The following is a 57,671-nucleotide window of genomic DNA, read 5'->3' as shown; positions in this document are numbered from 1 at the left end:
AACCAAGCATTGGGCGAAAACTGAGGTGTCAGAACAATGCGGATGGAACGCACCGTCCGCCGGATCATCGGGAGAGAGGCCCACAATGCATAATAACTTCAAGAAATTAACCCTAGCGGCCGCGGTTGCAGCAGTTACCTTTGCAAGCCAAGCTAACGCAGGCGGATATCAGATTAACGAGCAGAGCGTCAGCGGCCAGGGCTATGGTCATGCGGGCCGTAGCTCGAACGTGAACGATGCCACCATTGTGTACGGTAACCCTGCCGGTATGTCGTTTCTGGACCGCGCGCAATTTTCAGCGGGGGCGACGTATTTAGATGTCAGTACAGATATCGACAATGCTAGTGCTACCCGAGCTGGCGGAACCCCGGTGGCGGGAAGCAGTGAAGGCGATATGGTGCCGGGTAGCCTTATCCCCTTTGCGTTTTACGCGCACCCTGTCAGTGACAAACTGGCCTTCGGGTTTGGTGTTTATGCGCCTTTCGGTTCCAAAACCGATTACGAAGATAATTTCGTGGGCCGTGACTTTGGTACTTTGACAGAAGTAACGGTAACAAGCGCACAGCCTACCGTGTCTTATCGATTTAATGATCAGTGGTCGGTCGGGGCGGGTATTACCTACAACCAAATAGAGGGTGAGCTTCGACGGAAGGTTCCTACTCCTTCTCCTGGGCCTGGTTTTGCTGAGCTTGACTCGCGAGTGGATGGTGAAGATGAGGCCTGGGGCTATAACCTGGGGGTTATTTATCAGCCGGTGCCTGAAACTACGTTGGGCCTGACCTACCGCTCGAAAGTAGACTACACTTTGGAAGGTGATTTTAGCGCTACCGACCCGCTTGGGAATGTCGTTAGCCGGGATACTGCTAACCTGGATTTGACCACCCCTGAGACGGTTAACTTCTCACTCACCCAGCAGATGACTGACCGTCTCAAGCTGATGTTCGGGGCGTCCTGGGTGCGTTGGAGCCGCTTTGATCAAATTTTGGTGACTGGCAGCCAAGGCGATCCGATTACTCGAGAATTTCAAAACTACTCGTAACTGTTTAGCTCACGCCGCCTGGTCCAGCTCTTCCCGCCGCATGAAGGCGGGCACCTCATCGGCAAACAGCTGCTCCAGTGCCGTGTGCGCCGCCAGGCCCTGTTTGACCGCGGTCGAGAGGAAGCTGCGCATCCGGCAGAAGATCTCGGCGCCCTCCCAGGAGCGAAAACACCCCGAGATCTTCTGCTGAACCTTGGTCATCCGCAGATCCCGCTCCCCCTGATTATTGGTGAAGGGAGCGGCAGGGTCGTCGAGGAAACGCAGCACGTCGTCCTCGTACGCCCGGAGGCGTTCCAGCAGGTTGCGCGACTTAGTGCGCTTGACCCGGCCTCGTGTTCCAGAGGGTGGTGTGACCGGCGGTGGGCACTCGGCGTCCCCTTTTGCCAAACAGTCTCGGTAACGCTGTCGCCAAGCGCGCGTCTCATCGGCCGATAAACTGCCATCCGCCGCCTCCACGGCGCGACGCATGTCCAGCAGCAGGTCATGCAGCGCCTTGGCCCATGCATGGCCATCGTTCTCCCAGGCCGCCGTCAATTCCCGCAGGTGGTGGGCATTGCACAGGGCGTGCCGGCAATCCGTGTAGCGGTAGTAGGGCTTCCAGTGATCATGCACCAGCACACCATTCACGAAGGGCAATACGCCGATGGCGTCCATCGCCTCCTGGCCGCGTTTGGCGTGTGGGGCCAACCAGGTCAGGGCCTCGTTGGAGGCACTGTGAAGCCAGTAGCGCTTGCCGCCGACCTGCATCCCGGTCTCATCGGCATGCACGGTGGCCGCTTCGCGTAGCGCCGGGATCACCCACTCGGCGAACGCCTCGGCCCGCTGGTAGGCCTCCTGGTTGAAAGCAAACAGGGTGCCGGTGCTCAGCGCCAGACCGCACTGGGACGTCAGCAACTCGCGGATACGGGCATAGGGCAACAGCTGATACTGGGAGAGATAGACGACATGCGCCTTGAGGCGAGGGCCATACTGGATGGGCCGCGTCACACCCTCGGGAAACGGCGCCACGTAGCGTTGTCCCTTATCGTCTTCAAGAACCTCGGCTTGGTACTCGGTGACCACGGCCTGGATCACGATGTCCTGCACTTGGCGCGTTTCAACACCCACCGGGCGGTAAGTGCGCCCCTTGGGGAGTTGCCGACGATCGACGCGGAGCTTGACCACCTCGTCGGGGTCCGTCACCGGCGCCAACGTCTTGCCCTCATGCCCCGGTTGTCCGCCGGGGCGCCGCTCGCCTTTGGCGCGCGTGCGGCGCTGGCGGTTGGGGTCCTGGGACGGTGGCTTGCTGCTGTTGCGGCTGCTGGTGGCCAGTCGGTCGGCCATCAGCTTGACCAGCAGCATCAGGACATCGATGGCCGCACGCAGCGACGGCGAGACCGTCTGGTCTTCCTTGAGCTGCTGCCGGACCCGCTCCAGGGCCTCGTCGACGTTGATATCGCTGATGGTCATGTCACCGCATGGCATGTCGGTTGTCTGGGTACACTATGCAGAAAAATCAGGTGGTTGGCGACCCCCTACCCACAGCCAACTGAATAGTTACCTTTTTTATAGCTCTTTGGAATCGATTGCGGCCGTCCAAGCAACCGTGATCGCCGACCGCCGCTCCGGTCGCTCGCTTTCTGGTGCTGTGGTGGTCTCGTTGGAGCGTCAACTCAACGCGGTCAGCTTTGGTAGCCCCTTAAGCAAGGTCGGCCACCACTTGTCGGCGGCGGCGCCGAGGTGAACCGTGATGCGCCGAGCGTGCAGCGACAAGGTGGCGGCGGTCTTGAGCACTTGCTCACGAAGCCGGCTCAGACTCCAGCCTTGCCGAGTCTGCCGCTCCAGCAGGCAGCGCAGGCCATGCAGGCCCTGGTAGGCGTAGAGGCTGAGCAGCAGGCTCACCTCGTTGCGCGCCATCACGTCCTGAACAGTGGAGGCGCCGCGATCGGTCGACGAGAGGTGCACGTCGAGCGCCGGCTTCACCTCGCCCACGTGCGCTTCGGCGCTGCCGCGCTTGCGATAGAGTGCCAGGACCTTCTCCGGCGGCCAGTCGAACTTGCCGAGGTTGGTGACCAGGAAGAAGGCATGCAGCAGCAGGTCATCGGGGCGTTCCTGCACCACCAACACCACGCGCCGTGGTGCCGGCCAGGAGCCGGCTTGGTACTCCAGATCGTGGCACCACTCCCGAGGCTTCTCGGGTGGCCGGCCGGGTGGCCGCTTCAGGAGCGGTGCTGCCAGCTTCTGTAGACCGGTGTGACTGCGCACCCGGCCCAGGTACTCGATGTTGCGCTCTTCCAGCGCCTCCAGCGTGTCGTTGTCGGTGAATCCGGCGTCGATGGCACTCGAACCTGGGCTCCGGTGCTCTCGTTGAGCCGCTTCACCAGGTGCGGAATCCAGGTGTCGGCGTTCTCTGCCGGGCCGGCGTTACCCTCTTGCAGTAGCCCGCCGACCATATCGCCGGTTTCGGCCAGCGAGGCGATCAGCGGCGAGTAGATGCGGGTACCGTAAAGGCCATGATAGGCCGAGCCGCCCTGATGGCCATGGACTTCGATCGGCAGGCCGTCGATGTCCAGGGTCAACTGCTTGGGACGCTCGCCGTTCTTCAGCGAGGTCAGGCGCCAGGCACCAGTCGCAGCAGGCCTTTCTGACAAACCTGACAATTGACCACTAATCGGACGTAAATTGGACATTTTGCACTGTAAACCTTAAGGTATTGCTCCTCTGGGGTACTGGCCTTGAGCCACATACAACCCCTATTATCGGCACCCGCAAGGGTTCCGCTTGGTATTGCCTCACCACAGTTTGGATCACCGGCACTTTCGACTCTCCGCACGATGCGGACGCTATCGATAGAAGAGGGAATCCATGTCGAGCCATTATTCGGATGAGGGCCGCTGCATGCCGCGCCGCCCGCCACCCTACCTCCCCGCTTGGGGTTAATGCCCCCATTCGGCGTCTTTTTGCCGTGTCTTGATAATGCCAGCGGCTGAGCTCTGCGCCAACAAGCCGACTGTCTGTCATCCAAGCAACGCTCACGCCCTGCGCCGGATCTGCCATGTTGCCACTGCGTTCAGCATGTTGCGTGCGACGGCCCTTGCGCGTATTTGTTCCACCCACAGAGGAATTGCTTTTGAACAGTGAGTCTTTATATCAATTCTCGACCCTGACTGTTGTTTTGCTGCTGATTGCCTTTTATGGCGGTACCTACCTAATGACGCTCGGCATTCGCAAAAAGAACGAGGATGCCGACGCCTTCATGGTTTCCAATCATCGCGTAGGGTTTGGGATCGGTGCAGCTAGCATGACCGCCACCTGGATCTGGGCGGCCTCCTTCTATGCTGCGGCCACTTCCGGCTATACCTATGGCGTATCAGGGCCCATACACTACGGACTCTGGGGGGCTCTGATGATCCTATTCATCTACCCCTTCGGTCGACGTTTTCGCAAGCTGGCCCCCAATGCCCACACCCTGGGCGAGCTGATTCATGCGCGACATGGTTCTTCCAGCCAGCTGATTCTAGCGCTTTCCAATGTCCTGGGCAGTGTGATCAGCTTGATGGTCAACTTTACCGCTGCCGGGGCGCTGGTGTCAGTGCTCTCGCCACTTTCCTTCCAGGCCGGGGTGATCATCGCCGGAGTCGGGGTGCTGCTGTATACTTTGTGGTCGGGCTTTCGCGCCTCGGTACTAACCGACTTCGCCCAGCTGGTGGCGCTCATGGCCATTGCCATCGTGATTATTCCTGCGGTGTTCTTCGCCATGGGCGGCCCATCAGAGCTAGTTGCCGGTCTCGACAACCTTAGCGTCGAGCAGACCAACTTCTTTTCCACTGACGCCATCCTCAATCAGGGCGCGCCCTTCTTCGTCGCGGTGCTGGCCTACGCCATTGGCAACCAGACGATTTCCCAGCGCCTATTCGCTGTGAACGAAGAGCACATTAAACCCACCTTCCTCACCGCTACCATAGGTTACGGGGCGATCGTTATAGGGTTGGGCATGATCGGCCTGATGGCGCTGACCCTTGGTGTCGAGCCGCTCAACGGCGACATGAACAACCTGATTCCGCAAATGGTCTCAGGCTACCTGCCACCCATCTTCATCGCGCTGTTTTTCATCCTGGTGATTGGCTCGTTGTCGTCCACCGCCGACTCCGACCTCTCCGCGCTATCGGCGATCATGATGGCTGATGTCTATGGCAAGAACATCGCCCGCGGCAGGGCCGATCCCAAGCGCATGCTGCTGGTGGGGCGTCTGACTATGATCGTCGCCACGATAATAGGCATCGTGTTCGCCAGCTTTTCGTTGGATATCCTGGTCATGCTGGTGTTCGTCGGTGCCTTGTGGGGTGCCATCGTTTTCCCTGTAATCGCTAGCTGTTTCTGGAACCGCGTGACCAACGCCGCCTTTACCACCTCGGTGCTTGTCGCCATGGTGCTGTTCTGCGCTGCGCGCTTCGAGTTGATCTCTCTTGCTGGCCCCGGTGGGTTATTTTTCGAGCTGCTCGCCTGCATCGGCGGTGGCGTTATCATAGGCCTGATGGTGTTTGGCTTTCTCGGCCAAACGGCCGGTTTCATCGCAGGCATTCTCACCCTTGTTGCCTCGCTGATTTTCGCGACCGGTTTCTTACGTGACTACACCGTGCTACTAGCCTCGCTGACCGCTTATGGCGCCAGTACCCTAGTATGCGTGGTGATGAGTCTGGCCAGCCGTCAGGCGCGCTTCGATTTCGACACCATCGGCCAGCGCGTAGGCAACTACGACCTCTCCCCGGCGAAGTCAGATGACCAGCCTACCGAAGGCAGGCCGGCGGGCCTGGCTGCCCAACACTGATTGTGAACTTTTTTAATATTTGACCAAAAGGCGGTGCAGACCCTAGCCAGCACCGTATTAAGGAGGCAAAGACCATGACCATGCTTTTCAGTTTTTATGTGCTGATTTGGCCCGTACTGACATTGGGCGTACTGGCCCTGATCTGCCGCGCTGTATGGCGTGATCGGCAGCAGGCCCGCGCGGAAAACCGCGAGCTGGTTTAACCAAGGGCTGCGGCACCTAGGCATTCGGCCGCGCGTGGGGAGAGGAGATTCTAGTGCAATGCATGCTAGTGCGCTTTGCGCTCGACCAGCCTATTTTCGATTTGGGAGATTTGCATGCATTGCTCCCAACGGGTCACCCTCCCCACCAAGATTCTGATAATGATCGATTAATTGCCTGACGCGTTTGCATGACCGCCATTAGCCAGAATTGCTCGCTGCACTGGCTGTCCCCAATGGCAGGGAGCAGCCCAGTAAAGTGAACGCATAGTGGATGTCAGTACGCCGCTCGTCTCGTGTTGCGAGTCGGCGCATCTGCTCCAACCAGGCGAAGGTTCTTTCAACTACCCAGCTCTACGCCCATAGTATTTTCTACCCATGAAATAACGCAATGTGTCGCTGCGCTCAGGCATGGACACGCCAAAATTAGCGCTGCTATTAGGCGACCGCCCCTTTTGCTTTTGCGCTACTATCCAACCGATAAAGGGCGCTATACTGGCAGCAGCCAAGGTGGGGCAAGAAACGTTTAAACGGGGACACTATTCAGATTCCCGCTTGCCATGTTTGGGTTTTTAATTATAACTTTCATTAACAAGGCGCCCATTGTGAATCTTAGACAAATAAGGTATTTTATTGCGATCTCAGAGCTTCAAAGTTTATCAAAGGCATCTGAAAAACTTAATATTGCCCAGCCAGCGCTTAGTTCACAGCTTAAAAATTTAGAAGAGGAACTGGGCGTCAAGCTGTTAGATAGGCATTCTAGAGGAGTGTCACCCAATGATTTAGGTTTGATGGTGTTGCATCATTTTAAAAATATTGTGCGCGAGGTGGATAGAACAGAAACGCTCATCGTTGATTATACGATGAATCCGGTGGGGGATGTTCATATTGGCGTCACTACTACGGCGGCAAGGGCCATGGTGTCTACTTTGGTCAGTCGTGCAAAAAAGCGTCTGCCTAAAATTAACCTACATTTGTTGGAAGCAATGAGTGGAACGCTGAATGAGCAGCTTCGTAAAGGTAATTTAGATATTGCCATTTTGTATAATTTTGATAGCTATGAAACTGACCATAACTTGATTGATCAGCCCATTGCCTACGAAAAGCTCTTTTTATTGACTAATAATCGTGAAGATTATAACCGCTTAGGTACCATAAAGTTTTCAAAAATAAAAGATTTCCCCTTGGCCTTACCTAGCCACCCGCATACGTTGAACGTGCTATTGAGCGAAATGAGCCTTCGTCAAGGGGTTAAGCTCAATATGGCATCTGAAGTCAATTCTTTTACGGGCATGGTGGAACTGGCGAAAGCTGGTTTTTATACCATCGCGCCTTTTGTGAGCGTGAAACCTGAAGTAGAAAGAGGTGAGCTTTTCGCGATTCCAATCACTCAGCCTGCACCACAGTGGACTGTTCATATTGTCGCGGGCCGTGAGGGGGTTAGTTCTCGCGCGGTCAGGGCCGTGCATAAGTTAATTACAGAAGTCATGAGAGACTTGATTGAAAGTGGTGAATGGGAAGCAACGCCTATTTAATAAAATACGTGGCAGGCATATTCAAGTAACTGCTGTGGTGTACGTGCTGGATTTAACCGCTACTCAGTAGCGGCTATAGTGAGTGATCTGGTTGACAGGCCAAGGAAGTGCTGTACGGCTGAGAAGCGTCAATGGTGTTTTGTAGGCTCGCTTATTGGGTGTCAGGGGTCAGGTGCTGCCAAGGCTGAGCTTTTTCAAAATTAGCGGAAATGTTGAACAGTGTATGCTCTTCGTTATTTTTGGCGATGATTTGCATGCCCACAGGTAAACCAGATTGCGTAAATCCGACGGGGATCGAGACGGCAGGCTGGCCGGTCAAGTTGAATGGGTAAGTGTAGTAAACCCACGAAACAATACTGCGATGAGTGAGGGAAGGCGGTAAGTTTTGCCCAACATCGAATGCTTCAGTTGGTACCGTGGGGGTAATTAATAAATCGTAGTCTTCAAAAAAAACACGCATCTTTTCACGAAACGCATAGCGTTCAAATACGCTTTTATAGTAGTCGCCCATGGATTGCGACACCGCTTGTTCCAGGACATCTGCGACCGCCGGATCGATGTCATCTCGCCGCGTAGCCAGGGCATCGGTAAGCTTTGTCCCTACGCCTGCGTAAAATTCCGCCACCCACATATCAATGGGGTCATGAGACATCACGCGTTCAACCGATTCTACCAGGCACCCCAGAGAGGCCAAGGTATTGACTGCTTTCTGACACAGCTCGACTATTTCGGCTGACGGTGAGGCATACCCCAAGGTGGGGCTCCATGCAATACGCAGTGGCCTGAGCGGTTTTTTGCAAGCGCCTATATAGTCGGGAATAGGGCCGGCGACCGAAAATGGATCCCGAGGATCATACCCTGAAATCACCGACATCATGATGGCAGCATCGGTGACGGTTCGGCTAAGGGGGCCGACATGGGCAAGCGTGGGCGTGGCCGACACGGGAAAAACAGGGACCCTGCCAAATTGCCCCTTAACACCGAATAGTCCTGAAAGGGCGGCGGGAATACGAATGGAACCACCACCGTCAGTGCCAATGGCGACGGGAGAAATTCCTGAGGCAACCAGTGCAGCGGCACCGCAGCTTGAGCCTCCAGGGGTCTTGTTGACATTCCATGGGTTGCGGGTAATGCCTGTCAGGGGGCTATCGCCGACTGCTTTACAGCCAAATTCACTGGTGGTGGTCTTGCCTAGAACGATGCCCCCTGCCTTTTTGATTCGTTTCACGGCGGGTGCATCAACATCAATAGCGTTTTCCTTCATTAGGATTGAGCCAAACTGAGTGGGGTAGGCGCTGGTCGCAATGAGGTCTTTTATCGAAATAGGGATGCCGGAAAGCACCCCTGTATTCAAGCCATGCTTGTCTATGTTTTTTTGCGCAAGACGCGCCTCTTCCATGACTTTTTCACTATCAAAGCTTGAGAAGAAATTGTAAGTAGGGTTGAGCCGATTAATATTGTGAATAGTGTCTTCTGCGAGTTCTATGGGAGAGGTATCTCCTCTGGATAGCGATTTGATCATGTCTTCTAGAGTTGTAAAGCTAAACTTGTGGGTAGTGAATGGTAGGTCGCTCATGGAACCCTCAATCAGATATTCTGATTCATCAATTAGCCGCTGCACGGAGGCAGCGGCGTTATTTACTTACTCTTCTACAATAGCGAAAGCACGGACAGGCGAGCCTGACCCGCCTTTAAATTTGATGGGTACACCGTGAAATTGGAACTCACCTTTGCCGATGAGTTGGTCTAAGTTAACCAGCCATTCGTAGTGAGTGACCCCCAAGTCGCGGCAAGCACGGTGTTGAGCAAAAATGTTGTCAGTGGGTTTATCGGTGCTTGGCCCTTCGACGCCGTGCAGCTTGGAGTGTCGTGCGGCTAGCCACTCGGTGGCATCTACGGTCAAGCCTGGATTTTTCCAGCATACGTCAATGTTCGGGTAGTGCCTTTCTGTCAAGCCGGTGCACAGTAAAACGATGTGACCATCAACGGTAACGCCAGCTGCTTTTTCTGCTTTTTCCATTTCAGCGGCATCAATATCACCTAAATCAGGGATGTGCCGCATATCAAAGCACACCGCTTTCCCCATGAACATCTCTAGCGGCATTTCATCGATGGATGCGCCATTGGGGTTCACATGTAAAAAGGCATCAACGTGAGTACCTACATGGTCCAGCATGCCAATATAATTCGTCTGAAACGTCATTGGGTCATCAGGTACGCCTAGGTTGAGTGTTTTGGTGCTTTCATGATCTAGATGCTTCAAATAAACAGGGCTTTGAAACAGCTTGTGTGAAGGCATGTTGTCTTCAATGTGCATTGATAGGTCGATAACTTTCTTGGTCATCTTTGTTCTCCTTCCATTATATATTGTGTTGATGTTTACGGCGCTATTTTCATAGCATCATGGCAGGTAGCCAACTGGCTATGGTGGGAAATATAGCGACGATTAACACGAGTGTGAGCAACATGATCCAATATGGAATCGCACCCGTGAAAATTTTGGCTAGTGTTGCTTCAGAGTCAGTCACAGCCCCTTTAACAGTGTATACACACATACCAAAGGGTGGGGTTAATAAGCCGGCTTCGATAGCGAGTATGCCAATAATGGCAAAGGCCAAGGGGTCAATGCCCGCCGACAGGGCAATGGGTGAAAAAATAGGAACTGTGAGCAGTATTATCGATACGCTATCCAAGAACATTCCAAGCAGTAGCCAGATGACGACCATAATAGCCAATACTAAGTAGGGGCTTTCACTAATGCCAAAGAAAATCTGTCCAATGACATCAATGATCCCGCCATTGGCAAGTAAACGTGAATACATTTGGGCTGTAATCAGCAAGAAAAGCAGAGGGGCGGACACGCGACCTGTATTAAGGACGGCGGCCGCAAAATCCTTTAATGACATCCTTTTGACGAAGCCGACAATAATCGCCAGGAGTACGCCCACACCGGCGGCTTCCGTGGGCGTGAAAAAGCCAGTCCAAATACCACCGAGCACTAAAAAAATCAGAACAATCAGGCTGGAAGCTCCAATGATTTCATGTCGAGTGATCGGGTGCTTTACGTGTGCAGTATTACCCTCTTTACTATCACCGAATTTTTCAGGCTTAAGATAGGCATAAACGAGCAAGAAGATAAAAAACATACAGGCGAGCATTAAGCCGGGGACAACGCCTGCCACAAATAACCGGCCAATAGACTCACCTGCGATAACACCCCATACAATCAATAAAATACTGGGAGGAATCAGCATGCCCAAGGCGGCACTGCCTGCGATCGACCCCAAGGCAATGCTTTTGTTGTAATGAGCACGTACCATTTCCGGATAGGCGATTCTTGAGAAGGTCGCTGCCGAGGCAATGGACACGCCGGTGACGGCGCCAAATACCGTATTGCCGCCCACCGTTGCCAAGGCTAGCCGACCGGGTAGGCGACGGCAGCTTCGGTCAACAATACGAAATAAATCAGACGCTGCTCCTGACTTGGAAAGGATTTCACCCAGTAGAACAAATAGCGGTATGGTAGCAAACACGTAGGATTTAATGGCCCCATACGCTGAGCTTGAGAGTAGTGAGCCTGCGATGTCGTAATTTCCCATGATGTAGGCAAGGCCAATAAAGCTTGATAAGCCCAGGGAAATGACAACCGGGATGCCAATCAGGACGCTACCCAGCAACGAAAATACTAAAATCAGGGTTAATAGGGTGCTATCCAAGACGCACCTCCTCTTCTTTCATTTGCGTTATGTAGCGGTCATCGCCAGTCACAATGACAAGCAGAGATCTCATGGCTAGGGATAAAAAGTTGATCACAGCAAATGCTGAGCACACCACAATGGCAAGACGGGAGGGGAACGTGGGAACACGTAAGCTCGCATGCCCTTCAAACGTTTTTCTTACCCAGGAGTTAATCATCGGGTCCCATGAATAATAAGCAATGAGTGAAAACAATACTGCGCCTAGTAAATAGCCAATCAGCCATAATGTTCTTGACACTATTCTAGGTGCAAAGATGTCGGTGAGTTCTGTTCTGAGAAGCCCGCCTATTCTCACTGTGTAAGAGAGTTGAAGAAATGCAATTATTAATAGCGTGTTCGCCACGACTTCCGCTACTCCTACGATAGATTTGTTTAGGAGTAGGCGGCTGAGTACGTCGGCACCGATGAGGAGCGCTAATAAGGATAAAGCGATTGCTGATACTATCATTAAAGATTTGCTTAGCCATGATAATAGCAGGTCGAATTTCTTTGCTAGTTTGATGATCAGCATGTGGGCTTCTCTGGATACGGAGGTAGCGTTAATGTTAAGGAGGGCGCTGCCCTCCTAACATAGGGCTGGTTAATCAATGTCATATCGCAGAGGCCATTCGTAGCCAAGGGATTCTAGCTGATCCATGTAAAAGTTCATGACTTCGCTGCCGGGTAGCCCACGGCTATTAGCTTCTTGCGCCATACGGTTTGGAAATTCACTCAGCGCGTTTGCCCAATCCTTTTTGGCTTGCTCGTTAATTTCACGAACTTCAACGCCTTCCGCTTCAAGTTTGGCGATTCCTTCTTGCTCGCTTGTGACACACACATCAGCAGTGACTTGTTCGTACTCTAACGCAACTTCTTGTAAGATTTCTTGTACTTCTTCAGGTAGGCGATTCCAGGTGTTGAGGTTAATGGTCACGGAGTTGACGTACTGCGCACCGAAATTCACAAGGGTGAAGTGATCGGCGACCTCATATAGGCTGAAAGAAGCCCACCAGGGCACAGCGCTGATATAACCTTCGTAGACCCCGGTTTGAATCGATTGATAGGCTTCATTGAGGTTAGAAGTAACAGGAGTGGCACCTGCTATCCAGTCTAAATTTACGCCTGCGCCTGCAATTCGTTTGCCTTGAAGTTCTTCAAAATCCGACCAAGAAAAATTGGTGCCTAGCCCGTAATTTTCTAAACAGCTGCCTGTTAGGTACTTTTGATTAAAATCGGTTTCAAAGTAGTCAATGAGTTCTGGAAAGGCTTCCAGAGTGGCGCGTCCTGCTTGCGTTGCCTGGTGGCCATCTGGTGTTCCAAATGGCAAGAAAAGAGTAAAGTTATGCAGAAAGGCATTGGATGGTTCAAAGATCAAACTGGCAAAGCCGATATCTAATAACCCGTCCCGAGTGGCGTCAAGGACTTCCGTGACACTGGCCACAGCGCCTGCATGAAGCTCTTGGATTCTGATGGTATAGTCCGTTCTTTCTTCAACTCTTCTTTTAAGCTCAGGAGCGAAGAAGCTATGTGCCGTTTCTGTATACGCGAGTAGCCCTATAGGATGTCCTGAGCCAACACGTAATGTAATTTCATTTGACATTGCAGTGTTTGCGTAAGCCAGTAAACCGGCTGAAGTGATAAACGCTATTTTTTTCTTTGGAAATTTCATAATGTTCCCTGTCGCTAGTTGTTAAACATAATGAGCTATAAAGCTACCCGTGAATCAAAGTAACAGCTCATAACCTATGCATTGCAGGAAGGGATAACAAATATGGTTTACATATAGTTATCATATTTATTGTATATATCAGTTTTTATTGATATTCACATACTGTTGATTAGAAAAGATATTTCCCCGCCTCATTCACGAGGGCTCTGATCGGGCAGTCTGAAGCTACGTGCCATCGGCATTGCTCGTAAGGATCCGTATTTCCGGCGTGAGCGCCTGCTTCGTAATGCCCGAACACTGCGTTTCTTTCGCCGATTTATAACCTCCAGGAATGAATCTCGACCTTCAAAGCAGCCGTGATCGCCGACCGCCGCTCCGGTCGCTCGCTTTCTGATGCTGTGGTGGTCTCGCAGGAGCGTCAGCTCAGTGCGGTCAGCTTCGGTAGCCCTTAAGCAAGGTCGGCCACCACTTTTCGGCAGCGGCTCCGAGATGAACGGTGATTCGCCGAGCGTGCATGGCGCGCTGACGCTCCATCAGGATCGAGGCTCGCCGATGATCGCACGCAGCTACCTGGACCTCATGGGGGAGCTGGGGGTGACGTGCAGCCACAGCCGCCCGAGGGTGAGTAATGACAACCCGTTCAGCGAAAGCCAGTTCAAGACCAGCAAGTACCAGCCCGACTATCCCGGGCGCTGCGAGAGCATCGTCCATGCCCGGCAGTGGTACAGCGCCTACGTCGACTGGTACAACCTGCAGCACCATCACAGCGGGCTGGCTGGCTTCACGCCAGAACAGGTCTTCACTGGCCGATACCGCGAGATTGCAGAGATCCGCCAGCGAGCGCTCGATGACAGCTTCGAGGCGCATCCCGAGCGGTTCACGCGCGGGCGCCCCAAAGTGGCGATACCGCCGGCCAGCGTCTCGATCAATCCGGTACAGCCCGATGACGACGACCCGGCACCCTACAGCGTGGTGAACTTCCCGACCCTGCCGGTGGCAAGCGACACCGCGACGAAATCGACATTAATTTTTAACAAGCTGTCCGAATCAGGTTGACAGGTTCCGCCTGACACTTGGTCAATTCGCATATCAGAATACTTAAGCTCACTTTACGCAACGTGCCACTATTATTAAGAAACACCTAGCATGTGGCGTGCGCGGCAGATGCTCATCCATACCTAACCGTTAAGCGGGGCTTCCGCCGTGCTATACCAGAGAGCTCATAGGCCTGCAGTGTCGTGTTTAAGGGCAGTCCTGTCCAGGTGTAAAACATCGCTGCAATGATGGCGTATTGTACGGGTAAGTGCAGGCTTCAAGACACTTGGAAGATCAGCGTGGCGATGTCATGGATAACTCTTAAAATTGACTACAATTATATTTTAAAAACAAACGACGAAACTTATTTGAGCAGATATATATCAATAGCCCACCTCTAAGCGAACACTTCAGCGTGACGATGTCACGCTGAATTTTTTTACGCTAAAGGGGTTGCGTCATTTAAAAATCATGATAAAAAAAGAAGTCACACATACCTAAAGCATGATGCCTTCAGATGTTAAGCAAAGGCACTCTCACAAAATTAAACAGGTGTTTTGATGCTAAAAGAGCGTGGTTCAAGAAAGGTTCCACTGTCGCATATAGAGGTAAGCCGATATCTCTCGCCCCCGGTGCGTCGCCTTTTATTAGCCCGCCCACCATTTTTGCAAGTGATTCAGAGGATGACCGACGATGCTCTGAAAGCCTATATCAGGGTGGTTTCGCGCTGTTCGCCCAACCCGGTGCGGTCGTGGAACTGAAAACCATCACCGTTGCTAGAAAACACAAAAGGCACATCCAGCGCATCGCTGTAGGCCAGCGCCTGCTGCATGCCATCGCCCAGGCTGTGCTTATTGTCTTTCGCCTCTATCACCGCAATCGGCTGGTTTTTCTGGAAGCTAAGTAGGTAATCTGCCCGGCGCTTTTTGCCCCGGGTATGCAACCGCCCCCGCACGATAATCCGCCCGGCGGTAAAGGTCACCTCTTCACGAATTTGCGTTTGGATATCCCACCCCGCCTGCACCAGGGCCGGGGTAATGAACTTGGTGCAAATATCGCGTTCGCTGAGGGCCTTCTTATCCATGGCAGCATCCTGCTTATTCTGGCGGGTGAGCTTATAAGCACTAGCTTACGATACTCAGCCGACTTAAGCATCTTGTGCTAAGCGGACGTGAGAATATCGATAGTTATACCCACAAGCGACACACTGGGTAGCAGAACGCTAATATGCGTGTGACACACCCGTGTCAGATTAAAGCCGCAGGTCAACGGCTGAGTAGCAGGGTTTGAAGGCAATATTGGCAGGCGTGGCACATGGATGACACAGATTTGACACAGCCAAAACAAAAGGGCCTACGCGTTAACGTAAGCCCTTGATATGTTTGGCGCGCCCGGTAGGAATTGAACCTACGACCTTCGGCTTCGGAGGCCGACACTCTATCCAACTGAGCTACGGGCGCTTTGGGTGCGTATCGTACCCGTGTGGGCGCGTGGTGTCCAGCCGCTTGGCGGTTTTCGGCGCGTAGATGATTGACCGTTTTCCCTGCGGTGGTGCATGCTCTTGGGGCACTTTTGCACCTCTTAACCACCCTTGGTCATATTGGGAACATAATAAATGAAAACATTTGCACGTAGTACGCTGGCACTGGGTATCTCACTGGCGCTGGTCAGCGCCGCGAACGCCGCTGATTTTGCAGATATGGACCCCGTTACTCTGCGTTTAGCCCACGTGGTCAACGAGCAGGATGGCTTCCATATTGCCGCCACCAAGTTCGAAGAGCTGGTGGAAGAACGCACCGATGGGAAGGTGAATATCGAGATCTTCCCCAACGCCTCGCTAGGCGATGAGCGCACGCTGCTGGAAGGCATGCAGATCGGCACCGTGGATATGGGCGTGATTACCAACGGGCCGGTGGCCAACTTTGTGGAAGAGATGGCGGTCTTCGAACTGCCGTTCCTGTTCCCCTCCCCGGAAGCCGCTTATAGCGTGTTGGATGGCCCCATCGGCCAGGAGCTTTTGGATAAGCTGGCCGACGTGAACCTGAAAGGCCTGGCCTACGCCGAGCGCGGCTTCCGCAACCTGACCAACAGCGAGCGCGCCGTGAATTCGCCGGAAGACCTGGATGGCCTGCGCATTCGCGTGATGGAAAACCCGGTGTACACCGATACCTTCCGCGAGCTGGGGGCCAACGCCATCCCGATGGCCTGGACCGAAGCGCTCACCGCCATGCAGCAGGGCACCATCGACGGCCAGGAGAACCCGGTGAACGTGATTCACTCGTTCAAACTGGATGAAACCCAGAACTATATGACGCTCTCTCGCCACACCTACGCGCCAGCGATTTTTGTGATGGGTATGCCCGCCTGGAACCAGCTCCCCGAAGCCGCCCAAACGGTACTGGAAGAAGCCGCCCAGGAAGCCGCCGAGCATGAGCGCCAGGTGAACGCGGATATGGAAGCCGAGCAGCTGGCAGCACTGCGCGAAGCGGGTATGGAAATTAACGACACCCCCGATATGGAAGCCTTCCAAGCCGCCGTTGCGCCGGTATACGAGAAGTACGGCGAGCAGTTTGGTGACTACCTGCCGCGTATCCAGGAGGCGCTGCAACAGTGATGTCGTTTGCACAGCCTCTTTTGACGCTGCTGCAACGCATTGAACGCGGGCTGGATGCCATCATCCAGCCCGTGGTGTTTGCGGGCATGGCGGCTTTAATTGGCGTAATCACGCTACAGATCGTCTCGCGGGTGCTGTTCAGCGCCGTGGGCTGGACCGAAGAGGTCGCGCGGTTTCTGCTGGTGTGGATCACCTTTTTAGCGGGCACACTGGCGTTTCAGCGCGGTCGGCATATTGCCGTCACCTTTGCGGTGGATGCCCTGCCACTTCCGCTGCGTAAGCTGGCCAGGCTCGCGGCGCTGGCGATTGTGGTGGCGTTTATGATCACGCTGATCGTGATTGGCTACCGCTATATGCAGGTGCAGGGCTTCCAGAAATCCGCCTCGCTGCGACTCTCGATGACCTATGTGTATGCGGTGATGCCGCTCGCAGCGGGCATCATGGCATGGTACGCCCTGGTGGATATGGTCGAGGTACTGGTGAATGGTGAACCCACGGCAGCCGACCAGGAGGAGCCGCTATGACGCTGGTACTCTTTGGGCTGTTCTTCCTATTTATGCTGCTGGGCGTGCCGATTGCCTTCGCGATTGGGGCCAGCTCGCTCTACGCGCTGTATCAATCCGGCGTGCCGCTGATGGTGGTTACCCAGCAGATGTTCCAGGGCATTAACTCCTTTGCTCTGGTGGCTATTCCAATGTTTATCCTGGCCGGGGATTTAATGGCCCAGGGCAAGGTGAGCGAGCGGCTGGTGAGCTTTGCCGACTCGCTGGTGGGCTTCATGCGCGGCGGGCTCTCGGTGGTCTCGGTGATGGCGGGCATGTTCTTCGCGGCTATTTCCGGCTCCGGCGCGGCTACTACCGCAGCGGTGGGTTCAAGCCTGGTGCCGGAGCTGAAGCGCAAGGGCTACGACCCCGCCTCGGCGGCCAGCCTGATCGCCGCCAGCGGCACCATTGGCGTGGTGATTCCCCCGTCGGTGCCAATGATTATCTATGCGGTCATTGCCCAGCAGTCGGTATCGTCGCTGTTCTTGAACGGCTTTTTACCGGGGCTGGCGATGGGTATAGCGCTCATGGCCATTGCGATTACTCAGGCGTATAAACGCAAGTACCCGAAAGGTACGCCGCTCTCACTGGCCACTATTTGGCGCACGTTAAAAGCAGCCAGTTGGGGGCTGATGACGCCGGTGATTATTCTGGGGGGTATCTTCTCGGGGATTTTCACGCCGTCGGAAGCGGCGGTGGTGGCGGTGAACTACGCGCTGCTGGTGTCGCTGTTCGTGTATCGGGACTTGACCCTGCCCCAGGTGTACAAGCTGTTGATTCGCTCGGCGATGACCACGGCGGTGATCATGCTGGTGATTGCGATGTCAGCGGTGCTGAGCTGGACGCTCTCCAGCTGGCAGGTGCCCGGTGCGATTGCCCAGGCGGTGCTGTCGCTCTCCACCAACCCCTACGTGATCATGCTACTGGTGGTGGCGGTGATTCTGCTGACCGGGGTGTTTATCGAAACGGCAAGCGCTTTGATCATTCTGACCCCGGTGCTGCTGCCGCTGGTGCTGCAGCTGGGCATCGACCCGATCCACTTCGGGCTGATCATTGTGGTGGGGCTATCGATTGGCATGATTACCCCACCCGTGGCGATCAACTTGTACGTGGCGTCGTCCGTCACCCAACTGCCGCTAGAGCGTATTACCCGCGCTATTATCCCCTACCTGCTAGGGCTGATTGGCGTGCTGCTACTGGTAGTTTACGTGCCCATACTGCTGGGCTGGTCGGGCTGACAGTCACGCTCCCTGCCATCGCTGGCAGGGAGCGTTCATTCTGCTAAGTTGCGCCCCGGCGTGCCTGCATCAAATGCCAGCACGTTCTCAAACGCATCGCCAAAGTAGAGCTCGTAGCTGTCTTTCTCCACATAACCCAGGTGCGGCGTGGCCAGGAAGTTGGGCAGCGCCAGCAGTGTATGCTCTATCACTGGCTCTTCATCAAACACGTCCACCGCGGCCATGCCGGGACGGCCTGCTTTCAACGCGGCTTCCAAAGCGCCCGCCTCCACTAACGGCGCGCGGCTGGTATTCACCAGCACCGCCGTGGGCTTCATGCTGGCTAAATTCGCCGCTGTGACGATTCCTCGGGTTTCCGGGTTTAAGCGCAGGTGCAGGCTCAGCACGTCACTGCGTTCGAAAAACTCCTCTTGCGAAACCGCGACCTCTAGTCCTGCCGCTGCGGCCCGCTGGCGGGTGCCTTCGCGGCCCCATACCAGTACGTTCATTTCAAACGCTTGGCCGTAGCGGGCCACTAACTGGCCTATTTTTCCATAGCCAAATACGCCTAGCGTGCGCCCTTTCAGGCCGGTGCCCAGGGTGCGCTGCCAGCGGCCTGCCTTGAGGTTTTCCACCTCTTCAGGAATGCGCCGCATGGCAGAGAGCACCAGCCCCCAGGTGAGCTCGGCCGCCGCATAGGGCGAGCCGGTGCCTGCCAGTACCACCACGCCGTGCTCGCGGCAGGCGGCCATGTCCACATGCGCCGCGCCGCCGCCGGTTTGGCTGATCAGCTTGAGCTTGGGCAGCCGCGCCAGCAAAGACGCGGTGATCGGCGTGCGCTCCCGAATCAGCACCAGCGCATCGGCGTCTTGAAAGCGCTCAACCAACTCGTCTTCATCGCTCACGGTGTCGGTGTAAATCGTGACGTGGTGCCCCGCCAGCTTGGCGAAGGCGTCTAAGTCACGAACACAATCCTGGTAATCATCGGGGATGACAATGTGCATTAAAGCGGCTCCTTGCTCGGTGAGCGCGCTAAAGGGCGGCCCCCTTTAGCAGCGTGGCTGAAATACCGCTGCCAGACGAAGATCCCGGCGATCACGGCAATGCCCACCACGTCCGTAATGGCTTGGCCGTTAATCAGCATTAACGCGGCAAACAGCAGCAGGCCGCGCTCTACCCAGGAACAGGGGCGGGCAAAGTAGCCTATCGTAGAGGCCGCCAAGGCAATAATACCCAGCACGCCCGAGGCCACCGCCATGGCGATTTCCAACTTGGTGCCCTGCCCGAGCAGCGGCGGATGATAGACAAACATAAACGGAATTAGGAAGCCGCCTAAGGAAATTTTCGTCGCCGTCAGTGCGGTGCGGAACCAGTGGGAGCCCGCAATCGCGCCGCCAATATAGGCCGCCAGCGCCACGGGAGGTGTTACCCCCGAAAGGATCGCAAAGTAGAGAATAAACAGGTGGGCAGAAAGACTGGGCAAACCTGCCTCAACAAACGCCGCTGCCACCACCGATGCCGCCAGCATGTACGCCGCTACAGTAGGTAAGCCCATGCCCAGAATAATCGCCACCACCATCGCTAACAGCAGTGTGACCATTACATCACCACCGCTCACCATCAGAATCAGCGAGGATACTTTTAGGCCCAGCCCGGTGATGCTGATCACCGCTGCGATAATCGCCACGCTGCCGATAATCACCGCAATCATCGCAGCGGTCATTGCCCCTGCTTCAAGCGCTGCCGGTAGTGTTTTCACCCGCTCCCAGAGCGTGCCTTGACTGCGCGGCGACACTAAGTACAGCACCATCGCGGTAAAGTACGCAGCCACCGCCGCAGTGGTCGGCGTGTAACGCAGAACCAGCATGGTAATCAGCACCACCAGTGGCAGCAGCAGGGTTTCGACATTGAAGAGCCCCTCGCGCAGCGTCGGGCGCTGGTCTTTCGGGATAGGGTTTAACCCCAGGCGTTTGGCTTCAAAGTGAACGCTCATCCAAATGGCAAGGTAGAACAGCAGCGCAGGAATCAGCGCGGCGCTGATGATATCCAGGTAGCTTGTGGAGATAACATCGGCCATGACAAATGCCGCGGCGCCCATAATGGGCGGCAGAATTTGCCCTCCGGTTGAGGCAGAGGCCTCGGTGGCCGCAGCAAAGCGTGCGCTGTAGCCGTTTTTCTTCATCAACGGAATGGTAAAGACGCCCGTGGTAGCAACGTTGGCGGCGGTACTGCCGCTAATGCTGCCAAACATGGCGCTACACAGCGTGGCGGCTTTTGCAGGGCCGCCCGCCATGCCGCCCGTGGCGGCTGTCGAGAGGCGCATAAAGGTGTCGCCACCGCCAGTGGTCACCAGCAACGCGCCAAACATGATAAACACTACAATCACGGTAGACGAGGTACGCATTAGGCTGCCGAAAATACCGGTCGGCCCTAAATAGAAGGTAGCGACGAGATCATCCCAACGGAAACCGCCGTGCCCCCAAACGCCGGGCAGGTGCTGCCCAAAGGCCGCATACGCCAGGGCAATCAGCACCAGAATAGGAAACGCTAAGCCAATCGCTCGGCGGCAGGCTTCCAGCAGCAGTAGAATCGCGCTAACGCCAAACACTAGGTCTAGCGTGGTGGGCATTAAATAGCCCAACTGATAAATGATGCGGTCGAAGTGATAAACGTAATAGGCGCTGATTACCACGCTTAATAGAATCGGGATGACATCGAACCACGGAATGCGCTGGGTATCCCGCACGCGGCAGTGGTAAGCAAGGAAAATCAACGGCAGTGCAAACAGCAAATGCACCGCATTTTGGGTGTTCACCGGCCCAGTGACGGCGGTATAGAGGTGAAAAATGGCCATTGCCACCGCTGCCGTGCGGGCCACCATAAACCAGAAGCCGGTAAGCTGCCGCTTGCCTGCATCCTCCTGGTATTTTTCAACAACTGACTCTTTTGCGGTTTCCATGAGGGAACTCCCGCGCCGCCTATCAAGGGGAGACTAGGCAGCGCGTCAGGCTAATAGCAAACTACCCCGCCGATCACATCGGCGGGGCGCACGGGCGGGTTACTGCGCTTCAGGCGGAATAATGTCGGCGGGGATCTCCAGCCCTAATTCCTGGTAGTAGCGCAGCGCGCCGGCATGCAGCGGGAAAGTCGCAGTATCGATCACGGTTTGGGGGTCGACACTGCCCGCGGGTTTGAAGGAGGCGGCCACTTGGTCGTGGTTTTCCCAGTAGGCTTTGGTGAGTTCATACACGGTGTCGGCATCGAGGTCGGTGGTGGCCGCAATGCCCATGTAAATGCCCAGCGACTGCGCTTCGCTCATGCCGGTGTAGGTGTCGGCCGGCACGATGGTGGGCGACAGGAAGGGCAGCTCAGTGGTCACCGTCGATACTTGCTCATCGGTTAGTGACAGCAGCTGTAGCGGCCGCGAGGAGTGCACTTCGGTGAACAGCGGAATGGGCGGTACGCCGTTATAGCTAAAGCCCACTAAACGACCATCGGTGACCCCTTCCGCCGCATCGTTGACGCGCATGCGCTGGAAATCGGGCTCGATGCCTAGGATGCCGAACACCTGCTCGGTGATGTACTCGCCACCCCCGCCGATGCTGCTGGGGTTGAAGCGCTCTCCGTTGAGGTCTTCGAAGGTCTCGAGGCCACTGTCCTGACGAACGGCCCAGTGCATAGTCGAAGGCGCAATCCAGTACACCAAGCGCACATCGGGGTTGGGCGTATCGGCAAAGCGGCCTTCTCCGTTGTACTGTTCGTAGCCCACTAACGCCTCGGTGAAGGCCAGATCCAGTTCACCGTTGGTGAGGCGTATGGCGTTTTCGCGGGTGCCGCCGGTTTCCCGCACGGTAATTTCGTAGGGCGTGTTGGCGCTGATCACCCGTGCGCCTTCAGAAATACCAAAGAACCAACCCGTGCCCGTCGGCACCGAACCCATGTTCAGTGCGGTTTGCGCCTGGGCAGTGGCGGCAGTGAGAGCGCTTACAGCTAGAATTGAAGCGGGAAGCAAGTGGCGTAGTGTTAATTTAGTCATTGTTTTTCCTCAACGCGTCGGGAAGCATGTTGTGATGTTGTGTGCTGTGGGAGGCCCTAACTGCACCTCTCCCGATAACCGAGTAAGCAAGGGGAGTTCGCTTAGCGGTGTCTAAAGTGATAACGCCAAACCATAGCGCTGTATATTGGTCATTGATGAACCAGCCTTCTCCAATCGCGAAAGCAGCTCCGTCGATTTCGCTTTAAGGCGGTTGAGAAGCGCCGCTGGCAGCCTGAATAAAATGCTCCACCAGCACCCTTGCCGCCATAGAAAGCCGGTCTAAACCTCTGACATAAATACTCAGTTTGCGCCGCGACCAGTCGTCCTCGATCGGTAGCACGGTCACGTTGAGTCCATCCACGTACTGACGAATCGCCCCACGGGGCAGCACCAGCACTAGATCATCCACGTGGTAGAAAGCTGCCGCGCCAAGTCGAGGAAGTCTTCTGCAACGAAATCAAAGCAGGGGTCGATACTTAAATCCGGCGTGGCATCTGGCCCAAACTCCAGCGGGCGCTTCACAAAGGCGGTGCGCATGCCTTCCCGGTGGGCAGCCTGTAAATCATCTTGATGAGCGGCCACCATCAGGATTTGCGACGGCTTCAGGCTCAGGAGATTGGCCGCCATGTGGTACACCTCCGGGTCGCGCTTGTAGTGCCCGGCAAGCTCTGAGGAGAGCACGCAGTCCCAGGGCAGCCCGGCATGGCGCGCCATATTCACCAGCAGCGAGACGTTGCCATTGGAGAGTGTTGCTAATATAAAGCGCTTTTTTAGCTGCAATAGGCCTTCCACACTGTCAGGCCAGGGCGTTAAGCGGTGCCACACACGGTTAAGATGCGTCTTTTCGGCTTCATCCAACCGATCCGAAATGCCAAAGGCGACCAGTAGCCGGTCGAGGGTCATCCGATGCAGGTCATCCAGCTTGGTCCAGGGCAGTTCCCCCTGGCGCACACGGTTCATCGCAGGGGCATAGCCTGCCCGCCACTCGTCGGCAAACCTTGCCCAATCGACGTTCAGCCCTTTGGCCTGGTTCAGTTGTTCGCCTTCGCGAATAACGCTGCTGCGCCAGTCTACTACCGTGCCAAACACATCAAAGGTGAGCGCTTTTATTTCGTGGGCGATGCCTGTTGTCATGGAGTCTCTCCTGTGGAGTCGGTGAGGGTTAGCAAGTGGTCGACCAAATGGCGGGCCACCACGGGCAGTGCCGCGTAGTGGCGCATACCAATCACCAGTTCGCGGGTGGCCCACTCATCAGCGAGCGGAATCATGCGTAGTTTGAGGTCGTTAAGGTCACGGTACAGCGTGCGCTGGGGCAATACCCCGATGCCCATACCGCAATGAATCATGCGGCAAATGGCGTCGAAACTGCGCACTTGAATGCGCATACGTAGGGTTCGGCCCGCTTGGCTTGCCTGCTCATGAAGCAGGGATTGCAGCGAGGCATCCTGCTGTAAACCGACAAAGTCGTACTCGGCCGCCTGATGCAAATAGAGCTTGTCATGCACCGCCAGCGGGTGATCTTGCGGCGTGACCAATACCAGCTGGTCGCGCCGGTAGGGGCGTACTTCTAAATCATCGGCGGCAACGTGGCTGGCAAAGATGCCGATATCGGCCACGCCATCGCGCACGGCGGTGATCGCTTCGCTGCTGGTGCGCTCCTGCAAATCAATTTTGATTTGCGGGTACTCGATGGCAAAGGCGCTTAAATCCTGGGGCAAAAACGCAATAATGGCCGAGGTATTGGAGTGAATTCGCACATGCCCTCGAACCCCTTCGCCATACTCACTGAGCTCCGCCTGTAGCCGCGCCACATCTTCCAGAATGCGCCGGGCATGGTGCAAAAAAGCGCGGCCCGCTGGGGTTAGCTCTACGCCGCGCGGCCGCCGATACAAAAGCTCGGTGCCCACCAGTGTTTCTAAATCGCTCACCCGCTTGCTCACCGCTGCCAGCGCCAAATGCTCACGCTCGGCAGCCGCAGTTAAACGCCCTTCATCGGCAATCGCCACAAACAGTCTCAGCGTTACAAAATCAAATCGCAGCATCACGTTTACCACGTTGTTGTTAAATGGGCCGCATTGGTCGCCGGTTGTAGGGTTCGTCGCTGGCGAACGCCTGGTTCCTGATTGCCTAATTGTGATGCTCAGCAGGCTCACAGATGCTTAACCGACAACAAGACATTAAGACTCGCTACTTCAGCACGCGCTTGGCTGCTAAGCGTTACCAGGAGCATTTATTATGACCACCCGCCAGCTTCCCCTCGATGGACTTAAAGTCGTAGAGCTTGGCCAACTGATTGCCGGCCCCTTTGCCACCAAACTGCTGGGTGAATTTGGTGCCGACGTGATTAAGGTGGAGCCACCCGGAGCCGGTGATCCGCTTCGCAAATGGCGTATTCTCGAAGAGGGCACCTCGCTTTGGTGGCATGTACAAAGTCGCACAAAACGCTCGGTGACGCTTGATCTTCGCAGCCAAGAGGGTCAAGACGTGGTGCGCCGCTTGGCCGCCGAAGCCGATGTGGTGGTCGAAAATTTCCGCCCTGGCACTCTGGAAAACTGGGGGCTGGGCTATGAGGCGCTGGCGGCGATTAACCCCAAGCTGATCATGGTGCGGGTTTCCGGCTTTGGCCAGACCGGCCCCTACCGCAACAAACCCGGCTTTGGCGTGATTGGCGAAGCCATGGGCGGGCTGCGTTACTTGACCGGCCACCCCGGCGAGCCTTCCGTACGCGTGGGTGTGAGCATTGGCGATTCGCTCTCGGCACTCTACGCGGTGATCGGCACACTGCTGGCCCTGCAAGAGCGCCAGCGCAGCGGCTTAGGGCAAGAGATTGATGTCGCGTTATACGAATCCGTGTTCGCCATGATGGAGAGCCTACTGCCGGAGTTTGATGCCACCGGCCACGTGCGTGAGCCAAGCGGCAGCGCGCTGCCGGGCATCACGCCCTCAAACGCTTACCGCACCCGCGAAGGCGAGTACGTGTTAATTGCCGGTAACGGCGATAGCATCTTCAAGCGCTTAATGGGCGTGATTGGCCGGGAGGATTTAGCCAACCACCCCGCCATGGCCCACAACGATGGCCGCAGCCAACACGCCAGTGAGATCGACGCTGCTATTGAGGCTTGGACCCAAACCCGCTACCGGGACGATATTCTTAGCGCTTTAGATGACGCCCGCGTACCGGCAGGTTACCCCTACACCGCCGCCGATATTGCCAACGACCCCCACTACCTCGCCCGCGAGATGATTCAAACCGTTACCCGCCCCGATGGCCGCCCGCTCAAGGTGCCGGGCGTGCTACCCAAACTGAGCGCCACCCCCGGCAGGCTGGGGCAAGGCGGGCCACAGCTGGGCGCGCACACCGATGACGTGCTCGAGGAGCTGGGCATTGATGCCGCCACGCGGGACAAGCTGCGTCAGGCAGGCATTATTTAAGTGGAGAACCCCATGACGACGTTACAAATTAACGAAGTAGCACCACGCGATGGCTTTCAGAGCGAGGAGCGCTTTATCCCCACCGAGCAGAAAATCGCGCTGATTGATGCGTTAACGACCACCGGCATTGCCCGTATCGAAGCGACCTCGTTTGTCTCTCCCAAAGCCATTCCCAACCTAGGCGACGCCGCCGATGTGGTGAATGCTATTCAGCGCCGCGAAGGTGTGGACGTCACGGTGCTGGTACCCAACCTAAAAGGTGCCGAGCGGGCGCTGGCCTGCGGCGTGGATGAGATCAATCTGGTAATGTCGGCCAGCAATGCCCACGGCCGCGCAAATCTGCGCATGACGCCGGAGGAGTCGCTGACACAGTTTGCCGCCATTATTCAGGCGGTGCGCGGTAGCGGTGTCTTCATCAATGCCTCGCTCTCCACCGCCTTTGGCTGCCCGTTTGAAGGGCAGGTGCCGGAGGCACGCGTGTTCACTCTTATTGAGCAGCAACTGGCGCTGGGGGTGGAAGGCATCACGCTGTGCGATACCACCGGCGTGGCGAACCCCGCCCAGGTAGCGGCACTGTGCCGCCAAGTGCTGGAACGCTTTCCCGGCGTGCCGTTTACGCTTCACTTCCACAATACCCGAGGCATGGGCTTGGCAAATGCCCTAGCGGCTTGGCAAGCGGGCATTACTCGGTTTGATGCTTCGCTAGGTGGCTTAGGCGGCTGCCCGTTTGCCCCCGGTGCCACGGGGAATGTATGCACCGAAGACTTAGTGCATATGTTCGAGCAGATGGGCGTTGCCACCGGCGTGAACTTGCCCGCTCTACTGGATATTTCCGCCACTCTGCCCGAGCTGATCGGCCATGAGACGCCGGGGCAAGTGGTGAAAGCGGGCAGTGCTGATCGCTGTTACCCCATTCCCTGACCGCGTTTCTTCCTTGCATCCCTGCATAATTGATAACAACGACAATTTGGTGAAAAACAATGTCCGACTCCTCCCCTGTTCAGCCGTTAAACCTTGCCCAGCAGTTGATTCAGCGCCATTTAATCAGCGGTGAGCTAACCCCCGGCAGTGAAATCGCCCTGCACATTAACCAAGCCCTGCTGCAAGATGTGTTAGGCACTCTCGTGATGCTAGAGCTAGAAGCCATGGGGCTTGACCGGGTACATACTGAGCCCAGCGTGCAGTACATCGACCACGGCCTGGTGCAGGCCGATAACCTAAATGCCGAAACCTACCTGTTTTTAAAGAGCGCCTGCGAGCGCTTTGGGGTGTGGTACTCCGGCCCCGGCAACGGCATTAGCCACCCGGTGCATATGGAAAATTTTGGCGTGCCCGGTGAATCCATTGTGGGTTGCGATAGCCACACCACGGCAGCAGGCGCGCTCGGCATGCTGGCGATTGGCGCAGGTGGTATTGAAGTGGCGATGGCGATGGCGGGCGAGCCGCTGTATATCACCATGCCGAAAATCTGGGGCATTAAGCTCGAAGGGCAACTGCCTGACTGGGTCTCAGCGAAAGATATTGTGCTGGAACTTTTGCGCCGCCACGGCGTGGCAGGCGGCAAAAACACCATGATTGAGTATTACGGGCCGGGGCTAAAGCACCTGTCCGCCATGGACCGCCATGTGCTCGCCAACATGGGCACCGAAATGGGGGCAACGGCCACGGTGTTCCCCAGTGATGACGAGACCCGGCGCTTTCTAGCCTCCCGAGGGCGAGAAAACGATTGGGTCGCGCTGGCCGCCGAACCCGGCTGCCACTACGACCTGAACGAAACGCTTGACCTTAGCAAGCTGGAGCCCATGATTGCGCTACCTTCCAGCCCCGATAACGTGGTCACCGTGCGGGAAGCAGCGGGCAAACCGCTGCATCAGGCTTACATCGGCTCGTCAGGCAACCCAGGCTTTCGTGACTTTGCCGTGGTGGCCGAGATAGTGCGGGGCAAGCAGGTGGCCGATGGGGTCTCACTGGACATCAACCCCTCTTCACGACAAGTACTGACCACGCTGATTGAGCAGGGCTATTTAGCCGACTTAGTCGCCAGCGGTGCCCGCCTGCACCAAGCAGGCTGCAATGGCTGTATTGGTATGGGCCAGGCCCCGGCGGTGGGGCTTAATAGCCTGCGCACCGTGCCGCGCAACTTCCCAGGGCGCTCCGGCACGCGGGAAGACAGCGTGTTTTTGTGCAGCCCAGAAACCGCGGCGGCTTCAGCGCTGGCGGGGGTGATTACCGACCCGCGCACTCTCGATATGCCCTACCCGCGCCCCAAAGAGCCCGCCCAAATCGAAGTAAACCGCGCACTGTTTAATGCGCCGCTGCCACCCCATGAGGCAAAGCTTAAAGCACTGCAAAAAACCGAGAACACCCCGGCCCTGCCAGAGCTTAGCCCTCTGCCTAATCGTTTGGATGTACCCGTGCTGCTGGTGGCGGGCGACAACATCTCCACCGATGACATTATGCCTGCCGGGCAGCGGGTGCTGCCGTATTGGAGCAGCGTGTATGCTTCGGCACCGTTCACGTTTGAAGCGGTCGACCCAGATTATGCCGAGCGCGCAGAAAGCACCCGTACTCAGGGCGGGCACGTGATTATTGGGGGTGCCAACTATGGGCAAGGCTCCAGCCGAGAAAATGCCGCGCTGGTGCCGCGTTACTTAGGGCTACAGGTGGTGGTGGCGAAGAGTTTTGCGCGTATTCACTGGCAAAATTTGATCTGCTTTGGTGCGCTGCCGCTAACCTTTACCCGCGAGGAGGATGTCGCCCAGCTAGCGCAAGGTGACCGCTTAGTGATCGAGGATGTCTACGCGCAGTTGGAAAGTGGAGCGACGCTAACGGCGCATATCCCCGGTAAAGGTGAGATGACGCTGCATCATGGGCTCAGCCCCCGCCAGCGAGAACTGATTACCCAGGGGGGCGTCATCAACCACCTTCGCAAACGTAACGCTTAAAACTCTTCCCAGTCGTCTCCACCCGCTTTAGTGGGTGCAGGCTTAGAGGAGAGTGCCGGGCGTTTGAGCTCTTGGCTGGCCCCGGACCGGCTGGCAGGCAGCGCTTGGCGTGGCTGGCCTTTCAACTGGGGTGTTGTCTGGCTTTGTGAGTCGTCTTCCCCTAATACGAAGGAGTTGACTAGCTCATTAAGGTGCTCAGCGTGGCGGCGCATATCCGCAGCGGCCGTGGTGGACTCTTGCACCATGGCCGCGTTCTGCTGGGTCATGGTATCCATTTCGGCTACGGCGGTGTTGATCTGGCCAATACCACTGCTCTGCTCTTTGGCGCCGGCGCTGATTTCACCGATCACATCGGTAACTTTTGATACGCTCTCAACGATCTCGCGCATGGTGGCACCGGCATTACGCACCAGCTCGGCGCCAGTGTGGGTGTGCTGAACGGAGGTATCGATCAGCGCGCGGATCTCTTTAGAGGCATTACTGGAGCGGCTGGCCAGGGTGCGTACTTCTTGAGCAACCACCGCAAAGCCACGGCCATGCTCACCCGCACGGGCAGCTTCCACCGAGGCGTTTAGCGCCAGAATGTTGGTCTGGAAGGCAATCGCATCAATCATGGTGATGATTTCACTGATGCGCGTAGCCGAGTCGTTGATATCGCGCATCGTGTTTTCTACCTGCCCCATGGCCTCTTCACCCTGGTGGGCCACTTCCGCAGTGGACTGCACCAGCTTGTTGGCCTGTTGGGCATTGTCAGCACTGTGGTTCACGGTGGAGGTAATCTCCTCCATGGAGGCCGATGTCTCTTGAAGATTGGCCGCCGCCTGCTCGGTGCGAGTAGACAGCTCCTCGGAGCTACGCGAGATTTCGCCAGCAGAGTGATAAACGCTGACCGTGCTGCGGCGTACGTCGCGCAGAGTATCCTGCATGCGGCTGGCAAAGGCGTTGAACTGCACGGCTAAGTTGCCCACTTCGTCGTTGCTCTCGACCGAGAGACGGCGGGTCAGGTCGCCACGGCCTTGCGCAATATCCCCCATCGCATCAGCGGTGCGCTTTATCGGACCGACAATACGACGCACAAAGCCAAAGGCCAGCAGAGCAATAGCTGCAAATAGTGCAGCGCCTAGCAGCGTCGCGGATATAATCGTATTTCGTAGGTCGGCAGCGGCAGCAGCCTCTAACTCGGCCATTGCTTCATCAACATCTGTTACATACACACCAGCGCCTACAATCCAGCCCCATTTTTCTAAACGATCAATGTAGGAGTGCTTGGGCTCAGACTCATTGGTACCGGGGTATTCCCACGGGTATTCGTAAAAACCACCGCCATCTTGGCCAACTCGGATGAAATCCCGCACGATATAGGTGCCATCAGGTGCTTGCAGGTCTCTCAGGTTTTGACCTTCACGCTCCGGAGAGTGAGGCAATACGATGTTAGTACCATCGTACTCATATACGAAAATATAGTTTTCGCCTTCAAAGCGCATGGAGCGCAGCATTTCGGCAGCGCGCTCCTTCGCTTCACGGTCATTGGCACCGGCGTTTTCATAAATCGGGGCGATAGCCGTTGTTGCCATCTGCACGATATTGCGCACCGAGGCACGGCGCTCTTCAATCAACAACTCACGCTGTTCCGCTAACGCTTCGCGGGAGTCCTTGGCATTGCTATAGGCTTCAAAGCAGACCAAGACAACGGTGACCAACAGTAAGGGGAGTAATACCAGCATCAGCACCTTGGTCTGCAAACCCAAGGCCCAACGACTTCTCTTCTCAGAAGTAGCCATCATGTTCGAGTTCTATCCTCATCAAGTGGGGGATATGCGTTGTAATCGGTGCTTTGTTATCGGCAAAAAGTGTGTCAGCTTTAGTCACTTCTCATGATTTTTTGCTTTATGAACAATAAATTCAAGCTACAAAACACCTTTACATAACATGAGTTAAGGATATCAACAGCCTATCAGTTCATTGTAGAAATGTGGTGGCCAGGGATGGCCCGTTTTGGCAGGATCTCACCTAAACAACTGCAACTGCCCAGCCTTTCATACCATCAAAGCTGGGCAGTTTTTTATATCTGCTAATTATACCTATACCCACTTCCGTTTAATGTGTTACAGCGGCCCTTGGGCGACGCTCGTCCAGCATGCCTTTATCGAGAATGAAGCGGATGATCTCTTCAAGCCCCACGCCATCGTAGAGGTTGGTGAACACGAACGGGCGCTCGCCGCGCATCTTTTTCGAGTCGCGCTCCATCACCTCCAGTGAGGCGTGAACCTGCTCGGCAATGTCGATTTTGTTGATAATCAGCAGGTCGGATTTGGTGATGCCGGGGCCGCCTTTGCGGGGAATTTTGTCGCCTGCCGACACGTCGATCACGTAGAGCGTCAGATCAGAAAGCTCGGGGCTAAAGGTGGCGGAAAGGTTATCGCCACCAGACTCGACCAGTACCAGTTCCAGCTTGGGATGACGGGCGTGTAGCTCGTCAATCGCCGCTAGGTTCATCGAAGCATCTTCACGAATCGCCGTGTGCGGGCAGCCGCCGGTTTCTACGCCGAGAATACGGTCGGCGGGCAGCGCATCGTGCTTGAGCAGGAAATCGGCGTCTTCGCGGGTATAGATATCGTTGGTGACAACGGCAATGTCATAGTGGTCTCGCAGCGCGGTGCAGAGCTGCTTGAGCAGGGCGGTTTTACCTGAACCGACCGGGCCACCCACGCCAACGCGTAAACAGTGAGTCATGGTTTTCTCCTAAATAACAACGCTCGTTAGCTTCTAAACAAACGGGAATATTGGGTTTCGTGTAGGGCGCTGGCCAGCGCCAAGCCGGGCAGCGCAGGGCCAAGCTCGTCATCGTCTAGCCGCTGGGCCTTCTCGACGGCATTCACCAGTTCGCCACGTAACTGCTCGATAATGCGCTGAGCAGCGGTGTGCCCCAGCGGCAGCGCTTTACAGGCCACCGCGAGTTGATTTTCCAGCCACGCCCAGCCAAAGCCGAGCTGCGCTTGACGCACAGGGATGCCGCGCTGGTAGGCCGCCCAGGCAAATAGGGTCACATAGCCTGCCTGGACCGGTAGCAAGGGCGTAAGTGAGTCTTCACTAGGCAGCCCTTCATTTTTGGGTAATAGGTCGAGGCTGCCCAGCAGCCGCTTCAGCGAGGCGCCCAGGCGGCTGTCTTCAGCAGCCAGTTCAGCGGTTTCACGGGTGGCAGCCAGCCAGTCGTCCCACTTTGACACCGCAGTGCCATCCTGCTGCTCGAAAGCGCGATATAGCCGCTCGATCAGCGGCAGCTCACAGCAGCTTATGCCATCTTCCAGCACGCCGGAGAGCCACTGAGACAGGCTTGGCTCATCACTCACCCAGCCTAGTTCAAAAGCGCTCTCTAGCCCTTGGGAAAAGGCGAAGGCCCCAATGGGCAGTGCGGGGCTGACGAGCTGCATCAGCCCTAGCAGGGCGAGGTCTGAGGGCTGTTCAGTGGGCATGGTGGTGCTCATGCGCGTGATCGTGATCGTGATCGTGGTCATGGGAATGACTATGCGAATGGCTGTGCGAATGCCCACCGCCCACTTGGTTGTAAGCGCCCGGTTCGGGGTCGAAGGTGGCGTTGTGGTGTTCCAGCGTGGCACCCAGCAGCTCGGCTAGCTCTTCGAGGACGTGGTCGGGCGGGAAACGCACCCATCCGCCTTGCTCATCTTCGCCCAGCGCGAGCTGCACATGGCGGTTGCCAAGGTGGTAGGCCAGCCGTGCCAGCGGTAAGCCAGTACTCACTCGCGCGGTCACCACGGGCTCAATGGCGGCGCAAATGCGCACGATCTCGCCATTTTCGGCTTTCAGGCCTTCGCCATCGCGCAGCACGGGGCCGCGATCCAGAAACAGTCCCAGCGGCTGGCCGCTGTCGCTCTCGGCTTTCAAGCGGCCGCGAATACGTAGCTCGAAGGGCAGTGTCAGCGTGTCGCTGGCGGTGCTTGCGTCTATCGGCCCTATGCGCTCAATTAATTTCAGCATGCTCTCATCCTTTCTCGATCCATTAAGGCTGAGCCGGGGGTAGGCCGTAGAGAGGGTCTTTTGCCATGGATGGCAAAAGTAGCGTACAGGGAGGTATTTACAGCGCCCTCTCGTAGGCCTACCCCCGGCGCCCCGGGCAACAACTCAATCAAAACAAGTGATACCGCTGCGCCAGCGGTAGCTCGGTCGCGGGTTCGCAGGTGAGCAGTTCGCCGTCGCAGCGCACTTCGTAGGTTTGCGGGTCGACGGTGAGCTCTGGGCAGGCGTCGTTGAGTTTCATGTCCTTTTTGCGCACGCCGCGCACGTTCTTGCAGGCCGACAGCGTACTTTGCAGGCCCAGCCGCTCCTTGATGCCCGCATCGATGGCGGCCTGGCTGACGAAGTTGAGCCTTACCTGGCTGGCCGCCCGGCCAAAGGTGCCGAACATGGGGCGGTAGTGCACCGGCTGCGGCGTGGGAATCGAGGCGTTGGGGTCGCCCATGGGCGCTCCGGCAATCATGCCGCCTTTCAAAATCAGCGCCGGTTTGACGCCGAAGAAGGCGGGCTTCCACAGCACCAAATCGGCCAGTTTGCCCACTTCAATGGAGCCTACTTCATGGGCGATGCCGTGGGTAATGGCGGGGTTAATGGTGTATTTGGCGATATAGCGCTTGGCGCGCAGGTTGTCGGCCCCCAGCGCTTCATCTTCCGGCAACAGGCCGCGCTGCACCTTCATTTTATGGGCCGTTTGCCAGGTGCGGCAGACCACTTCGCCCACGCGGCCCATGGCCTGGGAGTCGGAGGCGATCATCGAGATCACGCCTAGGTCGTGGAGGATATCCTCGGCGGCGATGGTTTCGCGGCGAATGCGCGAATCCGCAAAGGCAACATCTTCGGGGATATTGGGGTCCAGGTGGTGGCAGACCATGAGCATGTCGAGATGCTCGTCGATGGTGTTCACCGTGTAGGGCCGCGTGGGGTTGGTGGAGGACGGCAGCACGTACTCTTTGGAACAGGCGGTGAGGATATCCGGGGCGTGGCCGCCGCCTGCGCCTTCGGTGTGGTAGGTGTGAATGCCGCGCTCTTTAAACGCCGCCAGGGTGTCTTCCACGAAGCCGGATTCGTTGAGCGTATCGGTGTGAATGGCGATCTGCACATCGTACTTTTCCGCCACGCTCAGGCAGGTATCGATGGAGGCGGGGGTGGTGCCCCAGTCTTCATGCAGCTTGAGACCCATCGCGCCCGCTTCCAGCTGCGCTTCGAGCCCTTCTGGCAGGCTGGCGTTGCCTTTGCCGAGCAGGCCGATGTTCATGGGCAGGTCGTCCACCGCTTGAAGCATTTTGCCAATGTGCCACTCGCCGGGGGTGCAGGTGGTGGCGTTGGAGCCGGTAGCAGGGCCGGTGCCGCCGCCCAGCATGGTGGTAACACCGCTCATCAGCGCTTCTTCCACCTGCTGGGGGCAGATAAAGTGGATGTGGGCGTCGATGCCGCCTGCGGTGAGGATTTTGCCTTCGCCAGCAATCACTTCGGTGCCGGGGCCAATAACGATCTCCACATCCGGCTGGGTATCGGGGTTGCCTGCTTTACCAATGGCGGCGATGCGGCCGTTTTGCAGACCTACATCGGCTTTGACGATGCCCCACCAGTCTAAAATCAGTGCGTTGGTGATCACGGTGTCCATCACCGTGGCATCTTGGCGCTGGCTTTGGCCCATGCCATCGCGGATAACTTTGCCGCCGCCGAACTTCACTTCTTCACCGTAGTGGGTGGCGTCTTTTTCGACTTGAATCCATAGCTCGGTGTCGCCCAAGCGCACGCGGTCGCCTACGGTGGGGCCGTACATATCGGCGTAGGCGCGCCGACTGATTTTGTTTACCGATTTCATGTGTTGCCTCTCCTAGAAGATGAAGCTTGGCACTGGAGAGGCCATCACTCATGGGACACGCTGTGAATACGTCCTTGTACGCTTGGCTGCGGCATCCATGCCGCAGACAGTCCCATGAGCGATGGCCTGCCGATGCCTAATCGCCTTACGCCATTAGTTTTTTAGAGGACGATCCAGCGGCCCCATCACATCGCCACGGAAGCCGTAGATTTCCCGCTTGCCGACGAACGGAATCAGCGTGACTTCGCGGGTTTGGCCAGGCTCGAAGCGAATGGCGGTGCCTGCGGCGACGTCCAGCCGATAGCCACGGGTTTTATCGCGGTCAAACACCAGCGCGGGGTTGGCTTCAGCAAAGTGGTAGTGGGAGCCAAGCTGAATGGGGCGGTCGCCGGTATTGGCCACCTCTACGGTGATGCGTTCGCGGCCCGCACACAGCTCGATATCCGCTTCGTGCAACTGATACTCACCGGGAATCATGGCACTCTCCTAGCGGTGGACGGTTAGTTGATAGGGGTGTGGACGGTGACCAGCTTGGTGCCATCGGGGAAGGTGGCTTCTACCTGCACTTCATCGACCATCTCGGCCACGCCTTCCATGACATCGTCACGGGTGAGGATCTCGCGGCCGTAGCTCATTAAATCCGCCACGCTGCGACCATCTCGCGCGCCTTCCATAATCTCAAAGCTGATCAGCGCTACCGCTTCGGGGTAGTTCAGTTTTAAACCACGCGCTTTGCGGCGCTCGGCAAGCTGGGCGGCGGTAAACAGCATCAGCTTGTCTTTGTCTCGTGGGGTCAGTTCCATGGAGTGTCTCCAGCGTTATCAGCGTGTTGCCAATTAAGTTAGCCAAATGCGCGGCGTATGCGCTTCGCGCCCGATCCAGCGCGGCCGTAGCAGGTGCCAGGCCTGTTCACACAGCGCCCAGGCTTCGTTACGGGATGTGCCTAGATAGCGCATCAGCAGTACGCCGTGGCGCACGGTTACCGCCCAGCGGGGGTTATCCGGCAGCGCTTCGCGCAGTGCTTCAATAGCCACAGCGGCATCGTCAATACCCACCGCCCAGAGCGTGGCCTGCACCGTGGCGCCGCCCTGCCCCCAGCGGCCCGCAAAGCGTGGGTGTGCGGGGTCCAGCGGCTGGCGTTCAAGCCACAGCGGCTTGCCATCCAGGGTTAAGCGAAAGTGCTGTTCGATGCGCCCCGTGACATAGGGCAGATCGCTGGCCGGGCGTCCGAGCGCCATCACTTCCCAGCCTAGGCAGCGGGCATTACCCTGCAGCGCAATATGGGTGCGCTGAGTACCCTTTGAGCCGTTAAACGCGATGGTTTCCTGGGGTAGCCACTCTAAGGTGCCGCCCTCTTCTACCGTCAGCTCGGTGTGCTGCGTCCAGGCCACGCCTTGGCTGTCGGCTTTGTAGAGCTTATTGGCAGCGGGCGTGGTGAGCAGCGCATGGGCACCGCGCTCTACATGGGCGCGGATGGTCAGCGCATCACCGCTCACGAGCCCGCCGGGCGGGTGCAGCACGTAAATGTGGCACGCTTCCTGGCTGCCTTCCGGGTAGAAGGGGCGCTGTACCCGTAGCGGCCCTTGGTGGCGCGCTTGCACTAACCGGGTCACGCCATTGCGGTTGGCAAAACGCAGGGCCAACGAGGCGGCCCAGCGGCGCTCGGCGTCAAAGCGGTGGCCGGAACCAGCAGCGGGTGAGGCAAGTTCGCTCAACATCATGGGGCGCTATCGCTTTCTGGTGGATTCATCATTGCCTTATAAATGCAAAGAATGCGCCAAAATGGTGAAAGGCGCTTTTTTACCGTCATAAAGACCTTTTTTTGAGCCTCAACCCTCTTGCCCAGCCCTCCAATGCACCAAAAATGCACCAAATATGTGCATATAGCCATCACATTGCACCTAACCGGCGAACGGCTGGCGGTGTACGTCAATCCCTATACGGCTGAGGTGCTTGGTTCGCTGGATGACCGGGGAACGGTGATGTGGACCGTTCGCTACCTGCATAGCTTCAAGTTCTTCGGGCAAACCCCGCGCAAGCTGATTGAGATTGCCGCGGGCTGGTCGATTTTGTTAGTCGCCACCGGCATTTATCTCTGGTGGCCGCGCAACGGCAGGGGCGGCGTGGTGAGCCGCTGCTCGATATGAGCTACGCCGACTATGGCCCGCTAGGCCGCTGGCTGGAGTTTGGGATTAACGTTCACTTGGGGCAGGAGTTTGGGCTTATCAATCAGCTTTTCCTGCTGGCGGTATGCATCGCCATCATCGTGATGTGCGTGGCCGCAGGCGTGATGTGGTGGAAGCGTCGCCCATCAGGTGCCATGGGCGTGCCGCCCTTGCCCACCGATAAACGCGTGTTTCGTGGGTTAATCGCCCTTCTCGTGATTGGCGGCGTGCTGTTTCCGCTCGTTGGGGCGTCTTTGATCGTGATGCTGATCATCGACTGGCTGATCGTGCGGCCACTTCAGGAACGTCGCCCCGCTCGCCAAGGCTAACAGGGCGGTGGGCCGACTTAGTGCGCCGCGTGCCCATGATCATGGGCACCTTCATGGTGGCTCCCTTCCGGAGAAGCACCTACTGGCAGCACCTGAAGCTCGATCTCCATCGGCTCGGCGTGCTGGAATTCAAGCGTCACAGGGACAGGTTCACCCTCAACGATGGGAGAACCCAGTTCCATCAACATTAAGTGTAAACCGCCCGGCGCTAGCGTCACGCTCTCGCCCGCCGGTAGCTCAATGCCACCGGGCAGGGGTGCCATGCGCATCACATCGCCGTCCATCTCCATAATATGAATCTCGACACGCTCGGTGATCGGGCTGGTCGCCCCCAGCAGCATGTCATCGCCAGCGCCGTGATTGGTGAGAGTGACAAAGCCACCGCCCGCCCCGGCCCCCGGCGGCGTTGTACGGGTCCAGGGTTGCGCCACTTCAATAGAGGAGTGGCCCTCCATGGCATTAGAGTGGTCGCTGCCATGATGAGCCGCCATCAGCGGCGTGCTCATGAACAGCAGTGCGGTTAACAGCATAAAACGGCGCATTAACATAGTGTTCTCCGTGGGTCACATCGCCAAAACCTAGCGCTTACCGCGATATTACTCAGTGGCAGCGGCAACCACCACCCGATTACGCCCGCTGCGCTTCGCTTGGTACAGCGCTTGGTCGGCGCGCTGCATCGAGCGTTGGTAGTCTGGGTGGCCATCATGAAGCGTAACCCCGACGCTCACCGTGACGTTCAATAGCGTATCGGCAGCGGCTAACATCGGCTCTTTGGCCACCGCGTGGCGCAGCCGTTCGGCAAACAGTCGACTGCCGTCTTGATCCGTATCCACCAGTACAATCAAAAACTCTTCACCGCCCATGCGGAACACATAGTCACCGCCCCGGGTCGAGCGGTCGAGAATACTGGCCACTTGCTGCAGTACGTTATCGCCAGCATCATGACCATGGGTATCATTAATTGATTTGAAGTGATCAATATCCACCATGAGCAGCGCAAAACACTTTTCCGAGTGGCGCGCGATCTCTATTTCACGGTTCAGCACCACCGAGAGGAACTTGCGATTGAGCAAACGCGTCAGGCTATCGCGGCCTGCTTCGAGCCCCGAGGCGCGATCCAGAATATCGTCTAGCAGCATCAAAATTGTGCGCGCCGCATCACGAATATTACTCAACGCGGCCAAACGAAGCTGGCTGTCTGGGTCGCCTAGCTGAGCGAGCCACTGCTCATCCACAAGTCGAATATGCCGGGAAATGGTGGTGATTTCCGGCGCGCCCTCAAAGGCGTGGCACGCTTTATGGTGATACCAAAGCCCAAACTCGGAGCTGGCTAATCGGGGTAAAGCCGTCGTTGCCTGCTGCGCAGCCACGGCAAACATCAGTGCGTTCTCCCAATCGAGCAGTGCGGAGCGCTGTCGCTCGCGCTCATCGCCGATGCTCTGGGTTAAAGAGAACAGCTTATAGGCTTCTTCCATACGGGTATTACGATTATTCGCCACTGAATAGGCATGGCTCATTATTTCCATGGCCATATCAATATGATCAGACACGTAAACCGCTGCATCACCGGAAGAGAGTTCAGCGCTAAAGGTGCTGTTAATGTGCTCATAAAGCGCCTGCTTTAGCTGCCGTGCGCCATTAAGTACCAAGTTCACCGGGATATCGATACGCGCATGCACCTGGCCGACTTTTTCCTGCTGCTCGACCAGGGATTCGAAATCGGCGTGCTCGACGGCAAACATAGCGCTGAGCCAGCGCTGCATGGAGGGGTGAAGCCGGTTTTTCACCTGCTCATTGGAGAGAAACAGCGACGCGTGGGGGTCTTCCAGCATCACTTGATAGAAATGATCGGCAAAGATATCGCGGCGGGATTCCACCAGTGTCTCCACCGCTTGGCGTAGCGCCAAAGGCGTGCGCTCCAGGAGTGACTGCCACTCGGCAGCGAGCTGATGTTTGTCTTTATAACGCATATCCCACCCGATGGTTATTGTTGAAACCCGCCATATTACACATAAAACGCAGCGCCAAAACCTACTCAGCGCAGGGTTTTAAGCAAAAAGCCCCCTCTTTTCTACATGAAACGAGAGGGCTATTAGAGTGTGCTCTGTCAACAGGAAAAGAAAGGTTAAAGTGGTTGTGGATAACTCAAACCGTCAAATGCTGCTTAATCAGCTCGTTGGAGAGTTCGCTGATCTCGCCTTTGGCCACTGGGCGGCCGCGGTCCATGATCACGAAGCGGTCGGCGTATTTGCGGGCGAAGGGTAGCTTCTGCTCGACCAGCAGCACCGTCAGGCCGTCTTCTTTGATCAGTTGGCGAATCACCTGACCAATCTGGGCGACGATATTGGGCTGAATGCCCTCTCCTGGCTCATCGAGAATCAGCAGTTTCGGTTCGATCACCAGCGCGCGGCCAATGGCGAGCTGCTGCTGTTGCCCACCGGACAAATCGCCGCCACGGCGGTGTTTCATCTCCTTGAGCACCGGAAACAGCTCGTAGATGCGCTCGGGGATTTTTTTCAGCCCGTCGCCCCGGGCGGCAAGCCCGGTGCGCAGGTTCTCCTCCACCGTGAGCAGCGGGAAGATCTGCCGCCCCTGGGGCACAAAACCGATGCCCAGTCGCGAGCGCGCTTCCACGGCTTTTTTGGTGAGTTCGATCTCGCCATCATTGCCCTGGTAGCGCAGCTGGCCGCTCTTCACCGCCACTTCCCCCATGATGGCTTTCATCAGGGTGGTTTTACCCACCCCGTTGCGACCCATCACACAGGTGCACTGCCCGGCGGGCACGTCTAGGTCTAAGTCCCACAGCGTATGGCTTTCGCCGTAGAACTGGTTGAGTTTTTCAATCGCCAGCATCAGGCGCTCTCCTCTTCATCCGACCCTAGATACACCTCGACCACTTTGGGGTCGTTGGAGACCTGATCCATGCTGCCTTCGGCCAGCACGCTGCCCTGGTGCAGCACGGTTACTTTGCGCGCAATCGAGCGCACAAAGCCCATGTCGTGCTCCACCACCACCACCGACTGCTTGCCCGCCAAACCGGTGAGCAGCTCGGCGGTGCGCTCCATCTCCTGCTCGGTCATCCCGGCCACCGGCTCATCCACCAGCAGCAGGCGCGGGCGCTGCATCAGCAGCATGCCAATCTCCAGCCACTGTTTTTGGCCGTGGGAGAGAATACCGGCGGGCTGAAAGCGCAGCGCAGTCAGGCCGATGGTATCCAGCACGTCGTCGATGCGGTCGCTGATCTCGCTGGTCATGCGGGCGGTCAGCGTGGGAAAGATGCGCTTGTCGGTGGCCATGGCAAGCTCCAGGTTCTCGAATACGCTGAGCGCTTCGAACACCGTGGGCTTCTGGAACTTGCGGCCAATGCCGAGGCTAGCGATTTCCGGCTCGTTCATCTGCAGCAGGTTATGGCGGCTGCCGAACCACACGCTGCCTTCGGTGGGGCGGGTTTTGCCGGTAATGATATCCATCATGGTGGTTTTACCGGCCCCGTTGGGGCCGATAATGCAGCGCAGCTCGCCGTCGTCGATGGTCAGGTTCAGGTTATTGATCGCCTTGAAGCCATCAAAGCTGACGGTGACATCTTCCATATACAGAATCGGGCCGTGGCGCACGTCGACCGGCGAGGCCTCGGTGGCCATAAAATCAAACACCCGATCCCGCGCTTTTAGCGATTGTAATAGGCTCATGCAGCGGCCTCCTTGGGTGGGTGATCATCCTCTTTGCGGCGTTTTAGGTGGCCTAACAGCCCCGCTACACCTTTGGGCAGCAGCACCGTGACCAGCACGAATAGCGCGCCCAGAGCGAACAACCAGGCGTCGGGCATAATGCCGGTGAAGATGGTTTTGGCGTAGTTGACCAAAATCGCGCCGATCACCGCGCCGTACAGCGTGGCCCGGCCACCCAGCGCCACCCACAATACAATTTCAATCGAGAACAGCGGCGAGAACTCGCTGGGGTTGATAATTCCTACTTGCGGCACATAAAGCGCCCCGGCAAGGCCCGCCAGCATGGCCGAGACCACAAACACAAACAGCTGGAAGCGCTCGACCCGGTAGCCAATAAAGCGCGTGCGCGCCTCGGCGTCCCGCGTGGCCACACATACCCGGCCCAGTTTGCTGGTCACGATTGCCCGGCAGAGGATATAGCCCAGCGCCAGCGCCACGCCGGTGGCGATAAACAGCCCCAAGCGCGTGGCATCGCTACGCAGGTTAAAGCCCAGCAGCTCGCGGAAGTCGGTCAGGCCGTTATTGCCGCCAAAACCCATCTCGTTGCGGAAGAAGGCTAGCATCAAGGCAAACGTGAGCGCCTGGGTAATAATCGACAGATACACCCCCGTTACCCGCGAGCGGAAGGCCAAAAAGCCGAACACCAGCGCCAGCAGCCCCGGTGCCAGTAGCACCATGGCAAAGGCAAACCAGGCCATATCGAAGCCGTGCCAGTACCAGGGCAGGCTGTCCCAGTTGAGGAACACCATAAAGTCCGGCAGGACCGGGTGACCGTAGGTGCCACGGTCACCGATTTGGCGCATCAGGTACATGCCCATGGCGTAGCCGCCAATGGCGAAAAACGCCCCGTGGCCCAGGCTCAAGATGCCCAGGTAGCCCCATACTAAATCTACCGCCACCGCGAGCAGCGCGTAGCTTAGGTACTTGCCGAACAGGTTAACGGTGTAAGCGTTCACATGCAGCGGATGCCCCTGGGGCACCGCCAAATGCAGCACGGTGACCAGCAGCAGCGCGGCAAACAGCACGCCGAGGAAGGTCTGAGTGGCCCGCTCACCGAACGGGCGGGTGAGCCAAAACTGGCTGGATGTTGCTTGCGTCATCATGGGTTAGCCCTCCGCAGCCCGGCCCTTCTGCGGGAAGAGTCCACGCGGGCGTTTTTGAATAAACAGAATGATGAAGACCAGCACGATAATCTTGGCCAGCACCGCGCCCGCCCAAGGTTCCAGCACCTGGTTGATTACCCCCAGCGAGAGCCCTGCCACCAGCGTGCCCCACAGGTTACCCACGCCGCCGAACACCACCACCATGAACGAGTCGATGATGTAGTTCTGGCCGAGATTGGGGCCTACGTTGGTGAGCTGGGAGAGCGCCACGCCCGCCAAGCCCGCCACGCCGGAACCCAGCGCAAAGGTCATGATATCCACGCGGGTGGCGCGAATACCCATAGAGCGCGCCATAGCGCGGTTCTGGGTAACGGCACGCACTTCAAGCCCTAAGCGGGTACGGCGCATAATCAGCATCAGCGCAGCGAACACCACCAGCGCAAAGCCCAGCACGAACATCCGGTTGAGCGTGAGTGACAGCGCGTCGTTGATGACCAGCGAGCCGCTCATCCACTCCGGCGTCACCACGGTGCGGTTGAGTGGAGAGATCACCGTGCGCACCAGCTGCTGCAGAATCAGGCTGATACCGAAGGTTGCCAGCAGGGTTTCCAGCGGGCGGCCCTTGAGGAACTGGATCACGCCCCGTTCGATGGCAATGCCCACCAGGGCAGCCACCATAAAGCCCGCCGGTATCGATAGAATCAGCGCCAACCCGGGCTGGCCCGGCAGCAGTTGCTGCATCATCCAGGTGGTGTAGGCGCCTAACATCATTAGCTCGCCGTGGGCCATGTTGATCACGCCCATCACGCCAAAGGTAATCGCTAAGCCAATCGCTGCCAGCACCAGGACCGAGCCCAAGCTCAGGCCAAAGTAGAGCGTTTCGAGGCCACGATTGAGCTTGAGGTTTTGCTCGATACTGAGGAGCGCCTCTCTGGCCGCGTCGGCGACCACTGGGTCATCGCCATTGGCCGCGCGATTGAGGGCCACACGGGCACGCGGATGCAGGCTGCCATGCAGCGCTTCCACACCTTCCATCTGGCCCGCTTCGGTTTGATAAATGGCCAGTGCCTGTGCTAACCGGCGCTGCACCTGGCTATCCTCTTCTTCGGCAATCAGCGCTTCCAGAGGCTCGGCCAGCGTCTCGTCCACTTCGCCCAACAGGCGCTCGGCGGAGGTACGGCGGCGTTCCACATTGGGCGAGTAGAGGTCCACCACGGCGATGGCGCTACGTAGCTGGTTACGCAGCGCATTGTTGATGCCGATACGGTCCAGGTCGCGGCGGGACATTTCACCCAGCGGCTCGTTGGTCAGCGCATCCGCCACTGGCCAGTCACGGCCACGGTTCTCAAGCACCAGCACGAAGCGACCATCGTCGGTGCGCTGAAGGCGGCCATCCAGCAGCGCCTGCAGCCAGTCGCGGGCGCGCTCGTCATCGCTTTGTAGAATAGCGGTAATGGCTTCGCCTTTATCGCGGTAGGAGTCCACATCCAGCGCGGTCAACAGCGCGAGTGCGGCTTGGTCATCGGGAGTCGAGGAGCTGCTTTGTGCCTGCGCCGACACGGCGGTGCCGAGTAGCATCAGGCACAGTAGCCCCAAGGAAAGGAAACGCCTCATGGGGTTCTTCCTTTGGTGATCAAATGGGAGAGGTAGCGTGCTCCCCTACTGCGCCATTGCGCTGGCACAGTAGGGGACGAAAGTTACTCGGCGAGCGCTGCTTCGGCTTCTTCTGCTGCGGTGCTGCCCCCACAGGAACCGTTCACAACGTTAAAGTTGCCGCACTCCATGGGCTTGCGCCAATCAGAGATCAGGTCACGGGAGCCCGGCAGGTAATCCGACCACGCATCACCGGCCACGGTAGAGGGCGTTTGCCAGACGATATCGAACTGACCGTTATCCTGAACTTCACCGATCAACACCGGCTTGGTGATGTGGTGGTTAGGCATCATCGCCGCGTAACCGCCGGAGAGGTTCGGCACGGTCACGCCGATAATCGCGTCTTTCACCGTATCCACGTCGGTGGTACCCGCTTTACGCACCGCTTCGGCCCACATGTTGAAGCCGATGTAGTGCGCTTCCATGGGGTCGTTGGTCACCGCCATCTCGTCACCGGTGTGCTCGATCCAGGCGTCGATAAAGTCGTAGTTGGCGTCGGTGTCCACGCTCATGAAGTAGTTCCAGGCGGCCAGGTGGCCCACTAGCGGCGCGGTGTCGATACCGGAAAGCTCCTGCTCACCCACCGAGAAGGCAATCACCGGAATGTCGGCGGCATCGATCCCCTGGTTGGCCAGCTCGCGGTAGAACGGCACGTTGGCATCGCCATTGATGGTGGAGACCACCGCCGTGGGCTTGCCCTCTTCGCCAAAGCGGCGGATTTCGGAGACGATGTTCTGCCAGTCCGAGTGACCAAACGGCGTGTAGTTGACCATGATGTCTTCTTCGGCCACACCGTGCTCATCTTTCAGGAACGCTTCCAAGATGCGGTTGGTGGTGCGCGGGTAGACGTAGTCGGTGCCGATCAGCGCGAAGCGTTCGATACCGACTTCGTTGATCAAATACTCAACGGCAGGAATGGCCTGCTGGTTGGGGGCGGCACCGGTGTAGAAGACGTTTTCAGACGACTCTTCGCCTTCGTACTGCACCGGGTAGAAAAGCAGGCCATTCAGCTCTTCCACCACCGGCAGCACCGCTTTACGGGAGACGGAGGTCCAGTTGCCGAAGATCACATCCACTTCTTCCTGGGCCAGCAGCTCGCGGGCGCGCTCGGCAAACAGCGGCCAGTTAGACGCGGGGTCAACCACCACGGCTTCTAGCTGACGGCCAAGCAGGCCTCCGGCTTCGTTCTGCTGCTCGATGAGCATTTCCACGGTGTCTTTCAGGGTCGATTCACTGATGGCCATGGTGCCGGAGAGCGAGTGCAGAATACCGACTTTGATGGGGGCGTCGTCTTGGGCAACCGCTTGCGCGCTGGCGCCCATCACAGCGGCGGTGATCAGGGCCGTGGCGAAACGGCCAAGGGTACGAGGGTGTGTCTTGCGCTGCAGTGTGGTCACTTGAACCTCCTTGCGCCCCTTATGGTTGGGGCTCGTGTTTGGGGTACCGCGACCAAGCGTTGTCGTTATTGAGGCGACGGGGCACTTGGTGCGTCCACTCGTGGGTCGCGAGTTACAACTCGTATTCACACGTCGCTATACACACTGCAAGGGGTGCGCCAATGTGGAACAAAGGCCACTATTAAAAATACAATCAATCACTTAGCCGTGTACAAAAAACACAACTCAGGCGGCTTAGCACCAAGATGGCGCAACGCGGCGGCGCGCATGCACGATATTCATGCACCAACACGGCGCTTTGCACCACCGGCGGGGATGCACCATAAAAAAAGCGCCCTAGCAGACGCTAGGGCGCTTTGGGGGTACCGCACTGAGCGTTAGTTAGCGGCAGTGGCCGCTTTATTACGACGCTTCTTGAGCAACGGCAGGCCCAGCGACAGCATCGCAATCACCAACAGAGAGAGCGAAATCGGCTTATCGATAAAGGTGGTCCAGTCGCCACCAGAGATCTGCAGCGCCCGGCGCATGGACTCTTCCATAATGTTACCCAGGATCAGCGCAAGGATCAGCGGCGCAGTGGGGAAGCCAAACAGGCGCATGCCCAAGCCCAACAGGCCAAAGCCCAACAGCAGCAGCAGGTCGAAGACGCTAAAGCTCATGCCGTAAACGCCGATCATGCAGAAGATCAGAATCATCGACAGCAGCAGCGGGCGCGGCAGGTCGAGGATTTTAGCGATCAGCGGGATCAGCGGCAGGTTGAGCACCAGCAGGAAGATGTTGCCGATATACATGCTGGCAATCACGCCCCAGAACACGTCCGGACGTTGCTCCAGCATCATCGGGCCAGGGGTGACGCCCATTACCAGCAGCGCGCCCAGCAGTACCGCCGTAGTGCCGGAACCCGGTACACCCAGGGTTAAAAGCGGCACGAAAGAGCCGGTACACGCAGCATTGTTGGCCGCTTCCGGCGCGGCCACGCCTTTGATGTTGCCTTGGCCAAAGGTGTCGCCATCTTTCGCTAGGCGCTTCTCCATGCTATAGCCCAGGAAAGAGCCAATGGTGGCGCCCGCCCCCGGCAATACGCCGGTAAAGAAGCCCAGTACGGAGCTGCGGCCAATCGGGCCAGCAATTTTCTTCACTTCACTACCGCTCAGCTTGAGCGAGCCGATGGCATTGCGCGGAGCTTCCTTGCCACCGCCCCCACGCAGCAGCATGTAGAACACTTCCGCCAGGGCGAAGATACCCAGCGCCACTACCAGAAAGTCGATACCGTCGAGCAGTTGAATCGAGTTGAAGGTAAAGCGCTCGGTACCGGTTTGCGTGTCGATCCCCACAATCGAGATCATCACACCCACTACCGCCGCAATCAGGCCTTTTACCAAGGATTTATCCGACAGTGACACCACCGCCGTTAAGCCCAGCACCATCAGTGCAAAGTACTCAGCAGGGCCAAAGCTTACCGCCACTTTGGAGAGCAGCGGTGCCACCAGCATCAAAAAGATCACCGATACCGTACCGCCGATAAACGAGGCATACGCCGCAATGGCCAGTGCCTTACCCGCCATGCCCTGCTTGGCCATCGGGTAGCCGTCAAAGGAGGTTGCCACCGTGCCCGCCACGCCGGGGGCGTTGAGCAGAATGGATGAGGTCGAGCCGCCGAAAATAGCGCCGTAATAGACCCCTGCCATCAGAATCAAACCGGAGGAGGGCTCCATGGCAAAGGTAATCGGAATCATCAGCGCCAGCGCGCTGATCGGCCCTAGGCCTGGCAGCATACCGATAATGGTACCGGCAAACACACCGGCGAAAACGTAAGCGATATTGATTGGCTCAAGCGCGATGCCAAAGCCATACATCAGATTGTTTAAGGCATCCATGGGAGTGTCTCGCGTTAAAACCCGCTAAGCGTGCGTCAGCACGCCCTGCTTAGAACGGCAGTACGCCGGTGGGTAGGTAAACATCCATTACCCGTGTCATAGTCAGGTAAAGGGCCAGCACCACACCCAGCGATGCCGCCAGGTTGACGCCGTGGCGGCGATAGCCGTAGTAGGCGGTTAAACCAACGCTTAAGAGCGTGGAAGCCAAGACAAAGCCCAGCGACACCAGCAAAAACGCATAGGCGGCGATGGCTAACGAGGTCACAATGACACGCGCCCAGGGGGTGAACAGCAGCGGGCCGTTGGTGGCCTCATGGTCGATCTCATCGGCCCCGGCAATAGCGCTCGGCTTTTCAAAAAACAGCAGCGCCGCCAGCAGCAGCAGAGACACGCCCAATACTTTGGGGAACAGGTCGGAATCCACCGGACGCGGTAAGGGGAACGTCGGGATTTGCCAAGCCATGGCTAAATAAGCAGCCGCCACCAGCGCCAGTACAAGCGCTAGCCACTGGTTAGTATTCAATCGGGTCATTGGGATTTCTCCGAAGGAGCCAACGCGGATGCGCTGGCCCTCGCGGTAACAGACAGAAGATCCCAGCGGCGTGGCGCCGCCGGGGAATCTCTAACGGGCGCTGGCGCTTACTGGCGCAGCAGGCCCAGATCGGTCAGCACGCTGCTGAACTGCGCTTGCTGATCGTCCAGGAAGGCACCAAACGTTTCGCTATCCTGGTAGGCATCGATCCAGCCCAGCTGGTCGCTGGCTTCGCGCCATGCGTCGGTTTCGAGCATTTCAGCGAATAGCGTTTCGTAGTACTCCACCGCTTCTTCCGGCATTTCCGGCGCGCCCATCACGCCACGCCAGATATCGAAGGTGTAGTCGTAGCCCTGCTCTTGGTAGGTGGGCACTTCGGCCAAACCGCCGCCCAGACGCTCTTCAGAAGAGACGCCCAGCGCGCGCAGCTGGCTGCCTTCGCCAAGCTGGCCCACGGCTTCACCAGCACCACCGATCACCGCTTCAATGTGGCCGCCCATCAGGTTGGTCATGGCATCGCCGCCGCCAGAGAACGGGATATAGTTCACTGCCGAGGGCTCCATTCCCGCCGCCGACGCCAAGCCCGCCATCGAGATGTGGTCCATGGAGCCTGGCGCACTGCCGCCGCCCACACTCAGGCCGGGATTGGCTTTGAGCGCTTCGAACAGGTCTTCCAGGGTTTGGTATTCGGAATCCGCCGCGACCAGAATAATCGAGTAGTCGGTGTTGATACGCGCAATCGGCGTGAAGTCAGTGTGGTCGTAGCGGGAAGCGCCTGCCAGCGGCACCAGAATCATCGGCGGGCTGGTGGCAAACAGTTTGTGGGGGTTGCCGCTATCGCGGGCGACCTGGGCCCACGCCACGGCACCGCCGCCGCCAGGTACGTTGATGGCCGCGAAGCTTTCGTCTGCCAGAGACTCCTGCTGAATCACGCGGGACATGGTGCGTACCAGCGTATCCCAACCGCCGCCGGGGTTGGCGGGGGCGATGAATTCGATGGACTTGCTCGGCGTCCACTCCTGCGCTTGGGCAGATGTCGTCATGGCCAGGGCCGCCATCGGCAGGGCCAGCACGGCGATGCGCTTTAGGGGTAGCGTCGTCATTGGCGTTCTCCACATTGTTATTTAAACAGTGTTGTTATTAACGTTGGCTTATTGTTAACCAAGCTTCTTCATACGCAGAGTTAATAAACGGCGCCGGGCACTCGGCTATTAACTGTGTGTGGTTACGCAGCGAACGTTAGAAGAGCGCCCCCCCTAGCGGCAAGCTTATGACCATAAACGACAAATTGTTCTTTTTGTGCGTTTTGTTCATTTTGTTCACGCAGACATGCTTATAACGTTTCTAGCCACCCCTTAGCGGCGCCTAGCAGCCGATAGCGCCGTTCGGGGCGGCCCACATCGCCATACCCTAGCCCGGCGCTCACCGCCTGTTCAGCGACTAAAAACTCCAAATAGCGCCGCGCGGTTGAGCGGCTGGCGCCCATGGTGCGAGCCACCTGCATCGCGGTGAGCGAGTCGGGCGCGGCAGCCAGCGCATCCACCACCCGGCGCAGCGTTAAGCGGTCGATGCCCTTGGGTAGCGCTCGGCTGTCGGAGCGTGTGGGTTCGCTCGGGGTAACCCGGGCCAACACGTGATCCAACTCGTCCTGGCTCATCTCGGCACGGTTCGCCAGCACTTCACGCTCGCGGCGGAAGCGAGTCAACATCTGGTTCATGCGGGCCGCTTCAATGGGTTTGATCAGATAATCGAATACGCCGCCGCGCAGCGCCTCGCTAATGGTCTCCACCTCCTTGGCGGCGGTCACCATCACAATATCCACATGAACATGATCCCGTCGGATGGCCCAGAGTAGTTCGAGCCCCTCCACGTCGGGCAAGTAGGCATCCAGCAAAATGAGCTGAATATCAGCGGCGTGCTGGGCCATCAGCGCCTTGGCTTCACTGCCGTTGCGCGCCATGCCGACCACATAAAACCCGTCGCTCTGCTCAATAAAGGCGCGGTGGATATCGGCGATGCGAAAATCGTCTTCGACGACCAAAATGCCGTATTGCGTCGCAGACATGGCGTTTCCTCTTATTCATTAGCGTCGTCATTATTCGTGTCGTTATGAGGGCGCAGGCTCGGTGGCGGCCTCGGCGCATAGCGAGCGGTCCAGCACGGCAATAAAGCATGCGCCGCCCAGCTCGCTCTCTTCCAGCGTCACTGCGCCCCCGTGCTGGCGGCACAGCCGCGCCACCAGAGCCAGCCCTATGCCCCGATGCTTGCCGGTTTTGGTGGAAAATCCTTCGGCAAAAATCGACTCCGCATGCTCGGCGGGCACCCCGGCACCGTTATCTTCCACTTCAATAAGTAGCTGCTCGCCCAGGTCGGTGAAAAACAGCCGCACAGTGGGCTGGTCGCCGTGAGGGCCGTTGAGCGCGGCGTGGCAGGCGTTATCCAGTAAGTTACCCACCACGCTCATCATAACCTCTTGGCCGGTGGGCGTTAGCGGGCAGGAGAGCGAGCTCTGCTCGTCGATTTCTAACGTAACGCCCAGCTCGCGGGCGCGGGTGAGTTTGCCCAGCAGCGTGCCGCTCAATACCGCATCCGCCACGTGGCGCATTAAAAAGCTCATTTGCGCCTGGGCGCGCTCGGTTTCCTGATGAATCAGCGCCAGCGCTTCGTCGATGCGCTGAAGCTGCAGCAGTCCCGAAATGGTGTAGAGCTTGTTGGAGAACTCGTGGGCCTGGGCGCGCAGCATATCCACATCGCGACTGGCTTGGGTGAGTGCTTGGGAGAGGTCGATAATTTCTCGGCGGCTACGAAAAGTGGCCACAGCCCCTTCTATTTCCCCTTCATGCAGAATCGGCACGCGATTGACCACCACCGGGTGATCCCCCAGCCACATCTCCTGGTCAAACTCCTGCTCGCCATGCTTCAAGACTTCCAACAGCCGCGAATTGGGCACCACCTCACGGATCGGCTGACCCAGCAGCACATGCTCGTCGGGCAGCTCTAAAAAGCGCCGCGCCTGCTGGTTCACCAGGGTGATATGGCCATCCCGGTTCACCGCGAGAATGCCTTCGTGAATCGATTGCAGGATGGCCTCTTTCTCCATCGCCAAGCGGGCGATTTCGTAAGGCTCCAGCCCTAAAATGATCTTTTTCAAGTGCTGCGACAGCCAGTAAGCACCGGCGAACCCCAGCATAATCATCAGCGCCACCAGCGCCCAGCCGAGGCTGGTGTAGCGGGCCACGTCCATATCGACGCGATCGAGCATAAAGCCCACCGAGACCACCCCGATGATATTGCCCTCCTCATCCCACACCGGAGTTTTGCCGCGCATGGCCGTACCCAGCGTGCCGGTGGCTTCGGAAACATACGACTGGCCATAGATAAGCGCCTGGTCGTTATCGCCGCCCACCATGGGCTGGCCGATACGCTCGGGCACAGGGTGGGAGTAGCGGATCGATTGGGCATTACCCACCACCACGTAGCGCGCGCCAGTCTCCTGGCGGACTCGTTCGGCAAGGGGCTGAATAATGGCGGAGGGGTCAGGAGAGGAAAAAGCGTTTACAATCTGCGGCATCCCGGCCACGGTTTTGGCCACAGCCAGTGCCCGCTCGCCCATTTGGTGGGTGATGATCTCGGCTTTGCGGTGGTTCAAATAGGTGCCCTGGGCCAGCAACATACCCGCCAGCAGCAGCCCCACCAGCATCATGACTTGCAGGCGAAAACTGCGTTTGTACCAGCGGCGCTTGGCGCGGGTACGGCGCCAGCGCTGTAATTCGGCTAGTGTTCGGGGGCGAGGAGCAGTCATAACGGAACTCATGGTGCGCGACCGCGTCATTATGGCACGCAGCGCCAAGCGGCGTTAGTCGTTGCGCTTTCACCTCACTTTGCTTATATAGCAGCCACTTACTGAACCCAAGCTCAAGGAGGAGTGTCGTGCGACATTTGCTACGCTCACTGGTATTCACTAGCAGCGCACTTTGGGCGACCGGCGTTGCTGCCTCGCCGTTCTATGCGCCGCCGCCTCCGAAAGAGGACACCCCCGAATTTAGCGGCGATGCGGAGCTTGGTTTTACCCATCTTTCTGGCAACACCGATAGCCAAACACTGATCGGCAAATCGCGTCTGACCTGGCTGACCGGTCAGTTGACCCATTCGCTGCGAGGGGAAGTGCGTAACGTCAGCAAGGATGGCGAAACCAGCGCGGAGCAATATCTGCTCGCAGGGCGTGAACGCTACGACTTTAGCGGGCCGCACTACCTGTTTGGCTTTGCCCGCTGGGAGAAGGACCGTTTTGCCGGGTACGACCAACAGCTTTCGGTAATTGGTGGCTATGGACGGCAGTTGTTAGAGAATAAGCAGCACACGCTCTCGCTGGAAGCAGGCCCGGGTTACCGCAATGATCGCCCGCGAAAAGAAGATAACCAGCAGTTGGCCGTGGCCTATACCGCGCTGGACTACCGCTACCGACTCTCTGATTACGCTGATATTGCCCAGGAGATGTCGGTAGAGTACACCGATGCAAACACCACCGGCCGTTCGCTAACGGCGCTTACCGCCCGTCTTAACGCTAGGCTGTCGCTGCGCCTCTCTTATGAAGTGAAGCACAACTCACAACCCCCGGAGGATGCCAGCGAGCGCACTGATACCACGACCAGCGCCTCGCTGCTGTATAGCTGGTAGCACCATCATGGTGCTACCCACGCCGATTAGAAGTGAAATTTAACCAGTGCACTCACCGCGCTTTCCGTATCCATAACGCTGTCGGAAAGGCCATATTTATGGTGCCAGTAGGAGTACTCAATCCCTGCGTAGAGCACCCCTGGACGGCCACGGTAGTGCCCTAAGTCTAATTTTAGCTGTGGGTTGAAATGAAACTCTGCGTCATGGTCCGATGCCGACGTTGAGTAGTCGATATAGCCATCAAACAGAAAACGCGATGCTCCCACCTCAAACGGCGCACCCCAGGTGAGCGTCATTTGCAGATCATCGGCGATTTCACTGTTATTGACGTAGTAGAACGTGCTGTTGAAGTACGTTGTGCCTGGCACGTCCCAGGCGAAGCTCACGCCTGTCAGAATGTTGGTAGCATTGGTGCCGCCGCCAAATTCATAGGTTCCTGCTAGCGACACATCTTTCAGCGCGCCCCGCTGCAAATCGACGCCACTTAGCCAGCCAAGGCTGAGCGTTGGGGAGAATTCGCCATACAGATCGTCGTCACCATCGGCTTTACCTCGCCCTTGGTTACGATCCACAAACAAAAAAGTGCCGCCCCAGTCGTGTGCCGTCACGTTTTCAAAGGTGACATAGGTATCGGTGCGCTCATTACGCCCAAACGCTTGGTACTGATCGCTATATAGCAGCGAGATACTTGAGTCTGAAAATAGTTTTTCAGCCGAGGCAAGCGGTGATATCAACATGGCAGCGGCTAAACTAGCGATGGGTAAATATTTCATTGGGTCCCCTTATTGTTCAACACTGGCTATGCCAGCAAATTCAGTTAAACCGCAGCGGTACTTCGCCGCTACGGCGTTTCTTTTCTCAACTACGGTGTGCCCAGGCAGTCATACGCTTTTCTAATTGGGCAAACAGTTCGTACATCACCATGGCCATCGCGCTGATCACCAGCAGCCCGGCGAATACCAGCCCCATACGCATTTGCGAACCAGCGCTCATCATCAGGTAGCCGATGCCCTGGTTAGAGGCGACGGTTTCCGATACGACGGTGCCCACAAACGCTAGGGTGATGGCGATTTTCAACGAGGCAAAAAAGTACGGCAGCGAACGCGGCAGGCCCACCTTGAGCAGCACGTCGATACGCCGCGCACCCAATACGCGCAACACGTCCTCCATTTCCGGCTCCAACGTCGCCAGCCCCGTCGCCACGTTTACCACGATGGGAAAGAAGCAGATCAAAAACGCGGTGAGGATGGCAGGCACGGAACCGATCCCAAACCAAACCACCAGAATGGGCACGAACGCGACTTTTGGGATGGCGTTGAAACCCACCAAGAGCGGGTAGCAGGCGTTGTACAAAAAGCGCGACGAGCCGATGATAAAGCCCAGCACTAACCCGACCGCCACTCCCAACCCAAAGCCGATCAGCGTGGTCCAGAAGGTTTGCCAAGAGTGCTGACCAATGGGGCCTGCATAGGTAATCAACGCCTGCGCGGTTTCCAAGGCGCTGGGGAAGATAAAGCTCGGTACGTTAAATAGCCGCACTGTGACTTCCCAGATCATCACCAGCACCACCACCGCGATCCAGGGCGCCAGACGTTCAATCAGTTTGCTATTTACGGTCATAAAAAAATGCCTTAATGGTGCCGACGCAGAGAGTCATCGATCAGGTGCTACGCACTTCGCCAATCTGGGCGCGTAGTTCCTGCACCAGATCAATGAAGGGTTTTTCGTAGGTGGTCTCCAACGCTCGGGGGCGAGGCAGCTCAATGGAGCGACGCTCAATAACGCGACCTGGGCGGCGGCTCATCACATACACCGTATCGGCTAAGAAGGCCGCTTCACGAAGGTCGTGGGTTACCAGCACCACGGTAAACCGTTGGGCTTCCCATAAATCCCGCAGTACGCACCACAGCTCTTCGCGAGTAAAAGCGTCTAGCGCGCCAAAGGGCTCGTCCAACATCAGCAGGCGCGGCTGGTGGATCAGCGCCCGGCAAATGGACGCCCGCTGCTGCATGCCGCCGGAGAGCTGCCAAGGGTATTTATTCTCATGCTCGGCGAGCCCGACGGTTTTCAGCAGTGAGCGCGCCCAGCCCACAAACTCCTCGCGACGCTTACGAAACTGCCGACGGTAGGGCTCAACAATTTCCAGCGGCAGCAGCACGTTATCCAGCGTGGTACGCCAGGGCAGCAGGTTGGCATTCTGAAACGCCATACCGGAGATTTTCAGTGGTCCGGTGACCGGCGCGCCATCCACGCTGACACTCCCTTGGGTAGGTGCGTGCAGGCCCGTGCATAACTTCATAAAGGTGGATTTGCCACACCCTGACGGCCCCACGAAGGCGACGAACTCGCCTTCGTGGATCGACAGGTCGATATCTTCGATGGCGTTGCCCGCGCCGTCGTACGCCAGGCTGACGTCATCGAAGCGGACGAACGCTGCCGACATCACTCCGCCTCCGGCAGCAGCATGCGCTCTTCTACCGGCGGCAGGTAGCGGGAGTCAAAGACCTGATCGGGGGATGGCAACGTGGGCAGATCGTAAGCATCCGCCACCAGTTGAATCGCCTGGCTCAGCCGCTCGTCATCCACACCGCCCACACCATATTCACGGGCATCGGGGGTATCCACCACGCTCTCCAACGCCAGCTTCAGGCGACGCGTTTCCATCTCGACATCGATCAGGCCGTCGCGGTTACGCACGTACTCGATGGCTGCTTCGGGGTCTGCCAGGGTCTCTCCCAGCGCACGGTTGAAGGCGCGCAGGAAGCCCTTCACGGCCTCGGGGTTGGCATCGGCAAAGGCATCACTGACCAGAATCGCGTTGCCGTACAGCGGGACGCCGTAGTCGGGGAACGGCATGATGGTCAGCTCGTCTTCGCTCATGCCGCGCTCTTCCAGGTTGAGCAGGCTGGTGAAGTAGAAGCCGGTGATGGCATCGACATCGCCCCGGGTCAGCAGGGTTTCGCGTAGCGCAGGGTCGACGTTTTGCCACGCCACCGCGTCGGCCTCCAGCCCATTGGCAGCGGCAAAGATGCCCCAGGCGCGATAGCCGGTGTCGAAGGCCGGGGCGGCGATGGTCTTGCCTGCCAGGTCAGCGGGGCTCTCGATGCCGCTCTCCTTGCGCGCAAACACCGCCGCGGGCGTGCCGTCATAAACGATATAGACGCCCTTGATGCCGGGGCCTTCCGGGTTTTCCGCAAGGAATTCGACCAGCGCGTTGAGATCGCCAAAGCCCATCTCATAGGCGCCCGAGGCCACCCGGTTCACCGCCCCTGCAGAGCCGCTTCCCGAATCGATCTGAACCTGCAGACCTTCTTCGGCGAAATAGCCTTTTTCGGCTGCCATCAGAAACGGCGCTGCCGGGCCTTCGAAGCGCCAGTCCAGCTGGAAGCGAATCGAGGTCGTCTCGGCAGCAGCGCCGAGCGGCATCATCAGCACCGCGCCAAATAGCGCTAGCGGAAACAAAGGGGAACGGGCAGTACGGGAGCGAATCGGCATGGCAGTGAGTACCTTGTATACAAAATTGAAGAGACCTTGCAGCAACACTGCCATCTTTTGCTTTTTACTTTTTATTCATTAGCTTAGGCACGCAAATGGATCATTCACCGCCCTCGAAAGCGCCAAAATGGTGCGCCACGCATTGGCCGCGCACCATTAGAAAACATTTTTGACCAAGCCGTTAGACTTTGGTCTAGGTCGGCGGTATACTGTGCTCAGTTTCCTGTCCTCGCGCCATTCATTGAATGGCGCTTTTTTTTGCTGTGCGCCAGGCACGGCGCGTAGCGCCTTGATAGGCGCTGTTCCTGGGGGTGGTGCCTCAGGATGACTTGGGGGTGAAAGTCCCCTGCACGCCCGGTAAGGGGAAGTGCTAGCCGACGGCAAGGGTGTCTCCCGCGAGGGAGAATCTGAAGGAAGCCCGAGGCAAAACGCTGGCCTGACGAACAGGAAGCGGATACGAGGCGTCATGGTGGGGTAAGGTGGCAGCAATCACCAAAGCCCAATACTTGCACGGAACGCCATGAGGTAAATCCGACAGGCATAAGCGGGAAGGTCGCGCGTCTTACCCTGGGAGGTCTGGTGGTCTGCCACAGGGCTACCGGCGTCGAGAGGCGACGGGAGGGATCATCAGACGTCAGCCGAGGCCATAGTAAGTGCCGGTTCACCGCGGCACCAAGGGCCGAACATGAAGAACCGCGAGTAGGCGATAACGTCTCGAGGATCGATCATGAAGACAGACCATGGCGCTAACACCGTCACTCACCCAGAGGGGCAGGGGCAGTACCCCGCGTCCCAGCCGGTGAGCGTCGAGACGATCCCGGCGTCGCTATCGTGGACGAAAGCGGAGTCAGCCTCGCTCATGGAGCGGGTCATTGACCCGGAGAACATGCAGCGGGCTTACCGTAAGATGGTTGCCAACAAAGGCGCACCGGGTGTCGATAGCATGACGGTGCACCAGTTAGCGGGCCACCTAAAGCAGTACTGGCCAACGCTGCGCGAGCGGCTATTGGCCGATGCGTATCACCCTAGCCCGACCCGAGCCGCCGTCATCCCCAAACCCAAGGGTGGGACACGGCAGCTCGGCATTCCCACGGTTACCGACCGATTGATCCAGCAAGCGCTGTCACAAGTGCTCATGCCGATCTTCGACCCGAGCTTCTCCGAGTCAAGTTACGGCTACCGCCCCAGGCGCAGCGCTAAGCAGGCCGTCTCGGCCATGAAGGCCCACGTCACCGCCGGCCACCGCTGGGTAGTCGACCTTGACCTGGAAGCCTTCTTCGACCGAGTGAACCACGACCTACTGATGGCACGGGTCGCGCGGCGCGTTAACGACAAGCGCGTGCTGCGTCTGATCCGCCGCTACCTGGAGGCGGGCATGTTCCAGAACGGCTTGCCTACGCCGAGACGGCAGGGGACGCCCCAAGGCGGGCCCCTCAGCCCGCTGCTGGCGAACATCTTGCTGGACGACATGGACAAGGAGCTGGAACGTCGAGGCCACCGCTTCTGCCGCTACGCCGATGACGTGCAGGTGTATGTCAAAAGCTGGCGGGCAGGCGAGCGTGTTATGGACAGCTTGAGTGAGTATCTCGAGAAATCACTTCGGCTGACGGTCAACCGCCGCAAAAGTGCAGTGGATCGGCCATGGAAACGCGGCTATCTGGGCTACAGTCTCACTCGGCACAAGCAGCCGAAACTGACGCTAGCCAAGACCAGCCTGAAGCGTATGATGCAGCGTGTCCGTGAGATACTGAAGCGTGGTAAGGGGCGTAACATCCAACGGGTAATCGAAGGGTTGAGGCCAGTCCTACGAGGATGGGCCAACTACTTCAGCTTCGTTGATGTGAAGCGCCCGCTGGAAGCACTGGATCAATGGATACGTCGCCGCTTACGCGGCCTGCTCTGGCGGCAATGGAAGCGCCGAGCGACCCGGCGGCGGAAACTCCGAGGCCTAGGTCTGGACGCGTACCGTGCTTGGAAATCGGCGGGTAATGGGCGAGGGCCCTGGTGGAACGCCGGAGCCTCGCACATGAATCAGGCCCTACCTAGA

General features: G+C 57.7%; 50 protein-coding genes, 1 tRNA gene and 3 pseudogenes. 15 read left to right on the top strand and 39 right to left on the bottom strand.

Translation table 11 applies throughout. The features are described 5' to 3' along the window. Positions 1–85: 85 nt before the first annotated feature. Positions 86–1,036 (top strand): annotated as a pseudogene (locus AC13CY_RS03840) (OmpP1/FadL family transporter); the annotation flags it as partial. 12 nt (positions 1,037–1,048) lie between these two features. Here the strand turns inward: AC13CY_RS03840 and tnpC are convergent. Together tnpC and AC13CY_RS03830 are read right to left on the bottom strand one after the other, a co-directional pair. Next, entirely contained in the window at positions 1,049–2,488 is a 1,440-nt protein-coding gene (gene tnpC / locus AC13CY_RS03835) for an IS66 family transposase (protein WP_288101777.1), read from the bottom strand. A 198-nt stretch (positions 2,489–2,686) separates the two neighbouring features. After that, positions 2,687–3,662, bottom strand: a pseudogene (locus tag AC13CY_RS03830) (IS1380 family transposase); the annotation flags it as partial. A 486-nt stretch (positions 3,663–4,148) separates the two neighbouring features. Between AC13CY_RS03830 and AC13CY_RS03825 the strand changes: the two are divergent. The 3 genes from AC13CY_RS03825 (at position 4,149) to AC13CY_RS03815 (ending at position 7,581) form a co-directional block, all read left to right on the top strand. Next, entirely contained in the window at positions 4,149–5,846 is a 1,698-nt protein-coding gene (locus tag AC13CY_RS03825; protein WP_483052320.1) for a sodium:solute symporter family protein, read from the top strand. Positions 5,847–5,920: 74 nt separating this feature from the next. Further along, positions 5,921–6,049, top strand: coding sequence for a putative transporter small subunit (locus AC13CY_RS03820; RefSeq protein ID WP_212715306.1), 129 nt, complete (start codon positions 5,921–5,923; stop codon positions 6,047–6,049). 602 nt (positions 6,050–6,651) lie between these two features. Further along, entirely contained in the window at positions 6,652–7,581 is a 930-nt protein-coding gene (locus AC13CY_RS03815; RefSeq protein WP_483052319.1) for a LysR family transcriptional regulator, read from the top strand. 151 nt (positions 7,582–7,732) lie between these two features. Here the strand turns inward: AC13CY_RS03815 and AC13CY_RS03810 are convergent, their stop codons facing one another. The 5 genes from AC13CY_RS03810 to AC13CY_RS03790 all read right to left on the bottom strand — a co-directional run bounded on the left by AC13CY_RS03810 (position 7,733) and on the right by AC13CY_RS03790 (position 12,987). Then, entirely contained in the window at positions 7,733–9,157 is a 1,425-nt protein-coding gene (locus AC13CY_RS03810; RefSeq protein ID WP_483052318.1) for an amidase, read from the bottom strand. 66 nt (positions 9,158–9,223) lie between these two features. Beyond that, the gene (locus AC13CY_RS03805; RefSeq protein ID WP_483052317.1) at positions 9,224–9,925 is read right to left on the bottom strand and encodes a cyclase family protein; all 702 of its coding nucleotides are present in this window, start codon (positions 9,923–9,925) and stop codon (positions 9,224–9,226) included. Between the two features lie 49 nt (positions 9,926–9,974). After that, positions 9,975–11,297, bottom strand: coding sequence for a TRAP transporter large permease (locus tag AC13CY_RS03800; protein WP_483052316.1), 1,323 nt, complete (start codon positions 11,295–11,297; stop codon positions 9,975–9,977). Beyond that, positions 11,290–11,850: a TRAP transporter small permease gene (locus AC13CY_RS03795; protein WP_483052315.1), complete on the bottom strand. Its 561-nt coding sequence runs from the start codon at positions 11,848–11,850 to the stop codon at positions 11,290–11,292. The genes AC13CY_RS03800 and AC13CY_RS03795 overlap by 8 nt, the downstream gene beginning before the upstream one ends. A gap of 69 nt (positions 11,851–11,919) precedes the next feature. After that, positions 11,920–12,987, bottom strand: coding sequence for a C4-dicarboxylate TRAP transporter substrate-binding protein (locus tag AC13CY_RS03790; protein WP_483052314.1), 1,068 nt, complete (start codon positions 12,985–12,987; stop codon positions 11,920–11,922). Positions 12,988–13,476: 489 nt separating this feature from the next. Between AC13CY_RS03790 and AC13CY_RS03785 the strand changes: the two genes are divergently transcribed. After that, a complete protein-coding gene (locus AC13CY_RS03785; RefSeq protein WP_483052313.1) occupies positions 13,477–14,043 on the top strand; it encodes a transposase in 567 nt (188 codons plus the stop codon). A 691-nt stretch (positions 14,044–14,734) separates the two neighbouring features. On the opposite strand, the pseudogene AC13CY_RS03780 reads toward AC13CY_RS03785, so the two are convergent. Continuing rightward, positions 14,735–15,106, bottom strand: a pseudogene (locus AC13CY_RS03780) (type I restriction endonuclease); the annotation flags it as partial. 299 nt (positions 15,107–15,405) lie between these two features. Continuing rightward, positions 15,406–15,482, bottom strand: a tRNA-Arg gene (locus AC13CY_RS03775). 155 nt (positions 15,483–15,637) lie between these two features. On the opposite strand from AC13CY_RS03775, the gene AC13CY_RS03770 reads away from it, so the two are divergent. From AC13CY_RS03770 to AC13CY_RS03760, 3 genes are read left to right on the top strand one after another with little or no spacing between them, the layout of a single operon-like run. Further along, positions 15,638–16,636 carry a TRAP transporter substrate-binding protein gene (locus AC13CY_RS03770; protein ID WP_483052312.1) on the top strand — a complete coding sequence of 333 codons (999 nt, stop codon included), beginning with the start codon at positions 15,638–15,640 and terminating at the stop codon, positions 16,634–16,636. Next, on the top strand, positions 16,636–17,160 hold the full coding sequence (locus AC13CY_RS03765; protein ID WP_483052311.1) for a TRAP transporter small permease: 525 nt from the start codon (positions 16,636–16,638) through the stop codon (positions 17,158–17,160). Before AC13CY_RS03770 ends, AC13CY_RS03765 begins: the two co-directional genes overlap by 1 nt. Further along, positions 17,157–18,416 carry a TRAP transporter large permease gene (locus AC13CY_RS03760; protein ID WP_253018488.1) on the top strand — a complete coding sequence of 420 codons (1,260 nt, stop codon included), beginning with the start codon at positions 17,157–17,159 and terminating at the stop codon, positions 18,414–18,416. Before AC13CY_RS03765 ends, AC13CY_RS03760 begins: the two co-directional genes overlap by 4 nt. A gap of 35 nt (positions 18,417–18,451) precedes the next feature. On the opposite strand, the gene AC13CY_RS03755 is transcribed toward AC13CY_RS03760, so the two are convergent. From AC13CY_RS03755 to AC13CY_RS03730, 6 genes are all read right to left on the bottom strand, one after another. Further along, positions 18,452–19,399 carry a D-2-hydroxyacid dehydrogenase family protein gene (locus AC13CY_RS03755; RefSeq protein WP_474789733.1) on the bottom strand — a complete coding sequence of 316 codons (948 nt, stop codon included), beginning with the start codon at positions 19,397–19,399 and terminating at the stop codon, positions 18,452–18,454. Next, on the bottom strand, positions 19,399–21,354 hold the full coding sequence (locus AC13CY_RS03750; protein WP_474789734.1) for a TRAP transporter permease: 1,956 nt from the start codon (positions 21,352–21,354) through the stop codon (positions 19,399–19,401). The genes AC13CY_RS03755 and AC13CY_RS03750 overlap by 1 nt, the downstream gene beginning before the upstream one ends. Positions 21,355–21,453: 99 nt before the next feature. Continuing rightward, positions 21,454–22,431 carry a TAXI family TRAP transporter solute-binding subunit gene (locus AC13CY_RS03745; RefSeq protein ID WP_044630226.1) on the bottom strand — a complete coding sequence of 326 codons (978 nt, stop codon included), beginning with the start codon at positions 22,429–22,431 and terminating at the stop codon, positions 21,454–21,456. Positions 22,432–22,633: 202 nt separating this feature from the next. Beyond that, positions 22,634–22,840, bottom strand: a complete 207-nt coding sequence (locus tag AC13CY_RS03740) for a hypothetical protein (protein WP_483052310.1) — start codon at positions 22,838–22,840, stop codon at positions 22,634–22,636. Then, positions 22,828–23,565 (bottom strand): haloacid dehalogenase type II, encoded by a 738-nt coding sequence (locus tag AC13CY_RS03735; protein ID WP_474787282.1) that lies wholly within the window; start codon positions 23,563–23,565, stop codon positions 22,828–22,830. The genes AC13CY_RS03740 and AC13CY_RS03735 overlap by 13 nt, the downstream gene beginning before the upstream one ends. Continuing rightward, the gene (locus AC13CY_RS03730) at positions 23,562–24,473 is read right to left on the bottom strand and encodes a LysR family transcriptional regulator (protein ID WP_474789735.1); all 912 of its coding nucleotides are present in this window, start codon (positions 24,471–24,473) and stop codon (positions 23,562–23,564) included. The genes AC13CY_RS03735 and AC13CY_RS03730 overlap by 4 nt, the downstream gene beginning before the upstream one ends. Before the next feature lie 193 nt (positions 24,474–24,666). On the opposite strand from AC13CY_RS03730, the gene AC13CY_RS03725 reads away from it, so the two are divergent. Genes AC13CY_RS03725 through AC13CY_RS03715 form a run of 3 tightly spaced genes read left to right on the top strand, consistent with a single transcriptional unit; the run spans position 24,667 to position 28,808 of the window. After that, positions 24,667–25,863 (top strand): CaiB/BaiF CoA transferase family protein, encoded by a 1,197-nt coding sequence (locus tag AC13CY_RS03725; protein WP_483052309.1) that lies wholly within the window; start codon positions 24,667–24,669, stop codon positions 25,861–25,863. A 12-nt stretch (positions 25,864–25,875) separates the two neighbouring features. Beyond that, on the top strand, positions 25,876–26,784 hold the full coding sequence (locus tag AC13CY_RS03720; protein WP_483052308.1) for a hydroxymethylglutaryl-CoA lyase: 909 nt from the start codon (positions 25,876–25,878) through the stop codon (positions 26,782–26,784). Positions 26,785–26,843: 59 nt separating this feature from the next. After that, complete coding sequence (locus tag AC13CY_RS03715) at positions 26,844–28,808, top strand: aconitate hydratase (RefSeq protein WP_483052307.1); 1,965 nt, start codon at positions 26,844–26,846, stop codon at positions 28,806–28,808. Here the strand turns inward: AC13CY_RS03715 and AC13CY_RS03710 are convergent. The 8 genes from AC13CY_RS03710 to AC13CY_RS03675 form a co-directional block, all read right to left on the bottom strand. Next, complete coding sequence (locus AC13CY_RS03710) at positions 28,805–30,589, bottom strand: methyl-accepting chemotaxis protein (protein WP_289108711.1); 1,785 nt, start codon at positions 30,587–30,589, stop codon at positions 28,805–28,807. The genes AC13CY_RS03715 and AC13CY_RS03710 overlap by 4 nt on opposite strands. A 316-nt stretch (positions 30,590–30,905) precedes the next feature. After that, a complete protein-coding gene (gene ureG, locus AC13CY_RS03705) occupies positions 30,906–31,541 on the bottom strand; it encodes an urease accessory protein UreG (protein ID WP_044630219.1) in 636 nt (211 codons plus the stop codon). A 26-nt stretch (positions 31,542–31,567) separates the two neighbouring features. Beyond that, positions 31,568–32,281 (bottom strand): urease accessory protein UreF, encoded by a 714-nt coding sequence (locus AC13CY_RS03700; RefSeq protein WP_089674739.1) that lies wholly within the window; start codon positions 32,279–32,281, stop codon positions 31,568–31,570. Beyond that, positions 32,271–32,804: an urease accessory protein UreE gene (ureE, locus tag AC13CY_RS03695; RefSeq protein WP_483052306.1), complete on the bottom strand. Its 534-nt coding sequence runs from the start codon at positions 32,802–32,804 to the stop codon at positions 32,271–32,273. The genes AC13CY_RS03700 and ureE overlap by 11 nt, the downstream gene beginning before the upstream one ends. Positions 32,805–32,952: 148 nt before the next feature. Next, positions 32,953–34,668, bottom strand: coding sequence for an urease subunit alpha (gene ureC, locus AC13CY_RS03690; RefSeq protein WP_483052305.1), 1,716 nt, complete (start codon positions 34,666–34,668; stop codon positions 32,953–32,955). Positions 34,669–34,821: 153 nt separating this feature from the next. Continuing rightward, positions 34,822–35,145: an urease subunit beta gene (locus tag AC13CY_RS03685; protein WP_483052304.1), complete on the bottom strand. Its 324-nt coding sequence runs from the start codon at positions 35,143–35,145 to the stop codon at positions 34,822–34,824. Positions 35,146–35,168: 23 nt separating this feature from the next. After that, a complete protein-coding gene (ureA, locus tag AC13CY_RS03680; protein ID WP_016915359.1) occupies positions 35,169–35,471 on the bottom strand; it encodes an urease subunit gamma in 303 nt (100 codons plus the stop codon). Between the two features lie 33 nt (positions 35,472–35,504). Beyond that, positions 35,505–36,389: an urease accessory protein UreD gene (locus tag AC13CY_RS03675; protein WP_483052303.1), complete on the bottom strand. Its 885-nt coding sequence runs from the start codon at positions 36,387–36,389 to the stop codon at positions 35,505–35,507. Positions 36,390–36,545: 156 nt separating this feature from the next. On the opposite strand from AC13CY_RS03675, the gene AC13CY_RS03670 reads away from it, so the two are divergent. Continuing rightward, positions 36,546–36,815, top strand: a complete 270-nt coding sequence (locus AC13CY_RS03670; RefSeq protein WP_062375536.1) for a PepSY domain-containing protein — start codon at positions 36,546–36,548, stop codon at positions 36,813–36,815. After that, a complete protein-coding gene (locus AC13CY_RS03665; RefSeq protein ID WP_483052302.1) occupies positions 36,812–37,162 on the top strand; it encodes a PepSY domain-containing protein in 351 nt (116 codons plus the stop codon). Before AC13CY_RS03670 ends, AC13CY_RS03665 begins: the two co-directional genes overlap by 4 nt. 17 nt (positions 37,163–37,179) lie before the next feature. On the opposite strand, the gene AC13CY_RS03660 is transcribed toward AC13CY_RS03665, so the two are convergent. The 12 genes from AC13CY_RS03660 to AC13CY_RS03605 form a co-directional block, all read right to left on the bottom strand. Further along, a complete protein-coding gene (locus AC13CY_RS03660) occupies positions 37,180–37,710 on the bottom strand; it encodes a copper chaperone PCu(A)C (RefSeq protein ID WP_235253614.1) in 531 nt (176 codons plus the stop codon). A gap of 48 nt (positions 37,711–37,758) precedes the next feature. After that, on the bottom strand, positions 37,759–39,132 hold the full coding sequence (locus tag AC13CY_RS03655) for a diguanylate cyclase (RefSeq protein WP_347189022.1): 1,374 nt from the start codon (positions 39,130–39,132) through the stop codon (positions 37,759–37,761). 175 nt (positions 39,133–39,307) lie between these two features. Beyond that, positions 39,308–40,015 carry an urea ABC transporter ATP-binding subunit UrtE gene (gene urtE / locus AC13CY_RS03650; RefSeq protein ID WP_089674721.1) on the bottom strand — a complete coding sequence of 236 codons (708 nt, stop codon included), beginning with the start codon at positions 40,013–40,015 and terminating at the stop codon, positions 39,308–39,310. Further along, positions 40,015–40,851, bottom strand: coding sequence for an urea ABC transporter ATP-binding protein UrtD (gene urtD / locus AC13CY_RS03645; protein ID WP_483052301.1), 837 nt, complete (start codon positions 40,849–40,851; stop codon positions 40,015–40,017). The genes urtE and urtD overlap by 1 nt, the downstream gene beginning before the upstream one ends. After that, the gene (urtC, locus tag AC13CY_RS03640; RefSeq protein WP_062359185.1) at positions 40,848–41,993 is read right to left on the bottom strand and encodes an urea ABC transporter permease subunit UrtC; all 1,146 of its coding nucleotides are present in this window, start codon (positions 41,991–41,993) and stop codon (positions 40,848–40,850) included. The genes urtD and urtC overlap by 4 nt, the downstream gene beginning before the upstream one ends. Positions 41,994–41,996: 3 nt before the next feature. Next, positions 41,997–43,607, bottom strand: coding sequence for an urea ABC transporter permease subunit UrtB (urtB, locus tag AC13CY_RS03635; RefSeq protein ID WP_483052300.1), 1,611 nt, complete (start codon positions 43,605–43,607; stop codon positions 41,997–41,999). A gap of 83 nt (positions 43,608–43,690) precedes the next feature. Continuing rightward, the gene (gene urtA, locus AC13CY_RS03630; RefSeq protein WP_483052299.1) at positions 43,691–45,043 is read right to left on the bottom strand and encodes an urea ABC transporter substrate-binding protein; all 1,353 of its coding nucleotides are present in this window, start codon (positions 45,041–45,043) and stop codon (positions 43,691–43,693) included. Positions 45,044–45,420: 377 nt separating this feature from the next. After that, positions 45,421–46,920 carry a tripartite tricarboxylate transporter permease gene (locus AC13CY_RS03625; protein WP_483052298.1) on the bottom strand — a complete coding sequence of 500 codons (1,500 nt, stop codon included), beginning with the start codon at positions 46,918–46,920 and terminating at the stop codon, positions 45,421–45,423. A 49-nt stretch (positions 46,921–46,969) separates the two neighbouring features. Next, entirely contained in the window at positions 46,970–47,452 is a 483-nt protein-coding gene (locus AC13CY_RS03620; protein WP_483052297.1) for a tripartite tricarboxylate transporter TctB family protein, read from the bottom strand. 107 nt (positions 47,453–47,559) lie between these two features. Next, positions 47,560–48,555, bottom strand: coding sequence for a Bug family tripartite tricarboxylate transporter substrate binding protein (locus AC13CY_RS03615; protein WP_483052296.1), 996 nt, complete (start codon positions 48,553–48,555; stop codon positions 47,560–47,562). Between the two features lie 230 nt (positions 48,556–48,785). After that, positions 48,786–49,517 (bottom strand): response regulator, encoded by a 732-nt coding sequence (locus AC13CY_RS03610; RefSeq protein ID WP_483052295.1) that lies wholly within the window; start codon positions 49,515–49,517, stop codon positions 48,786–48,788. Between the two features lie 42 nt (positions 49,518–49,559). Continuing rightward, positions 49,560–51,254, bottom strand: coding sequence for an ATP-binding protein (locus tag AC13CY_RS03605; RefSeq protein WP_062375519.1), 1,695 nt, complete (start codon positions 51,252–51,254; stop codon positions 49,560–49,562). Between the two features lie 137 nt (positions 51,255–51,391). Between AC13CY_RS03605 and AC13CY_RS03600 the strand changes: the two genes are divergently transcribed. Then, positions 51,392–52,129, top strand: a complete 738-nt coding sequence (locus tag AC13CY_RS03600; protein WP_230834455.1) for a DUF481 domain-containing protein — start codon at positions 51,392–51,394, stop codon at positions 52,127–52,129. 26 nt (positions 52,130–52,155) lie between these two features. On the opposite strand, the gene AC13CY_RS03595 is transcribed toward AC13CY_RS03600, so the two are convergent. The 4 genes from AC13CY_RS03595 to AC13CY_RS03580 all read right to left on the bottom strand — a co-directional run bounded on the left by AC13CY_RS03595 (position 52,156) and on the right by AC13CY_RS03580 (position 55,624). Continuing rightward, positions 52,156–52,902 carry an outer membrane protein OmpK gene (locus AC13CY_RS03595; protein WP_083022995.1) on the bottom strand — a complete coding sequence of 249 codons (747 nt, stop codon included), beginning with the start codon at positions 52,900–52,902 and terminating at the stop codon, positions 52,156–52,158. 85 nt (positions 52,903–52,987) lie between these two features. Further along, positions 52,988–53,749 (bottom strand): ABC transporter permease, encoded by a 762-nt coding sequence (locus AC13CY_RS03590; RefSeq protein ID WP_474790788.1) that lies wholly within the window; start codon positions 53,747–53,749, stop codon positions 52,988–52,990. Positions 53,750–53,789: 40 nt separating this feature from the next. Beyond that, positions 53,790–54,572, bottom strand: coding sequence for an ABC transporter ATP-binding protein (locus tag AC13CY_RS03585; RefSeq protein ID WP_062375517.1), 783 nt, complete (start codon positions 54,570–54,572; stop codon positions 53,790–53,792). After that, a complete protein-coding gene (locus AC13CY_RS03580) occupies positions 54,572–55,624 on the bottom strand; it encodes an ABC transporter substrate-binding protein (protein WP_058579827.1) in 1,053 nt (350 codons plus the stop codon). Before AC13CY_RS03580 ends, AC13CY_RS03585 begins: the two co-directional genes overlap by 1 nt. 727 nt (positions 55,625–56,351) lie before the next feature. Here AC13CY_RS03580 and ltrA point away from each other — a divergent pair. Beyond that, a partial coding sequence (gene ltrA / locus AC13CY_RS03575; RefSeq protein WP_483052294.1) for a group II intron reverse transcriptase/maturase occupies positions 56,352–57,671 on the top strand: 1,320 nt, incomplete at its 3' end.

The organism is Vreelandella sp. L-15 (assembly GCF_056857635.1).
This window is presented reverse-complemented; position numbering and strand designations above follow the sequence as displayed.

What these genes read in the sequence shown, in the direction of transcription:
- AC13CY_RS03610 (WP_483052295.1), bottom strand. Translation starts at nt 49,517, where the DNA reads ATGTCTGCGACGCAATACGGCATTTTGGTCGTCGAAGACGATTTTCGC.
- AC13CY_RS03790 (WP_483052314.1), bottom strand. Translation starts at nt 12,987, where the DNA reads ATGAAATTTCCAAAGAAAAAAATAGCGTTTATCACTTCAGCCGGTTTA.
- AC13CY_RS03730 (WP_474789735.1), bottom strand. Translation starts at nt 24,473, where the DNA reads ATGCTGCGATTTGATTTTGTAACGCTGAGACTGTTTGTGGCGATTGCC.
- AC13CY_RS03820 (WP_212715306.1), top strand. Translation starts at nt 5,921, where the DNA reads ATGACCATGCTTTTCAGTTTTTATGTGCTGATTTGGCCCGTACTGACA.
- AC13CY_RS03785 (WP_483052313.1), top strand. Translation starts at nt 13,477, where the DNA reads ATGAACGGTGATTCGCCGAGCGTGCATGGCGCGCTGACGCTCCATCAG.
- AC13CY_RS03625 (WP_483052298.1), bottom strand. Translation starts at nt 46,920, where the DNA reads ATGGATGCCTTAAACAATCTGATGTATGGCTTTGGCATCGCGCTTGAG.
- AC13CY_RS03615 (WP_483052296.1), bottom strand. Translation starts at nt 48,555, where the DNA reads ATGACGACGCTACCCCTAAAGCGCATCGCCGTGCTGGCCCTGCCGATG.
- AC13CY_RS03675 (WP_483052303.1), bottom strand. Translation starts at nt 36,389, where the DNA reads ATGATGTTGAGCGAACTTGCCTCACCCGCTGCTGGTTCCGGCCACCGC.
- AC13CY_RS03710 (WP_289108711.1), bottom strand. Translation starts at nt 30,589, where the DNA reads ATGGCTACTTCTGAGAAGAGAAGTCGTTGGGCCTTGGGTTTGCAGACC.
- urtD (WP_483052301.1), bottom strand. Translation starts at nt 40,851, where the DNA reads ATGAGCCTATTACAATCGCTAAAAGCGCGGGATCGGGTGTTTGATTTT.
- AC13CY_RS03685 (WP_483052304.1), bottom strand. Translation starts at nt 35,145, where the DNA reads ATGATTCCCGGTGAGTATCAGTTGCACGAAGCGGATATCGAGCTGTGT.
- AC13CY_RS03595 (WP_083022995.1), bottom strand. Translation starts at nt 52,902, where the DNA reads ATGAAATATTTACCCATCGCTAGTTTAGCCGCTGCCATGTTGATATCA.
- AC13CY_RS03735 (WP_474787282.1), bottom strand. Translation starts at nt 23,565, where the DNA reads ATGACAACAGGCATCGCCCACGAAATAAAAGCGCTCACCTTTGATGTG.
- AC13CY_RS03795 (WP_483052315.1), bottom strand. Translation starts at nt 11,850, where the DNA reads ATGCTGATCATCAAACTAGCAAAGAAATTCGACCTGCTATTATCATGG.
- AC13CY_RS03755 (WP_474789733.1), bottom strand. Translation starts at nt 19,399, where the DNA reads ATGCACATTGTCATCCCCGATGATTACCAGGATTGTGTTCGTGACTTA.
- AC13CY_RS03655 (WP_347189022.1), bottom strand. Translation starts at nt 39,132, where the DNA reads ATGCGTTATAAAGACAAACATCAGCTCGCTGCCGAGTGGCAGTCACTC.
- AC13CY_RS03765 (WP_483052311.1), top strand. Translation starts at nt 16,636, where the DNA reads ATGTCGTTTGCACAGCCTCTTTTGACGCTGCTGCAACGCATTGAACGC.
- ureC (WP_483052305.1), bottom strand. Translation starts at nt 34,668, where the DNA reads ATGAAATCGGTAAACAAAATCAGTCGGCGCGCCTACGCCGATATGTAC.
- AC13CY_RS03585 (WP_062375517.1), bottom strand. Translation starts at nt 54,572, where the DNA reads ATGTCGGCAGCGTTCGTCCGCTTCGATGACGTCAGCCTGGCGTACGAC.
- AC13CY_RS03720 (WP_483052308.1), top strand. Translation starts at nt 25,876, where the DNA reads ATGACGACGTTACAAATTAACGAAGTAGCACCACGCGATGGCTTTCAG.
- AC13CY_RS03665 (WP_483052302.1), top strand. Translation starts at nt 36,812, where the DNA reads ATGAGCTACGCCGACTATGGCCCGCTAGGCCGCTGGCTGGAGTTTGGG.
- AC13CY_RS03725 (WP_483052309.1), top strand. Translation starts at nt 24,667, where the DNA reads ATGACCACCCGCCAGCTTCCCCTCGATGGACTTAAAGTCGTAGAGCTT.
- tnpC (WP_288101777.1), bottom strand. Translation starts at nt 2,488, where the DNA reads ATGACCATCAGCGATATCAACGTCGACGAGGCCCTGGAGCGGGTCCGG.
- AC13CY_RS03745 (WP_044630226.1), bottom strand. Translation starts at nt 22,431, where the DNA reads ATGACTAAATTAACACTACGCCACTTGCTTCCCGCTTCAATTCTAGCT.
- AC13CY_RS03715 (WP_483052307.1), top strand. Translation starts at nt 26,844, where the DNA reads ATGTCCGACTCCTCCCCTGTTCAGCCGTTAAACCTTGCCCAGCAGTTG.
- AC13CY_RS03660 (WP_235253614.1), bottom strand. Translation starts at nt 37,710, where the DNA reads ATGTTAATGCGCCGTTTTATGCTGTTAACCGCACTGCTGTTCATGAGC.
- AC13CY_RS03760 (WP_253018488.1), top strand. Translation starts at nt 17,157, where the DNA reads ATGACGCTGGTACTCTTTGGGCTGTTCTTCCTATTTATGCTGCTGGGC.
- ureE (WP_483052306.1), bottom strand. Translation starts at nt 32,804, where the DNA reads ATGCTGAAATTAATTGAGCGCATAGGGCCGATAGACGCAAGCACCGCC.
- AC13CY_RS03805 (WP_483052317.1), bottom strand. Translation starts at nt 9,925, where the DNA reads ATGACCAAGAAAGTTATCGACCTATCAATGCACATTGAAGACAACATG.
- urtE (WP_089674721.1), bottom strand. Translation starts at nt 40,015, where the DNA reads ATGCTGGCGATTGAAAAACTCAACCAGTTCTACGGCGAAAGCCATACG.
- AC13CY_RS03700 (WP_089674739.1), bottom strand. Translation starts at nt 32,281, where the DNA reads ATGCCCACTGAACAGCCCTCAGACCTCGCCCTGCTAGGGCTGATGCAG.
- urtB (WP_483052300.1), bottom strand. Translation starts at nt 43,607, where the DNA reads ATGAGGCGTTTCCTTTCCTTGGGGCTACTGTGCCTGATGCTACTCGGC.
- AC13CY_RS03750 (WP_474789734.1), bottom strand. Translation starts at nt 21,354, where the DNA reads ATGGAAACCGCAAAAGAGTCAGTTGTTGAAAAATACCAGGAGGATGCA.
- AC13CY_RS03770 (WP_483052312.1), top strand. Translation starts at nt 15,638, where the DNA reads ATGAAAACATTTGCACGTAGTACGCTGGCACTGGGTATCTCACTGGCG.
- AC13CY_RS03810 (WP_483052318.1), bottom strand. Translation starts at nt 9,157, where the DNA reads ATGAGCGACCTACCATTCACTACCCACAAGTTTAGCTTTACAACTCTA.
- ureG (WP_044630219.1), bottom strand. Translation starts at nt 31,541, where the DNA reads ATGACTCACTGTTTACGCGTTGGCGTGGGTGGCCCGGTCGGTTCAGGT.
- AC13CY_RS03620 (WP_483052297.1), bottom strand. Translation starts at nt 47,452, where the DNA reads ATGACCCGATTGAATACTAACCAGTGGCTAGCGCTTGTACTGGCGCTG.
- AC13CY_RS03580 (WP_058579827.1), bottom strand. Translation starts at nt 55,624, where the DNA reads ATGCCGATTCGCTCCCGTACTGCCCGTTCCCCTTTGTTTCCGCTAGCG.
- urtC (WP_062359185.1), bottom strand. Translation starts at nt 41,993, where the DNA reads ATGATGACGCAAGCAACATCCAGCCAGTTTTGGCTCACCCGCCCGTTC.
- ureA (WP_016915359.1), bottom strand. Translation starts at nt 35,471, where the DNA reads ATGGAACTGACCCCACGAGACAAAGACAAGCTGATGCTGTTTACCGCC.
- AC13CY_RS03605 (WP_062375519.1), bottom strand. Translation starts at nt 51,254, where the DNA reads ATGACTGCTCCTCGCCCCCGAACACTAGCCGAATTACAGCGCTGGCGC.
- AC13CY_RS03590 (WP_474790788.1), bottom strand. Translation starts at nt 53,749, where the DNA reads ATGACCGTAAATAGCAAACTGATTGAACGTCTGGCGCCCTGGATCGCG.